The 44,155-nt window shown below is 68.8% G+C and carries 43 protein-coding genes (1 of these 43 running past the window's edge); 21 read left to right on the forward strand and 22 right to left on the reverse strand.

Features of this window, described 5'->3' with window-relative positions:
- From A5681_RS09235 to A5681_RS09245, 3 genes are all read left to right on the forward strand, one after another.
- Positions 1 to 555, forward strand: partial view of an alanine and proline-rich secreted protein Apa gene (locus tag A5681_RS09235; RefSeq protein WP_067272610.1) — the 3' portion only. It extends 510 nt beyond the left edge of the window; only the last 555 of its 1,065 coding nucleotides appear in the window; its start codon lies off the left edge, out of view; it ends in the stop codon at positions 553 to 555.
- Between the two features lie 134 nt (positions 556 to 689).
- Complete coding sequence (locus A5681_RS09240) at positions 690 to 989, forward strand: GlsB/YeaQ/YmgE family stress response membrane protein (RefSeq protein WP_067272615.1); 300 nt, start codon at positions 690 to 692, stop codon at positions 987 to 989.
- Between the two features lie 49 nt (positions 990 to 1,038).
- Positions 1,039 to 2,067, forward strand: coding sequence for a zinc-binding alcohol dehydrogenase family protein (locus tag A5681_RS09245; RefSeq protein ID WP_067272619.1), 1,029 nt, complete (start codon positions 1,039 to 1,041; stop codon positions 2,065 to 2,067).
- A gap of 5 nt (positions 2,068 to 2,072) precedes the next feature.
- On the opposite strand, the gene A5681_RS09250 is transcribed toward A5681_RS09245, so the two are convergent.
- The 3 genes from A5681_RS09250 to A5681_RS09260 all read right to left on the reverse strand — a co-directional run bounded on the left by A5681_RS09250 (position 2,073) and on the right by A5681_RS09260 (position 6,344).
- Complete coding sequence (locus A5681_RS09250) at positions 2,073 to 2,834, reverse strand: CPBP family intramembrane glutamic endopeptidase (RefSeq protein ID WP_067272624.1); 762 nt, start codon at positions 2,832 to 2,834, stop codon at positions 2,073 to 2,075.
- A 142-nt stretch (positions 2,835 to 2,976) separates the two neighbouring features.
- Complete coding sequence (locus A5681_RS09255; protein ID WP_067272629.1) at positions 2,977 to 5,379, reverse strand: phosphoketolase; 2,403 nt, start codon at positions 5,377 to 5,379, stop codon at positions 2,977 to 2,979.
- Between the two features lie 116 nt (positions 5,380 to 5,495).
- Positions 5,496 to 6,344 (reverse strand): SDR family oxidoreductase, encoded by an 849-nt coding sequence (locus A5681_RS09260; RefSeq protein ID WP_067272632.1) that lies wholly within the window; start codon positions 6,342 to 6,344, stop codon positions 5,496 to 5,498.
- A 98-nt stretch (positions 6,345 to 6,442) separates the two neighbouring features.
- On the opposite strand from A5681_RS09260, the gene A5681_RS09265 reads away from it, so the two are divergent.
- Positions 6,443 to 6,952 (forward strand): GNAT family N-acetyltransferase, encoded by a 510-nt coding sequence (locus A5681_RS09265; RefSeq protein WP_067272635.1) that lies wholly within the window; start codon positions 6,443 to 6,445, stop codon positions 6,950 to 6,952.
- A 4-nt stretch (positions 6,953 to 6,956) separates the two neighbouring features.
- On the opposite strand, the gene A5681_RS09270 is transcribed toward A5681_RS09265, so the two are convergent.
- From A5681_RS09270 to A5681_RS09280, 3 genes are all read right to left on the reverse strand, one after another.
- Positions 6,957 to 7,454 (reverse strand): DUF427 domain-containing protein, encoded by a 498-nt coding sequence (locus A5681_RS09270; RefSeq protein WP_067272640.1) that lies wholly within the window; start codon positions 7,452 to 7,454, stop codon positions 6,957 to 6,959.
- A 56-nt stretch (positions 7,455 to 7,510) separates the two neighbouring features.
- Positions 7,511 to 9,103, reverse strand: a complete 1,593-nt coding sequence (locus A5681_RS09275; protein ID WP_231996262.1) for an alkaline phosphatase family protein — start codon at positions 9,101 to 9,103, stop codon at positions 7,511 to 7,513.
- A 177-nt stretch (positions 9,104 to 9,280) separates the two neighbouring features.
- On the reverse strand, positions 9,281 to 10,198 hold the full coding sequence (locus A5681_RS09280; protein WP_067272646.1) for an undecaprenyl-diphosphate phosphatase: 918 nt from the start codon (positions 10,196 to 10,198) through the stop codon (positions 9,281 to 9,283).
- A gap of 161 nt (positions 10,199 to 10,359) precedes the next feature.
- Between A5681_RS09280 and A5681_RS09285 the strand changes: the two genes are divergently transcribed.
- From A5681_RS09285 to A5681_RS09295, 3 genes are all read left to right on the forward strand, one after another.
- Positions 10,360 to 12,753, forward strand: coding sequence for a CaiB/BaiF CoA transferase family protein (locus A5681_RS09285; protein WP_419866303.1), 2,394 nt, complete (start codon positions 10,360 to 10,362; stop codon positions 12,751 to 12,753).
- A 57-nt stretch (positions 12,754 to 12,810) separates the two neighbouring features.
- Positions 12,811 to 14,295, forward strand: coding sequence for an acetyl-CoA acetyltransferase (locus A5681_RS09290; RefSeq protein ID WP_067272657.1), 1,485 nt, complete (start codon positions 12,811 to 12,813; stop codon positions 14,293 to 14,295).
- 111 nt (positions 14,296 to 14,406) lie between these two features.
- Complete coding sequence (locus A5681_RS09295; protein WP_067272660.1) at positions 14,407 to 16,518, forward strand: NAD-dependent epimerase/dehydratase family protein; 2,112 nt, start codon at positions 14,407 to 14,409, stop codon at positions 16,516 to 16,518.
- On the opposite strand, the gene A5681_RS09300 is transcribed toward A5681_RS09295, so the two are convergent.
- From A5681_RS09300 to A5681_RS09335, 8 genes are all read right to left on the reverse strand, one after another.
- Positions 16,515 to 17,240 (reverse strand): DUF72 domain-containing protein, encoded by a 726-nt coding sequence (locus A5681_RS09300; RefSeq protein WP_067272663.1) that lies wholly within the window; start codon positions 17,238 to 17,240, stop codon positions 16,515 to 16,517. The two genes, A5681_RS09295 and A5681_RS09300, sit on opposite strands and share 4 nt — an antisense overlap.
- Positions 17,237 to 17,872: an endonuclease gene (locus tag A5681_RS09305; protein ID WP_067272666.1), complete on the reverse strand. Its 636-nt coding sequence runs from the start codon at positions 17,870 to 17,872 to the stop codon at positions 17,237 to 17,239. The genes A5681_RS09300 and A5681_RS09305 overlap by 4 nt, the downstream gene beginning before the upstream one ends.
- A 43-nt stretch (positions 17,873 to 17,915) precedes the next feature.
- Positions 17,916 to 18,248 carry a TfoX/Sxy family protein gene (locus A5681_RS09310; RefSeq protein WP_067272670.1) on the reverse strand — a complete coding sequence of 111 codons (333 nt, stop codon included), beginning with the start codon at positions 18,246 to 18,248 and terminating at the stop codon, positions 17,916 to 17,918.
- An 8-nt stretch (positions 18,249 to 18,256) separates the two neighbouring features.
- Entirely contained in the window at positions 18,257 to 18,646 is a 390-nt protein-coding gene (locus A5681_RS09315; protein ID WP_156737914.1) for a nitroreductase family deazaflavin-dependent oxidoreductase, read from the reverse strand.
- An 81-nt stretch (positions 18,647 to 18,727) separates the two neighbouring features.
- The gene (locus A5681_RS27640) at positions 18,728 to 19,213 is read right to left on the reverse strand and encodes a hypothetical protein (protein WP_067272673.1); all 486 of its coding nucleotides are present in this window, start codon (positions 19,211 to 19,213) and stop codon (positions 18,728 to 18,730) included.
- A gap of 298 nt (positions 19,214 to 19,511) precedes the next feature.
- Positions 19,512 to 21,842, reverse strand: coding sequence for an endopeptidase La (gene lon, locus A5681_RS09325; protein ID WP_067272676.1), 2,331 nt, complete (start codon positions 21,840 to 21,842; stop codon positions 19,512 to 19,514).
- Between the two features lie 294 nt (positions 21,843 to 22,136).
- Positions 22,137 to 24,893, reverse strand: coding sequence for a helix-turn-helix transcriptional regulator (locus A5681_RS09330; protein WP_067272679.1), 2,757 nt, complete (start codon positions 24,891 to 24,893; stop codon positions 22,137 to 22,139).
- Between the two features lie 249 nt (positions 24,894 to 25,142).
- Positions 25,143 to 26,402, reverse strand: coding sequence for an alpha-hydroxy acid oxidase (locus A5681_RS09335; protein ID WP_156737915.1), 1,260 nt, complete (start codon positions 26,400 to 26,402; stop codon positions 25,143 to 25,145).
- A gap of 19 nt (positions 26,403 to 26,421) precedes the next feature.
- On the opposite strand from A5681_RS09335, the gene A5681_RS09340 reads away from it, so the two are divergent.
- The gene (locus A5681_RS09340) at positions 26,422 to 26,859 is read left to right on the forward strand and encodes a DUF1810 domain-containing protein (protein WP_067272681.1); all 438 of its coding nucleotides are present in this window, start codon (positions 26,422 to 26,424) and stop codon (positions 26,857 to 26,859) included.
- Here the strand turns inward: A5681_RS09340 and A5681_RS09345 are convergent.
- Genes A5681_RS09345 through A5681_RS09355 form a run of 3 tightly spaced genes read right to left on the reverse strand, consistent with a single transcriptional unit; the run spans position 26,845 to position 29,322 of the window.
- Positions 26,845 to 28,152: an alpha-amylase family protein gene (locus A5681_RS09345; RefSeq protein ID WP_067272683.1), complete on the reverse strand. Its 1,308-nt coding sequence runs from the start codon at positions 28,150 to 28,152 to the stop codon at positions 26,845 to 26,847. The genes A5681_RS09340 and A5681_RS09345 overlap by 15 nt on opposite strands.
- A 4-nt stretch (positions 28,153 to 28,156) precedes the next feature.
- Entirely contained in the window at positions 28,157 to 28,693 is a 537-nt protein-coding gene (locus A5681_RS09350) for an alkyl hydroperoxide reductase (protein WP_067272685.1), read from the reverse strand.
- 41 nt (positions 28,694 to 28,734) lie between these two features.
- On the reverse strand, positions 28,735 to 29,322 hold the full coding sequence (locus A5681_RS09355) for a peroxiredoxin (RefSeq protein WP_067272688.1): 588 nt from the start codon (positions 29,320 to 29,322) through the stop codon (positions 28,735 to 28,737).
- 101 nt (positions 29,323 to 29,423) lie between these two features.
- Between A5681_RS09355 and A5681_RS09360 the strand changes: the two genes are divergently transcribed.
- The 4 genes from A5681_RS09360 to A5681_RS09375 are packed head-to-tail and all read left to right on the forward strand — an operon-like array spanning position 29,424 to position 32,307.
- A complete protein-coding gene (locus A5681_RS09360) occupies positions 29,424 to 30,359 on the forward strand; it encodes a hydrogen peroxide-inducible genes activator (protein WP_067272691.1) in 936 nt (311 codons plus the stop codon).
- Between the two features lie 26 nt (positions 30,360 to 30,385).
- On the forward strand, positions 30,386 to 31,096 hold the full coding sequence (locus tag A5681_RS09365) for an EthD domain-containing protein (protein WP_067272692.1): 711 nt from the start codon (positions 30,386 to 30,388) through the stop codon (positions 31,094 to 31,096).
- Positions 31,093 to 31,536 (forward strand): TIGR03618 family F420-dependent PPOX class oxidoreductase, encoded by a 444-nt coding sequence (locus A5681_RS09370; protein ID WP_067272695.1) that lies wholly within the window; start codon positions 31,093 to 31,095, stop codon positions 31,534 to 31,536. Before A5681_RS09365 ends, A5681_RS09370 begins: the two co-directional genes overlap by 4 nt.
- A gap of 18 nt (positions 31,537 to 31,554) precedes the next feature.
- Entirely contained in the window at positions 31,555 to 32,307 is a 753-nt protein-coding gene (locus A5681_RS09375) for an enoyl-CoA hydratase/isomerase family protein (protein WP_067272698.1), read from the forward strand.
- A 28-nt stretch (positions 32,308 to 32,335) separates the two neighbouring features.
- Here A5681_RS09375 and A5681_RS09380 read toward each other — a convergent pair whose 3' ends face one another.
- Positions 32,336 to 32,521: a (2Fe-2S)-binding protein gene (locus tag A5681_RS09380; RefSeq protein WP_067272701.1), complete on the reverse strand. Its 186-nt coding sequence runs from the start codon at positions 32,519 to 32,521 to the stop codon at positions 32,336 to 32,338.
- Between the two features lie 356 nt (positions 32,522 to 32,877).
- Between A5681_RS09380 and bfr the strand changes: the two genes are divergently transcribed.
- The 9 genes from bfr to A5681_RS09425 all read left to right on the forward strand — a co-directional run bounded on the left by bfr (position 32,878) and on the right by A5681_RS09425 (position 41,147).
- A complete protein-coding gene (gene bfr, locus A5681_RS09385; protein WP_055405255.1) occupies positions 32,878 to 33,357 on the forward strand; it encodes a bacterioferritin in 480 nt (159 codons plus the stop codon).
- 86 nt (positions 33,358 to 33,443) lie between these two features.
- Positions 33,444 to 35,516 carry an MDR family MFS transporter gene (locus A5681_RS09390; RefSeq protein ID WP_067272704.1) on the forward strand — a complete coding sequence of 691 codons (2,073 nt, stop codon included), beginning with the start codon at positions 33,444 to 33,446 and terminating at the stop codon, positions 35,514 to 35,516.
- A gap of 29 nt (positions 35,517 to 35,545) precedes the next feature.
- The gene (locus A5681_RS09395) at positions 35,546 to 36,040 is read left to right on the forward strand and encodes a carboxymuconolactone decarboxylase family protein (RefSeq protein WP_067272707.1); all 495 of its coding nucleotides are present in this window, start codon (positions 35,546 to 35,548) and stop codon (positions 36,038 to 36,040) included.
- 49 nt (positions 36,041 to 36,089) lie between these two features.
- On the forward strand, positions 36,090 to 36,980 hold the full coding sequence (locus A5681_RS09400) for a TIGR03854 family LLM class F420-dependent oxidoreductase (protein WP_067272710.1): 891 nt from the start codon (positions 36,090 to 36,092) through the stop codon (positions 36,978 to 36,980).
- Between the two features lie 41 nt (positions 36,981 to 37,021).
- Complete coding sequence (locus tag A5681_RS09405) at positions 37,022 to 38,374, forward strand: glutamine synthetase family protein (protein ID WP_067272715.1); 1,353 nt, start codon at positions 37,022 to 37,024, stop codon at positions 38,372 to 38,374.
- A 10-nt stretch (positions 38,375 to 38,384) separates the two neighbouring features.
- The gene (locus A5681_RS09410; protein ID WP_067272719.1) at positions 38,385 to 39,494 is read left to right on the forward strand and encodes an amidohydrolase family protein; all 1,110 of its coding nucleotides are present in this window, start codon (positions 38,385 to 38,387) and stop codon (positions 39,492 to 39,494) included.
- Between the two features lie 31 nt (positions 39,495 to 39,525).
- Complete coding sequence (locus A5681_RS09415; protein WP_067272721.1) at positions 39,526 to 40,359, forward strand: lysophospholipid acyltransferase family protein; 834 nt, start codon at positions 39,526 to 39,528, stop codon at positions 40,357 to 40,359.
- Positions 40,359 to 40,793 (forward strand): SRPBCC family protein, encoded by a 435-nt coding sequence (locus A5681_RS09420; RefSeq protein ID WP_067272724.1) that lies wholly within the window; start codon positions 40,359 to 40,361, stop codon positions 40,791 to 40,793. Before A5681_RS09415 ends, A5681_RS09420 begins: the two co-directional genes overlap by 1 nt.
- Positions 40,794 to 40,898: 105 nt before the next feature.
- Entirely contained in the window at positions 40,899 to 41,147 is a 249-nt protein-coding gene (locus A5681_RS09425) for a DUF3761 domain-containing protein (RefSeq protein ID WP_067272727.1), read from the forward strand.
- 93 nt (positions 41,148 to 41,240) lie between these two features.
- Here the strand turns inward: A5681_RS09425 and A5681_RS09430 are convergent, their stop codons facing one another.
- The 4 genes from A5681_RS09430 to A5681_RS09445 form a co-directional block, all read right to left on the reverse strand.
- On the reverse strand, positions 41,241 to 42,218 hold the full coding sequence (locus A5681_RS09430; RefSeq protein ID WP_067272730.1) for a DMT family transporter: 978 nt from the start codon (positions 42,216 to 42,218) through the stop codon (positions 41,241 to 41,243).
- Between the two features lie 33 nt (positions 42,219 to 42,251).
- A complete protein-coding gene (locus A5681_RS09435; RefSeq protein WP_067272736.1) occupies positions 42,252 to 42,443 on the reverse strand; it encodes a hypothetical protein in 192 nt (63 codons plus the stop codon).
- Positions 42,444 to 42,867: 424 nt separating this feature from the next.
- Positions 42,868 to 43,311: a nuclear transport factor 2 family protein gene (locus A5681_RS09440; protein WP_067272738.1), complete on the reverse strand. Its 444-nt coding sequence runs from the start codon at positions 43,309 to 43,311 to the stop codon at positions 42,868 to 42,870.
- Between the two features lie 62 nt (positions 43,312 to 43,373).
- Positions 43,374 to 44,155: cytochrome P450 (locus tag A5681_RS09445; protein WP_156737916.1), on the reverse strand; the 782-nt coding region annotated here is incomplete at its 5' end.

Here is a 44,155-nt window from a genome sequence, read left to right on the forward strand (position 1 = left end):
TACGCCAGCGCCGAAGCCAACAACGCCAAGGCCGCCGTGCGGCTCGGCTCGGACATGGGTGAGTTCTTCCTGCCGTACCCGGGCACCCGGATCAACCAGGAGGCGACACCGCTCACCGGGGCCAACGGCATCACGGGCAGCGCCTCTTACTACGAGGTCAAGTTCAGCGACTCGTCCAAGCCCAACGGCCAGATCTGGACGGGCGTGGTTGGCCTGCCCGCGGCGAACACGCCCACCGGCGCACCGCCGCAGCGCTGGTTCGTGGTCTGGCTCGGCACGGCCAACGACCCGGTGGACAAGGGCGCGGCCAAGGCGCTGGCCGAGTCGATCCAACCTTGGGCGGGCCCGCCGGCGCCCGCCGCCGGCGCCCCGCCGGCTCCGGGAACCCAACCCGCACCGGCAGCACCACCGCCCGCAGCAGGCCAACCTGCACCGGCGGCCCCGGCAGCACCGGCGGCGCCCGGAGCGCCCTCGCCGGCACCGGCGGCTCCCGCTCCGGCGGGGGAGGTCAGCCCCACCCCGGTGCCGGCACCACAGCGGACGCAATCGACCTGACCCCCCGGTCGGGGCGCCGCGATGGTGGGCGAACCGTCGCCGAACGCGGACCTTTTTCGTTACGCAAAGCGGGTATACCGAACTGACGGCCCAGCAATTCGCTGGGCTTTGCCAGCGAATGCAAGGAGACCCGCATGGACGTCATGGCAGCAACCGAATATCTGGCCCGCTCAACCACGTTCACGAGCGTGGGCATCATCGGATACATCATTATCGGTGGTCTGGCCGGCGCGCTCGCCAGCAAGATCATCCGCGGCAGTGGCGCCGGCATCCTGATGGACATCGTCATCGGCATCATCGGCGCGTTGATCGGCGGCTTCATTCTGAGCTTCTTCGTCAACACCGCCGGCGGCGGCCTGATCTTCACCTTCTTCACCGCACTGCTCGGATCGCTGATCCTGCTCTGGATCGTCGGGATGCTGCGCCGGACGTAGACCAAAGTCAACGCGTTGCGGCCGTGGCGGTTGGCGGCATGATTGACCAATGATTGCGCCGCTCTCCACCACGGCCATGCGCGCATGGCGGGTGCGTCAACCCGGCCCGATGGCCACCGCACCCCTCGAGCAAGTGACCTCCGAGGTGCCACGGCCCGGGCCGTCGGAATTGCTGGTCGCCGTGCGGGCCTGCGGTGTGTGCCGCACCGACCTGCACGTCACCGAGGGCGACCTGCCCGTGCACCGCGAACACGTCACGCCCGGCCACGAGGTGGTCGGGGAGGTCGTGGAAATGGGCTCGCAGGCGGGCGACGCGTTTCGGGTGGGAGACCGGGTCGGCATCGCCTGGCTACGCCACACCTGCGGGGTGTGCAAGTACTGCCGCCGCGGTGACGAGAACCTGTGCCCCCAGTCCCGCTACACCGGCTGGGACGCCGACGGCGGGTACGCCGAATTCGCCACGGTTCCCGCCGCTTTCGCGCATCCGCTGCCCGCCGGCTACAGCGACAGCGAGCTCGCGCCGCTGCTGTGCGCCGGCATCATCGGCTACCGCTCGCTGCTGCGCGCCGACCTGCCGCCGGGCGGACGGCTCGGGCTGTACGGGTTTGGCGGCAGCGCCCACATCACCGCGCAGGTCGCGTTGGCGCAGGGCGCCGAGGTGCACGTGATGACCCGCGGAGCCGAGGCACGTGAGCTCGCCATGCAGCTCGGCGCGGCGTCGGCGCAGGGCGCGGCCGACCCGCCGCCGGTGCCGCTGGATGCGGCGATCCTGTTCGCCCCAGTCGGGGATCTGGTGTTGCCCGCCCTGGAGGCCTTGGACCGCGGCGGCACGTTGGCGATCGCCGGCATCCACCTGTCCGACATCCCGGTCCTCAATTACCAGCGCCACCTGTTCCAGGAGCGTCAGGTCCGCTCGGTCACGTCCAACACCCGGGCCGACGCGCGGGCGTTCCTCGACTTCGCGGACGAGCATCACATCGAGGTGACCACGCCGGAATACCCGCTGGACCAAGCGGATCGGGCGCTGGCGGATCTGAGCGCCGGCCACATCGCCGGCGCGGCGGTGCTGCTGGTGTGAGCGCCTCAGCTGGTCAGGTGCCACACCAGCGCGGCGGCCAGCGCACCGAGCCCGTTCAGCGACCAGTGCAACGCGATCGGCGCGATCAGGCTGCCGCTGCGCCGGCGTAGCCAGCTGAAGACGAAGCCGGCAGCCCCGGTGGCCAGCACCGCCCCGGCGACGCCCGCCAGCATCCCCGCGATGCCGCCGCCGAACAAGCGGGTGAAGCCGACGTTACTGCTGGTCAGACCGAGCGACGTCGCGACGTGCCACAGGCCGAACAGCAGCGACCCCGCCAGCGCGACCCCGCGGAAACCCCAGGCCCGGTGCAGCGCGCCGTGCAGCACGCCCCGAAACGCCAGCTCCTCCGGGATCACGGTTTGCAGCGGGATGATCACCATCGAGGCGATCAGCGCGCCGGACACCGTGGCGTAGCGGTGGTTGAGGAACATCGGCCGGGTTATCGGAAGCAGCACCCCGACAGCGATCACGGAGGCCACGACCAGGACCGCGACCACGGCGTAGCCCAACCCCGACTTCCAGTGTTCGCGCCCCAGACCCAGGTCAGCCCAGTCCAAACCGTTGGCGCGCATCAGGAACACCAGCCCGACGGCTGCGGCGGGAACGACGCAGATGCCGGCCCAGGGGGTGGTGAAGTGCGCGACCAGGTTGGTCAGTACCAGCACCAGCACGACGACGGCGATGTCGATGTGGAGCCGAAACCGGTTCAGCGCCGACAGCTGCGCGAGCACCGGGTGGGTGTCAGCGATAGCGGGCGCCTCGAGCATTCGGCCAGTTTACCGGTGAGCCGACGGCCATGACGGTTCGTCCAGATTGCCGCCAGGGCTGTAGTCGGCGCCCGAAACGCGACCCTGACGGCAACCTCGACGTCAGCGGCCGTCCCAGGTCAGATCCGTCGTCTCGCTCCCATCACTCACTACGTTCGTTCTGCTCGCTCGACTCCCAGGTCCAATTGGCGATCCGCGGGTCGTCCTCGCCGTGCTCGCGCGTGTAGATGCGGGCCGCGAGCCGCGCGTCGACCATGCGCTGGCGCAACACGGCGGCCTTGCTGGCCAGGCCGTCGACCCGGTCGATGACGTCCATCACCAAATGGAAGCGGTCCAGATCGTTGAGCATCACCATGTCGAACGGCGTCGTCGTGGTCCCGCGCTCCTTGAATCCGCGCACGTGGATGCGCGGGTGATTGATCCGGCGGTAGGTCAGCCGGTGGATGAGCCACGGGTAGCCGTGGTAGGCGAAGATCACCGGCTTGTCGCGGGTGAACAGCGCGTCGAACTCCCGATCCGGCAGGCCGTGTGGGTGCTCGGAATCCGGCTGCAGGCGCATCAGGTCGACGACGTTGACCACCCGGACCGCCAGCTCCGGCACCTCGCGGCGCAGGATGTCGGCGGCGGCCAGGGTTTCCAGCGTCGGGACGTCGCCGGCGCAGGCCAGCACCGCGTCCGGTTCGGCGCCTAAAGACTTAGCCGTGCTCGCCCACGGCCAGATGCCCACGCCGCGCGCGCAGTGCGCGATGGCCTGGTCCATGTCGAGGTAAGCCAACGCGGGCTGCTTGCCCGCGACGATGACGTTGATGTAGTCGCGACTGCGCAGGCAGTGGTCAGCCACCGACAGCAGCGTGTTGCCGTCCGGCGGCAGGTACACCCGGGTCAATTCCGCCCGCTTGTTGGCCACCAGGTCGATGAACCCGGGGTCCTGGTGCGACGCGCCGTTGTGGTCCTGGCGCCACACGTGCGAGGACAGCAGGTAGTTCAGCGACGCGATCGGCCGCCGCCAGGGCAGCTCCAGGCTGGTGGCAAGCCATTTCGCGTGCTGGTTGAGCATCGAGTCGACGATGTGGACGAACGCCTCGTAGCAGTTGAACAGCCCGTGCCGGCCGGTGAGCAGATAGCCCTCCAGCCAGCCCTGGCACAGGTGCTCGGAAAGCACCTCCATGACGCGGCCGTCGGGCGCGAGGTGCTCGTCGTCGGGACCGATCTCCGAGAGCCACACCTTGTCGGTCGACCCGTAGACCGCGTCCAGCCGGTTGGATGCGGTCTCATCGGGCCCCATCAGGCGGAACCGGTCGGAGTTACGGGCGATCACGTCCCGCAGGAAGGTGCCGAGCACCCGGGTCGCCTCGTGCGTCGAGGCCGCGGGCCGCGGCACGTCGACCGCGTAGTCGCGGAAGTCCGGGAGGTCGAGGTCGTGCAGCAACAGGCCACCGTTGGCGTGCGGGTTGGCGCTCATCCGGCGGTCACCGCTGGGGGCCAGCGCCCGCAGCTCGGCGCGCAGCCGGCCGTCGCCGTCGAACAGTTCCTCGGGCCGATAGCTGCGCAGCCACTCCTCGAGCTGGGCGCGGTGCTGCGGGTTGTCGTGCGTCTCGGCCAGCGGGACCTGATGCGACCGCCAGGTGCCCTCCACCTTCTTGCCGTCCACCACCTTCGGGCCGGTCCAGCCCTTGGGCGTGCGCAGCACGATCATCGGCCACACCGGCCGCTCGGTCCGGTCACCGTTGCGGGCCTCCCGCTGGATAGCCGCGATGTCGTCGAACGCGTCGTCGAGCGCGGCGGCCAGTTGCTGGTGCACGTTCGCCGGGTCGTCACCGGCGACCGTGATCGGCCGGTAGCCGTAACCCCGCAGCAGGGCCTCGAGTTCGGCGTGCGGGATGCGCGCCAGCACGGTCGGGTTGGCGATCTTGTAGCCGTTGAGCGCGAGGATGGGCAGCACCGCGCCGTCGGTGGCCGGGTTAAGGAACTTGTTGGAGTGCCAGCTGGCCGCCAGCGGGCCGGTCTCGGCTTCGCCGTCGCCGACCACGCAGGCCACGACCAGATCCGGGTTGTCGAAGGCCGCGCCGTAGGCGTGCACCAGCGCGTAGCCGAGTTCACCGCCCTCGTGGATCGAGCCGGGCGTCTGGGCGGCGACGTGGCTGGGGATGCCGCCGGGAAAAGAGAACTGCCGGAACAGCTTTCGCAGCCCTTCCGCGTCCTGCTCGATCCCGGTGTACACCTCGCTGTAGGTGCCCTCGAGATAGGCGTTGGCGACCAGCGCCGGGCCGCCGTGGCCGGGCCCGGTGACGTAGATGACGCTGGCGTCGCGCTCGCGGATGATCCGGTTGAGGTGCGTGTAGATGAGGTTCAGCCCCGGGGTGGTGCCCCAGTGTCCCAGCAGCCGCGGTTTGACGTGCTCGGGCGACAGCGGTTCGTTCAGCAGAGGGTTGTCCAGCAGGTAGATCTGCCCAACGGAAACGTAATTGGCGGCGCGCCAATACGCGTTGATCAGGTCGAGTTCGTCGTCGGCAAGGGGAGCGGTTGTCTGGGTTTCTAGGCTCACTCCGCCGATTGTCCGCGCTCGCGGTGAACGACGCCCGACGCGGTGCCGCCGATGGCCGACTACTCCTGATGGCGGCGACCCGCTTCGCCCGGCTCCGCCGCGCTCGCGATCGCCGACTACTCCTCGCCGCGGGCCCGCGACTCGTAGGCCCTGCGCTGCTCGGCGTCGACGTGGTCGGTGAAGACGTGCTCGCCGCCGAGCGCGCGGTTGAGCCCCTCGGACAGCGCGCGCGGCAGGAACTTCTGCGACGCGATGATCGCGCCGGCCGTCTTCGTAACCCGCACTCGCGGCCGGGGATGCGCCACCAGCGTGACGATCGCCTCCGCGATGTCGGCCGGCTCGGCGTTCTTGATGCCCTTGGCCCCGGACGTGCCGGCGATCAGCTCGGTGTTCACGAACGTCGGCATGACGACCGAGAACTTCACCCCCGACCGGCGGTATTCGATCCGCGCGGCGTCGGTGAACCCGATCACCGCGTGCTTGCTGGCGCAGTAGGTCGCCGCCCCGGCGATGTACGTCTCGCCGGCGAGCGAAGCGATGTTGATGACGTGTCCGGATCCGCGGGGCACCATGCGCTGGGCCGCCAGCTTGCTGCCCAAGATCACGCCGTAGACGTTGATGTCCAGGACGCGCCGGGTGACGGCGTCCGACTCGTCGACGATCCGTCCGAGCGGCATGATCCCGGCGTTGTTGACCAGCACGTCGATCGGGCCCAGCTGGCGCTCGACCTCGTCCAGGAAGTCCGAGAACGAATGCGGGTCGGCGACGTCGAGTTTGCCGTACACGTCCAGGCCCAGGGCGGCGCCGGACTCCTTCACCCGGACCTCGTCGATGTCGCCGATCGCCACCTTGGCGCCCAGATTGTGCAAGGCGGTCGCGGTGGCCAGCCCGATTCCCCGGGCGCCGCCGGTGATCACGATGACCTTGCCGCGGACCTTCAGCCCGACGGATGCCGTGTCTGCCATTTTCCCTACCCTCCGGATTCTTGACGGGTGTCAACTGGGCAACCTGGTAAGCACAGCACTCGGCGTCAGGCTGCGCAACAACCGTGGATACTGCAACGATGACCGAGGTGCGGACGGCCGTCCCGGCTGACGCTCACGAGGTGGCCCGCCTGCACGTGCGGGCGTGGCGGTCGGCGTACCGCGGCCTGATCGCCCCGGACTACCTGGACAGTCTGACCCCGGAGGCGGTGGCCGATCGGTACACCTTCGGCCGCGTGGGATTGCGGATGCCGTCCACCTTGGTCGCCGTCGACGGCCCCGCGATTCGCGGCTTCGCCACCGCGGGCCTGTGCCGTGACGGTGAGCTACCGAACGTCGGTGAGCTGATGGCTCTTTACGTCGATCCGGCACACGTGGGCGCGGGCGTGGGCGCCCTGCTGCTGACGGCGGCCCGTGCCCGGCTGCGGGCGGTCGGGGTGACCGAGGCCGCGTTGTGGGTGTTGGACGCGAACACCCGCGCCCGGCGGTTCTACGAACGCGACGGTTGGCGGCCCGACGGAGCCTGCCGCACAAGCCTTTTCGGTGATCAAACGTCGCGATTGGTGCGTTATCGGCTGGAGCCGGTGTAGCGCGTCACCAGCCCGTCGAGCCGGGAACGCCTTTGAACGGGCCACTCACCCAGCTGGTGATCCAGCCGCCGTAGAAACCGCCGGGTTGGGGCTCGACGACCTCTCCGTTGACCGTGCAGCGATCGACGTTGGCGGCCATCACCGCGACCGCCCCGGCGATAGCTTCGAATCCCGGCGTCGGATTCAGATAGGTCCAGGCGGATTTCGGAGCAACGACGTCACCGGCGAGCAGGTCGTAATAGGTGGCCCGGCCTTTCCATTCACACCACGAACTGCCGGACGTCTGGCGCAGCGCCCCTTCGGCGAAAGCCTCGCGCGGCAGGTAGTAGGTCGGCGGGTGACTCGTCTCGAGCACCCGCCAGGCCTGGCGGGTGGAGGCGACGACGTCACCGCCCAGCTCCACGGTGATTCGACCGGTGAACGGCTCGACTCGGGGTGGGCGTGGGTAGTCCCACACCGACTCCCGGTGGGGTCCGGCACTTCCGGATGTGGAGCGGCTCATGGGCGTTGCCTCGAATCGTCGATTCCTGCGTATCTCCCGACGAGGCTACGACCCATTTAAGGCCAGTATTCGTTCATCGGCTGGGCGAATTTGTCGTTGTTGGTGAGCCGGGGGAGCTGGAGGGAATCCTCGATGGTGCGCAGCAGGCTGTAGTGGTTGTTGTGGCTGGTGGACACCAGATGACTTTGGCGCATACCCGAATTCGGCGACGGGATGACGATCATCGGGATGTGGTTGCCTTCGTTGCCGTTGGTCAACGACAGGTTGTTGTAATCCTCGTCCCACGTGATGAAGATGGCGCTGCGTTGCGTCTGGAAGGCGGGCGAATTGACGATCGTTGGCAGCACCTGCTGCAGGAACTGGTCGCCCGCCTTGATGTTGTATTGATGCGACGTGAGCTGGCTGCCGACGAAGCGGAGGTTGATCGGTCCTTCCATGTTGTTGTTCTCGTCCGCGGCGAACCACACGAAGTTCGGGGTGGTGTTGGCCGCGGTGAGGTCGGCGGCCAGCCGCGTCAGGGGCAGCACATGCGCCTGGCAGCGGGGGGTGTTGGACACGATGTCGTGGAACGCCAGGAACGGGAGTTCCCCCGGGGTGTAGGGACCGCTCGACGTGGTGGCGCACGGGGTGGGCATGGACTGCTCGTAGCTGGCCCAGGTCTTGTTGTTCGCCTCGAGCGAGTCGGCCAGGTTGGGCGCGTCGAAGCAGTTCAGTTCGCAGTTGTAGTTGGCGCCGAAGTCGGACCCGCCGAGGATCGGGTAGTAGTTGGGCAGGCTGGGGTGCGTCAGGGCGAAGTAGTTCGACCCGTAGCCGTAGGAGTTGATGAGGCTGTTGATGTACGGCGCATTGGGGCTGCCCACAACGTCTTTCACGCCGTGGTTCTCCATGTAGACCAGGAACACGTGGTCCAGCGGCTTGACCGTCGAGGTGGGCGGCGTGGGCAGCGACGGGGCGGGCAACGGGGCGCCGATGGTGAACGACAGGTTGTCGGCATACGAGTGGTTGTAGGCGCCGCCCGCCCAGTGGGTGTCCTTGAACAGGACGGTCACCCGTGCGCTGCGGGTGCCGGCCGGGACAGTCCCGGTGGTGCTGCGCTCGAACAGCTCATTCTGGAAGCCGCGCTGCAAGACGGAGACCGGTCCGATTGTGCTTGTGCCCAGCGGCAATTGGCTGCCCGCCAGAAAATCGACGGTGGCCGACGCCTCGGACAGCTCCAGCCTGTTGCCGCCGAGCCAGCCACTGAATGTGAAGGGCACAGTCCCGGTGTCGATGGCGGCCGCGGCGCCGTTCAGGTCGACGACCTGGGTGATGGTGGACGTCGCCACGTTCCCGCCGCCGAAGTACTGGACCCCGCCGTCGGGCGGCCCGTGCTGGGCGGACGGAAATGCCAGGAACTTGGGCATCGTCGGCCCCGGCGACCCGAGCGGCGAGGGCAGCCGGACCAGGGTGTTGTACTTGATCACGGTGGGCGTGCCGGTCACGGTCCAGCCGGGTATCGTCACCCCGCTGTATCCCGACAATGACGGGTCTCCGAGCTCGGCGCCCGGGTTGACCAACAGGTTCGGACTCATCGGGACGAGGGCGGCGACCTTGGGCGCGGTCAGTGTCGAAAGCGCCAGGAGGGCGGCCCCGGCGGCGGCGCCCGCCACACGACAAAGGCGACAGAACATTCAGGCTTCACCTCTGTGGTTGAGACGCCGCGCATTTGCTCCGTCGATGGTGAGGTACGCCACGCCGCGCGCCTACGTTCATGCGCGAATCGATACCCAGCGGTTGCCGTTTGGTGACCGAGTCGGTGAAGCCTTGTCACCGAATTCGGGTAGGCGTCAGCGGACGGAGAGCCATACCAGGCTGGCGCCCCCGGCGAGCGCGCAGTAGACGGCGAACGGCGTCAGGGTGCGGGTCTGGAAGTAGCGCGTCAGGAACCGCACGGCGAGGTAGGCGCACACGAAAGAGGCGATGCTGCCGGCGAGCACCTGGCCGCCGATCCCGGCCGCGCGGGGCCCGAACAGTTCCGGGATTTTGTAGACGCCGGCGGCCAGGATGATCGGCGTCGCCAACAAGAAGGAGAACCGCGCGGCGTCCTCGTGCGACAAGCCGCGCCACAGGCCGGCCACCATGGTGATGCCCGAGCGGCTGATACCGGGCAGCAGGGCCAGGATCTGCGCGGCACCGATCAGAACACCGCGGCGCAGCGGGAGTTGAGCCAGGCGGTTGTCGACGGCCTCGCCGGTGTGCGCGGGTTCTTCCCCGGCCGTTTCGTCGTGGTCCGGCGCGGGGGAGACTCGCCGGCGCAGCACCTCGCCCGCGTAGAGGGCGACGCCGTTGAGCAGCAGGAAGATCGCGGCCGGGATGGGCTTGCCGAGCGTGGTGCGGAATGTCCGCTCCAGCGCCAGCCCCGCCAGCCCCACCGGGATGGTGGCGCCCACGATCAGCCAGGCGAGCCGCTCGTCGGCGGTCTGAATGCGTCGATGCCGCAGGGACGACACGAATCCGGCCACGATGCGCAGCCAGTCCCGCCAGAAGAAGACCAGCAACGCGGCCGCGGTAGCCACGTGCAGGCCGACGATGAACGCGAGGTAGGGCGATTCGGGGGCGGAGACGCTCAGGTCCTGGGCCCATCGACCGCCGACCACCGCGGGCACCAACACGGCGTGCCCGAGGCTGGAGACCGGGAACAGCTCGGTGACGCCCTGGAACGCCCCGACCACCACGGCCTCGATGTAGGTCAGGTGCGCGCTCATAGTGGATGCCTCCGTCGGATCGTTTTGCCCATGGCCTCGCCGATCGGCCTGTGACGATAGCCGACGGCGGGTGCGCCCACCCAATCAGCTTGCCCAGTTGGCTTTTTGGTGGGACAACACTGAGCCGGGCCGGATGCGGCACGTGCGGGTACGGTGTGCTGATGTCCGAGGGGTTGCTCGACGCCGTGCGCGTCCTCGACTTGTCGAGCGGCAACGGCGACGCGGTGACGCGCCTGTTCGCCGACCTGGGCGCCGATGTGCTCAAGGTCGAACCCCCGACCGGGAGCCCGGCGCGTGATGCGCCGCCGACGCTGGCGGGGGCGAGCATTCCCTTCGCCGTGCACAACGCCAACAAGCGCAGCGTGGTGCTGGACCCGTTCGACGAGGACGATTGCGGTGTCTTCCTCGACCTCGTCGCGCAGGCCGACATCGTCGTGGACGACGGCTTCTACGGGGAGGCCCCGACGTTCGGGACGTCGGTGGAGGAACTGGCCGCGCAGCACCCGCATCTGGTGGTGTTGTCGATCACCGACTTCGGGGCGACGGGCCCCCGGTCGTTGTGGCGGGCCACGGATCCGGTGTTGTACGCGATGTCCGGCTCGCTGTCGCGATCCGGTCCGACCACCGGCACCCCGGTGTTGCCGCCGGACGGAATCGCGTCGTCCACCGCCGCCGTCCAGGCGGCCTGGGCCACGCTCGTCGCCTACTACAACCGATTACGTTGCGGCACGGGTGAATTCATCGACTTCTCCCGGTTCGACGCGGTCGTCATGTCGCTCGACCCGGCGTTCGGCGCGCACGGGCAGGTCGCGGCCGGCATCCGCCGCACCGGGCAGTGGCGGGGACGCCCGAAGAACCAGGACGCCTACCCCATCTATCCCTGCCAGGACGGCTACGTCCGGCTGTGCGTGATGGCACCTCGCCAGTGGCGGGGCCTGCGGCGCTGGCTGGGGGAGCCGGCCGACTTCCAAGACCCGAAGTACGACGTGATCGGCGCGCGCTTCGCCGCGTGGCCGCAGATCAGCGAGTTGGTCCAGGCGCTGTTCGCCGGGCAGACGATGAAGGATCTGGTGACCGCGGGGCAGGCCCACGGCGTGCCGATCGCGGCCGTCCTGACCCCGTCGTGGGTGATGGATTCCAAGCACTTTCAGGCGGTGGGCGCGGTCACCGAGGCCGAACTGGTCCCGGGGGTGCGCACCCGCGTGCCCACCGGTTACTTCGTTGTGGACGGCCACCACGCTGGCTTCTGCGGCCCGGCCCCGGCGGCGGGGCAGGACGGGCCGGGCTGGCGCGGAAATCCGGCCGTGGTCCAGTCGCCGTCGGGCCGCGTCGGCGACTATCCGTTCGCCGGACTGCGCATCCTGGATCTGGGCATCATCGTGGCAGGCGGCGAGCTGAGCCGCCTGTTCGGCGACCTGGGCGCCGAAGTCATCAAGATAGAAAGCGCCGAGTACCCGGACGGGCTGCGGCAGGCCCGTACCGGCGACGCGATGAGCGAGTCGTTCGCCTGGACGCATCGCAACCACCTGGCGATGGGCCTGGATTTGCGCAGCGCCCCCGGCAAGGAGATCTTCACTCGGCTCGTCGCGGAGTCCGACGCCGTCTTCGCCAACTTCAAACCGGGAACGCTGACCGCGCTTGGCTTTTCCTACGACAAGCTGCGCGCCGTCAACCCGCGCATCGTGCTCGCCGAGAGCAGCGCATACGGCGATCAGGGCCCGTGGAGCACGCGCATGGGCTACGGCCCCCTGGTCCGCGCGGCCACCGGCGTGACCCGACTGTGGACGGCCGACGCCCCGGAGGGACACGATGGCGCCGCAAGGCACCATTTCTACGACGCCACCACGATCTTCCCGGACCATGTGGTCGGACGGATCACCGCGATCGCCGCGCTGGCCGCGCTGATCCGCCGGCACCGCTCGGGCGGCGGGTCGCACGTGCACATCTCGCAGGCCGAAGCCGTCGTCAATCAACTCGACACGCTGTACGTCACGCAGGCCGCGCTGGCCGCGGGCGTGCCGCGGATTTCCGATGACACCAGCCTGCACGCCGTCTTTCCGTGCGCCGGTGACGACGAATGGTGCGTCATCTCGATCGGCTCCGACGAGGAATGGCGTTGCGCCGCAGGGGTTTTCCATCACCCGGAATGGGCCGACGACCCGCGCTTCGCCACCGGCGAGGCGCGGCTGGCGAACCGGGTCGAGCTGGTCGAATTGGTGTCGGCCTGGACCAGGACGCGCACCCCGATGCGGGCCGCCCAACTGCTGCAGTCCTCGGGGGTCGCGGCCGGGCCGATGAACCGGCCGCCCGACGTCCTGGAGGACCCGCAGCTGGTCGAGCGGAAACTGTATGCCGAGATGCTGCATCCCCTGGTCGAACGTCCGCTGCCCGCAGAGACCGGTCCGGCGCCGTTCAAGCACATCCCGCCGGCACCGCAGCGACCGGCGCCCGTGCCGGGACAGGACACCGTCGACGTGTGCCGAAGGGTGCTCGGCATGAGCCCCCAGGAGATCGACCGGCTCACCGCCGAGGGAGTGCTGTTCGGGCCGCCCTGACGTGGCGAAACCTGACCGCGCGGCCATCCGGATCGATAGCCCCGCTAAATTCGACCCATGACCGTGGACCCCAGGACACCGGTGCTGATCGGCTACGGCCAGGTCAACCACCGCGACGAGATCGACCCGGCCAAGCGGTCCGTGGAACCGATGGACCTGATGGCGGCCGCGGCCCGGCAGGCGGCCGATTCGCGCGTGATCGAGGCCGTGGATTCCATCCGCGTGGTGAACATCCTGTCCGCGCAGTACCGCGACCCCGGGCTGCTGCTCGGGCAGCGGATCGGCGCGAGCGACTTCACCACCCTGTACAGCCCCGTCGGCGGCAACGTGCCGCAGTCGCTGGTCAACCAGGCGTGCCTGGACATTCAGCGGGGCCGGGCCCAGGTGGTGTTGCTCGCCGGCGCCGAGACGTGGCGCACCCGGCGGGGGCTGCGGGCCAAGGGCGGCAAGCTCGAATGGACCGTTCAGGACGACTCGGTGCCGATGGCCGAGGTCAGCGGCGACGACGTCCCGATGGCCGGCGACGCCGAGATCAGGATCCGGCTGGACCGGCCGGCCTACGTCTACCCGCTGTTCGAGCAGGCGCTGCGGATCGCCAACGGCGAGCCCGTCGAGCACCACCGCAGGCGCATCGGCGAACTCTGGACGCGCTTCAACGCCGTCGCGGTCGACAATCCGCACGCCTGGATCCGCAAACCGGTGACCGCCGAGGAGATCTGCAAGCCCGGCCCGCAGAACAGGATGATCAGCTGGCCCTACACCAAGCTGATGAACTCCAACAACATGGTCGACCAGGGCGCCGCGCTCGTCTTGACCTCGGTGGAGCAGGCCAGGCGACTGCAGGTCCCGGTGGACCGCTGGATTTACCCCCAGGCGGGCACCGACGCGCACGACACCTCGGCCATCGCCGAGCGCGACGAGCTGCATCGCTCTCCGGCCATCCGGATCGCCGGTGGCCGGGCGCTGGAGCTGGCGGGGCTGGGCGTCGACGAGGTGGACTACGTCGACCTGTACTCCTGCTTTCCCTCCGCCGTCCAGGTCGCGGCGGCCGAACTCGGGCTGCCGGTCGACGACCCCACCCGCCCGCTGACCGTCACCGGGGGGCTGACGTTCGCGGGCGGCCCGTGGAGCAACTACGTGATGCACTCGATCGCCACCATGGCGGAGTTGCTGGCGGCCAACCCCGGGCGTCGCGGGCTGATCACCGCCAACGGCGGCTACCTGACCAAGCACAGCTTCGGCGTGTACGGGACGGAGCCGCCCGCGGAATTTCGTTGGGAAGATGCGCAACCGGCGGTCGACCGCGAGCCCACCTGCGAGGGCTTGGTGGAATGGGAAGGTGTCGGCACGGTGGAGGCATGGACGACGCCGTTCGACCGCGAGGGGCGACCGGAGAAGGCCTTCCTGGCCGTGCGCACGCCCGACGGCTCGCGGACCCTGGCGGTGATCACCGACGGCGCCGCGGCGCAGGCCACCGTGTCCGAAGACATCGGCGGCGCCAAGGTTGCCGTCTCCGCCGACGGCAACGCCGCCCTGCAATAACCGCCCGGGAGCGGTCGCCGCCTGGACACATTTGGCGTTTGCCAGTAACGGTCGCGTAGGTGATGCCGTCTGCCTATTGTTTTAGTTTGAGGTCGGGGGAGGTGAGTCCAGGTGCAGATCCTGGTTACCGACGCCACCGGCGCACTCGGGCGGCTGGTCGCACGGCAGCTCATCGCTGCCGGGCACACGGTCAGTGGCATTGCTGAGCGCCCGCATCCCTGCCTGGACCGCAACGTCGAATTCGTTTGCGCGCCACTGAGCGACCCCGTCCTGCGGGAGCTCGCCGACGAGGCCGACGCTGTGGTCCATTTGGCCCCGGTCGACACCACCGCGCCCGGCAGCGCCGAGATCGAGGGCCTCGCGCACGTGACCGACGTGGCCGCCCGCGCGGGAGCCAGGCTGCTGTTCGTGTCCCAAGCCGCCGGCCCGGCCGAGCTGTACCGGCCGGCCGAGGACTTGGTGGCCACCAGCTGGGGCCCCAGCCTGGTGGTCCGCATCGCGCCGCCGGTCGGCCGCCAGCTCGACTGGATGGTGTGCCGCACCGTGGCCACGCTGCTGCGCACCAAGGTTTCGGCTCAACCGATGCGAGTGCTGCACGTCGAGGACCTGGTGCGCTTCCTGGTGGCATCGCTGAACACCGACCGCACCGGCGTGGTGGACCTCGCCTCGCCGGACACCGTCAACGTGGTCACCGCCTGGCGGATGCTGCGGTCCGCGGACCCGCGGTCCCGGCTGAACCGGGTGCGCAGCTGGCCGCAGCTCATCCCGGACATGGACATCGCCGGGGTGCAAGAGGATTGGTCGTTCGAGTTCGGCTGGCAGGCGCTCGAAGCGGTCGCCGACACCGCCCGCGGCCTGGTGGGTCGCCAGATCGCCGCCGCGGGCGCGACCGGGCACGGTCGCCAGCTGGCGCTCCCGGTCGAAGTGGTCCCGCGCCCCGGACCCTCCGGCGAGGAGCGCAGCGCGGCGCCGGAGGGCGTCGAGGGCGAATTCGACGATTGGATCGACCCCCGCTTTCCGATTTTCAGTGCGGGCAATCTCGCCGAGGCGCTGCCGGGGCCGCTCACCCCCATCACGCTGGACGTCCAGCTGAGCGGACTGCGCGCGGCGAATCGGGCGCTGAGCCATGTGCTGGCGCTCGGCGGTGTGGTCGGTCAGGAGTGGGGCAACCGCGCCATCGCCGTGTTCGGCCACCGGCCCTACGTCGGGGTGTCGGTCAACATGGTCGCCGCCGCGCAGCTGCCCGGCTGGGATCAGGACGCCGTCGCCCGCGACGCGCTGGTGGGCCGGCCGCACGTGGGTGACCCCCTGCCTTTCGGTGAGCCCGCATTGGCGGGCGGGGCGCTCGGGTCCATCGCCAAAGCCGTCGCCGCGGGCCGGTCGCTGGCGTTGCTGCGCCACCTCAAGCCCGACACCCGCGCCTACAGCGCGGCCGCCGAAACCGAGCACCTCGACGCGGCACAGCTGACGTCGCTGCCCGACGCCGGCCTCGAGGTCCGGATCGGCCTGCTGCGGGACCGCATCCATCAGGGCTGGATCCTGACCGCGTTGTGGCTGATCGACAGCGGTGTCACCGCGGCCGCGCTGGAGCGCAGCAAGGCGGCACGGGGCGTGCCCGGGGTGGGCATGATCATGGACAGCAGCATCGTGGCGGCCGAGACCGCCCAGCTGGCCGCGGTGCTGCGCGCCGACCCGCCGCTGTGTGCGCTGGCCCAGGAGGGCAACCTGGCCAGCATCCGCGCGTTGTCTCCGACGACCGCGGCGGCCGTGGACGCGGCCGTCACCCGCATCGCCCATCGTGGGCCCGGCGAGGCCGAGCTGGCCGGCCAGACGTACGCCGACGACCCGACGATGCTGCTGCGGGCGGCCGGGGAAGTCGCCGTTGCCGCGGCCGCGTCGATCGAGCCGCCGCCGACGACGCTGGCCCAGCGGCTCACCACCAACGCCCGCGACTCGCGCGAGCTCGCCCACGACGCCACCCTGCGCTTCACCCATGAACTGCGAATGACGTTGCGGGAGTTGGGTTCTCGCCGAGTCACGGCGGATCTGTTCGATATCGCCGAGGACGTGTACTACCTGACCTGTGACGAGCTGGTCACCATGCCCGGTGACGCCCGGTTGCGGATCAAACGCCGTCGTGCCGAGCGCGACCGGTTGCAGGCCCAGCGCCCGCCCGAGGTCATCGACGGGGCGTGGACCCCCGTCGACCAGCTCGCCGACTAACCCAGCAGTTCGCGCAGGTACAGCGCGTTGCGTACCGCGTGGCCGCCCAGGTCGTTGTTGAAATACATCCACACGTCCTTCCCGTCACCGCTCCACGCGGCGATTCGCTCGGCCCACGCCTGAAGCTGGTCGTTCGAGTAGGAGCCGGCGTAGATCGCGTCCTGATCCGGACCGTGCATGCGGATGTACACCAGATCGGTCGTCGCGCGCGGCACGCACGCCAGCCCGGCACCGCTCATCACCACGTAGGCGGCGTGGCGTCGTTCCAGCAACTCGTAGACGCCCTCGTCGTTCCAGGACGGATGGCGCAACTCGACGGCCACCCGGATCGACTCCGGCACGGCGCCCAGGAAGGCGTCCAGCCGCGCGTCGTCACGCTGCTGCTCGGGGTGCAGCTGGACCAGCAGCACCCCGCGGCGATCACCCAGCAATTCCCAGCAGCGTTCGAAGCGCTCGACCCACTGCCCGACGGACGCCAGGCGCCGGTAGTGCGTCAGGCCCCGATGCGCCTTGACGGACATTTTGAAGCCGTCCGGCAGCTTGTCGCGCCATCCCGCGAAGGTCGTGTCCTTCGGCCAGCGATAGAAACTCGCGTTCAGCTCGACGGTGTCGAACACCTCGACGTAGCGCGCCAGCCGGCGCGCGGCGGGCAGGCCCGGCGGGTACAGGACATCCGCCCAATGGTTGTAGGACCACCCTGAGGTACCGATCCGGACGGTCAACCGGTCACCTGCCGGCGCACGTCGTCGTCCAGCGACACCCTGATGAGCGCGGCGGCCAGGGGCGCATTGGCCTGCGGCGCAAGGGCTCCCAGCTTCGCCGGTTGCGCGGGCAGACCAAGTTGCTTGGCCGTGGCGGTGGCGCGTTCGTCGAAGTACGGCCGCAGCCAGGTCCAGACGTCCTGCACCTCACGCAGGAAGATGTCGGCGCCCGTATCCCCAATTCCTTTGAACTGCTTGAGCAATCGCTTCGCCGCAGCGACGTCGTGGTGGCTGCGGTCGGCCAGTTCGCGCAGATCGCCGGAATATTCGTCGCGCACGCGCCCGGCCATCTCGGTGAGCCTGGTGGCCGAACTTTCGTCGTAGCGCACATAGTGGGCGCGGCCGAAAGCATCGATCATGGTCTGCCGGTCGGCGTCCAGCACCGCCTTCGGCGTGCGCAGACCCGCCTTGAACAGCTCGCGTCCGGCCCTCATCGCGATGGCGGCATCGATCGGCTTGCTCGCCAGCATGCACACGACAAGCAGCTGAAACAGCGGCATCGGCTTGTCACCGAGCTTGATTCGCGCCTCGGCGGCGTAGGTGGTGCCCGCAACGTCGAGCAGTCGTCGCACCAGTCGCTCGCGGGTTGGCATACCCGGTCACGTACCCGCGCCGGGTGTCAGCAAACCGCGCCGGTCACTTGGCCGGCAGGCTGCGCGCGTAGGCGACGCCGCGCGTCACCCAGCCCTGAAGCTGGCGTTTGGTGCGCACACCGGCGGCATCCACCCGCACCCAGCCGCGGACGTCGCGGCCCCCCATCACCATGGGGCTCACGTGGTCTCGCTGCAGCACCTTGTCGAGTTCGTCTTTGGGCACCCGGACCAGCAGACCGCCCTGGCCGCTGACCGCGACGGACATGTTGCCGTTGACCAGGAACGCGAGCCCACCGAACATGCGTTTTTCCTCGATGCCCCGTTCGGAGGCCACCAACTCGCGGATTTCGTTGGCCAGGTTCTCGTCGTAGGCCATGCGGCGCGTCAGTCCAGGTCCACCCGAAGGCTCAGCAAATCGCTGCCCATCAGGCGCACCACGGCGCTGTTGAGCCGCGGCAGGTCGCCCAGCCGGCGCAGCGGGTCGTCGTCGGGCAGCAGATGCGCGGTGCCGCTGCGCCATTGGCCGCCGATGCGCACCCGGACGGCGGGGTTGGCCTTGATATTTCGGACGTAGTCGGAGTGTTCGCCGTGTTCGGAGACCATCCAGAACTGGTTGTCGACCAGGCGTCCGCCCACGGCGGTGCGCCGCGGCTTGCCGCTTTTGCGGCCGGTGGTTTCCAGGATGATGCCCGGCATCTGCCGGCCCACGGGATTGACGAGGAGGCGTTGGACGCGGTGGACCACTTGGCGTTTGAGACTCACGGCTTCATTCAACGCCAGCCCGCCGGCCGTGTCCCGTGAAATGAAACAGCCGCCCCCTTGCGGGGGCGGCTGCCACATCGTTAGCTGCCGGGTTTAACGCGGAGCGCCGACGTTTCCGCCGACACTGCCGCCGGCGTTCGCCCCGCCGACGGGCGTGTACGCCTGGAACCCGCTAGACGTCTGGACGCCCCACTGGCCGAGGTCCGGGTTGAACACGACCGGAAGCTGGGTTCCGTCCGGGTCACCCACTGGCGGAACCCAGGTGGCCGGCAGGCCGTAGTGACCCGGGTCGTTGTAGTGCCCCGGCGGCGGGAAGCCGTCGTGTCCCGGGGGAAGCGGGCTGCCCGGTGCGTTGCAGTTGACGCCCGGCGCACCCGGGTTACAGATGGGCTGCCCGGGTACATGCTGGCCCGGCAGGTCATCCCGGTCGCTTCCCGGCACGTTCGGACCCGGAATGTTCGGGTTCGGCACGTTCGGGCCGTTCGGGTCGGCCTGCGCGATTCCAGCGCCGATCCCGAAGGCCGCGGACGTGATGGTTCCGGCCATGACAGCGCCGGCTGCGATCCTGTTCAGATTCATAGTGAACCCCCTTGTCGTGCGATTTGGCCGCCTTAGTGCAGCTCAAGCGGTTGACTTGGTGATTCGCTCACCCCACCGCCCTTACTTTCGGGCAGTCGAACCTCCAAACCCCCAGATACCCGGCGGGTGGACGCGGAAAACCTGCCTCGGGCCGCGAATGCCAGTGAACGGCGGGGCAGAGCGGGCGGTTCGGCATTTGCCCGCATGCCGGCCGGACGTCTGCCACCGGCATTCACGGGCTTTGACGCGGTTGGCCGGGATGCGCGCGAGTTTGCTGCGCATCCCGGCCAAGCACAAATCAGGCGGCGACCGTAGCGGTCTGCACCACCGGCTCCAAAGCCTGAGCCACGATCTCGGCGACGTCGGTCATCGGCCGCACGTCCAGCGCGTCGAGCACCTCGGCGGGCACGTCATCCAGATCGGGCTCGTTGCGCGAAGGGATGAAGACCGTCGACAGGCCGGCCCGCTGGGCCGCCAGCAATTTCTGCTTCACGCCGCCGATCGGCAACACCCGCCCGTTCAGCGTGACCTCCCCGGTCATCCCCACATCGGAGCGCACCTGCCGTCCGGTGGCCATCGACACCAGGGCGGTCACCATGGTGACACCGGCCGAGGGGCCGTCCTTCGGGACGGCGCCGGCGGGCACGTGCACGTGGATGCGCCGGTCGAGGGCCTTCGGGTCGACGCCCAGCTCGGCGGCGTGGGAGCGCACGTAGGAGAGCGCGATCTGCGCCGACTCCTTCATCACGTCACCCAGTTGACCGGTGAGCTGCAAGCCCGCCTCGCCGTCGGTGGCGCCGGCCTCGATGTAGAGCACGTCGCCGCCCAGGCCGGTGACGGCCAGGCCGGTGGCCACGCCCGGCACCGCCGTGCGTTCGGCCGATTCCGGGGTGAACCGCGGACGACCCAGGTAGTCGGCCAGATCCGGCTCGTCGACGGTCACGGGGCCGGCCTCCTGGGCCAGCTTCGTGGTCACCTTGCGCAGCGCCTTGGCCAGCAGCCGCTCGAACTGCCGCACACCCGGCTCGCGGGTGTAGTCGGCGGCGATCTTGCGCAGCGCGGCGTCGGTCAGCGTGACCTCGTCCGCGGTCAGCGCCGCCCGCTCCCGCTGCCGGGGCAGCAGGTAGTCCCGGGCGATGGCGACCTTGTCGTCCTCGGTGTAGCCGTCGATCTGCACCAGCTCCATGCGGTCGAGCAGCGCCGACGGGATGTTCTCGATCACGTTGGCGGTGGCCAGGAACACCACGTCGGACAGGTCAAGGTCCAGGTCCAGGTAGTGGTCGCGGAACGTGTGGTTCTGCGCCGGGTCGAGCACCTCCAGCAGCGCTGCACTCGGGTCGCCGCGATAGTCGGATCCGACCTTGTCGATTTCGTCCAGCAGCACAACGGGATTCATCGATCCGGCCTCGCCGATGGCGCGCACGATCCGGCCGGGCAACGCGCCCACGTAGGTGCGCCGGTGTCCGCGGATCTCGGCCTCGTCGCGCACACCGCCCAGGGCGACACGCACGAACTTGCGGCCCAGCGCCCGGGCGACGCTCTCACCCAGCGACGTCTTGCCGACACCGGGCGGACCGGCCAGCACCATCACCGCACCCGAACCGCGGCCGCCGACAACCTGCAGCCCCCGCTGGGCGCGGCGGGCCCGCACGGCCAGGTATTCGACGATGCGGTCCTTGACGTCGTCCAGCCCGTGGTGGTCGGCGTCCAGGACGCCGCGGGCGGCCTTCAGGTCGGTCGAGTCCTCGGTCCTGACGTTCCACGGCAGGTCGAGCACGGTGTCCAGCCAGGTGCGGATCCAGCCGCTCTCCGGGCTCTGGTCGCTGGACCGCTCCAGCTTGCCGACCTCGCGCAGCGCGGCCTCGCGCACCTTCTCGGGCAGTTCGGCAGCCTCGACGCGGGCCCGGTAGTCGGCTACCCCTCCAGGTCCGTCCGCTCCCTCCTCGCCGAGTTCCTTGCGGATGGCGGCCAGCTGTTGGCGCAGCAGGAACTCCTTCTGCGTCTTCTCCATGCCCTCGCGCACGTCCTCGGCGATCTTGTCGTTGACTTCGACCTCGGCGAGGTGGGAGCTGGTCCAGTCGATCAGCACGCGCAACCGTTCGGCGACGTCAACGGTCTCGACCAGTTGCCGCTTCTGCTCGTTGGACAGGTACGACGCGTACCCCGAGGTGTCCGCCAGGGCCGACGGGTCGGTCAGCCTGTTGACGTAGTCGACGATTTCCCAGGCTTCGCGCCGCTGCAGCATGGCCAGCAGCAGCTTCTTGTACTCGGCGGTCAGCGCCTTGACCTCTTCGGTCGCTTCGACGTCGGCGACCTCGGTCACCTCGACCCACAACGCCGCGCCCGGCCCGGAGGCTCCGGTGCCGATCTGCGCCCGGCGTTCGCCGCGCACGACGGCCGCGGTGCCGCCGCCCGCGATGCGTCCGACCTGCAGAATCTTCGCGATCACACCGTGCGACGGGTAGCGGTCGTCGAGCCGGGGCGCGATCAGCAGCTGCCCCGATTCGCTCGCCTGAGCGGCGTCGATCGCCGCCCGCGCGGCGTCGTCGAGCGCGATCGGCACGACCATTCCGGGCAACACGATGGTGTCGGTGACAAACAGCACCGGCACCGATTTGGCTTCAGCCATCAATCCCTCCAAAAACTGAGTCTGATGCGCTCAACCCAGCCCGGCTCCCGTTTGTTCCCGGGCGGATCCATTACGAGCATTGCGCTGCACTATGCGGGTCGGAATTTCGGCATGCCAGCGTTGCCGACCACCCGATCGCGGCGCTGATCCGTTCCGCGGGCGCGGCCGCGTCGACGCATACCTGGGCAACGAACAGCCTCAGCGGACGCGGCGGCGAGGACGCCGAAGGCGTAGTCGTCCGCGGTGACGGTCAGCACGCCATCGCCGACGGCTGACGCCGCAATCAGGGGTTTCCTAATCGTTGGTGATTTCGGCCCCGCGTGCTCGGTAGAGCTCGAAGCGTGAGCGAATGCCGAGTTTCTGGTAGATGCGGCTGAGGTTGACCTCGACGGTCTTCGGGCTGATGAACAGCGCCGCGGCGATTTCACGGTTGGTCATCCCTGAAACGGCCAGCTCGGCGACGCGTTCTTCCGACGGGGTGAGTGCTCCGCCACGGCGCCGACCCGAGATGCCGCGGGCGAGCTCGGCGGCCACCCGATCTGCCCACAACGGCGTGCCGAGCCGGTGGAAGGTTTGTTGCGCTTCCTGGAGCGTGGCTGCGGCGGCGCCCCGATAGCGTTGGCGACGCTGAAGTTGGCCGAGCAGCATCTGGGTGCGGGCCCGCTCAAACGGCATGGGCAGGCGATCATGTTCGGTCATGGCGAGTTCGGCCATGGCGGTGGCCGCCTTGGGGTCGCCACGGGCGGCGAGCAGCATCGCGCGGCCCCGTAAACCCATTGCCAGCATCCACGCCCGGCCTAGGCGGCGGCCGTTGCTCTCCAGGGCGTCGATCAATGGTTCAGAGTCCTCGAGGCGTCCGATACCGATCAGCGCCTCCACGGCGTCGGGCAGGAACCCGGCTACGAAAATTTCGGTCGCCTCCGGTGCCGCTTTGATCGTGCCCAGCAGCGGTTCGAGTTCCGCAACCGCCTGCTGATAATTGCCGCGCGAAACCTCGAGGAAGCCCAACGTGCCGGCTGTCCACAACGTCAGAAGTTGCGAGCCGCTCCGGGAAATGGGTCCGATCGCGACGCTGATGTCGCGGCGGGCGTCGAGTTCACGGCCGGCGTATGCGCCGACGATCGCTCGGGCGGTCAGCGCCGCGGAGAGCTGAAGCGCGCCGTCCAATTGCTGCGCGCGTTCGTAGGTGTCCTCGGCGATCAGGGCGGCGAATGCGAAGTCCGCCCGCCAGATCTCATTGAGGACGGAGTGGAACGAGACGAATACCAGGTCGCTTTCCTCGCCCCGCTCGATGCAACTTTGCCGGACGGCCGCGTACTGGTCGTGGGCCGCGTCAAGCTGCCCCGTCCAGGCCAGGGCCATGGCGTGATGAAACGACGGATGCAATGTCGCCGAAATCGCCGTGTCGCGGCTTTGGAGCGCCGATACGCGTCGCAGGTCCCGATCGTCCAAACCTTTCCCGAGGAGCAAATTTACGACCGCCCGCACGCTAAGGGCCTGGCTAAGCAGCTGCAAGCCGCCCAGCCGCTCGGCGCCCGCGACGGCATCGGTGATGTTCTGTGCCGACGCGCCGCGCCTACCGATACGGATCTGCACCCAGGCCAAGGCAACCAGTATCTGCACACGCAGTGCGAGGTCGTCGCCGACTTCCGCGAGAGCGCGCTCGAAGTAGTCCGCACTGTCGAGCAGGCTGTCCTCGAGCTGGCTCATGACGGCCAGCAGGTGCAGGGCCTGAGCCCGCGTCGGAGGCGGCACCGGACATTCGATGGTCCGCTCGAGGAAGGCGCGTGCCTGGGCGGCGTCACCCGCGTTGAAGTGTGCTGCTGCACAACGGATTCGGCGTTCTGGGGTGTCACCCCCCAGACCCATTGCCAATTCAAGCAGTTCAGCGGCGGCGGCGGGCGCCCCTCTGCCGCGGGCGATTTCGGCGGCCGTGTCGAGGGCTTCGAGGGTTTCCGGTTCGCCGGTGGGGTCGGACAAGGCGAGGTGACGCGCCCGCAGCTCCGGCTCACTGACGAGTTCGGCCAGGCGCCGATGCATCGCGCGGCGCCGACCGGCCGTTGCGCTGGTGTAGACGCCATGCGCCAACAGCGGGTGGGTGAAATGGATTCGGTTGCCGTCGAGAGCCACGACCCCGTGCGCCTCGGCCTGATCGAGCAGCTCCACCAGGCGGTCCGGGGCGGTGTCCGTCGCTCGCGCTACCAGCTGCACAGTCGGGTCGGGGAGGCAGGCCATCGCCAGCAGCGCCTCGTCAGCGCCCGCCCCGACTCGGCCGATTCTGGTGCGCACCAGCTCACTGAGGCTCGCCGGGAGTCCCAATTCGTTGTGGTGGCCTCGGGCGCCGATTTCGCGAGCCAGTTCCAGCGCGTAGAACGGATTTCCGCCCGAGACTTCGTGAATGCGCACCATCGTGGGCCGCGCGATGGGGGCGCCCAGCCGCAACGTCAGGACCTGACGTAGTTCGCCTAACGTCAGCGGCTCCATCCGGATCCGGTACACCCCCTCGGGGCGGGCAAGCTGCAGCAGCGACGACGCCTGCGCGGTACGTGTGGTGCACACCAGAGCCGCCCCGCCAGGAAGTCTTCGCGCCGCGAACGCCACGACGTGCGCACTAGAGGTATCCAGCCATTGCAGATCGTCGATGGCAACCAGCAGCGGACCCCTGGCGCCAAGCCGCGCCAGGACGGCGACAAACGCCGCAGCTACCGCCCTGGCGTCGGCGGCGCGCCCCGCGTCGCCGCGCCGCAGCAGCGCGGCGTCCAAGCCTCGCTGCTGCGGTGTGGGCAAGTCCGCCCAAACCGCGTCATCAACGTCGGTGAGGAGGTCGGCCATTGTGGTGTAGGCGAGTACCGACTCGGCCGCGGCAGCACGGCTGGTGAGCACGCGGTAACCCAGGTCCCGGGCCCGCGCCACCACGTCCAGCCACAGCGTCGTCTTGCCGATACCGGGGTCGCCTTCAATGACCAGAGCGCACGGCTCGCGGGGCACAGATTCGAGAAACTCAACGACGGCGCGTTCGTCCGCCTGCCTGTTGACGATTCGGGCCGCCATCGTGGGTCTCCGGCCTCACGCGTCGACGGGTCGCAGACATAGATGGACAGCCGCCCGCCGCGCGTTGCCGAGCCGCAGCCGCCGCGGCTCAAGCCCGGTTCCCCGCTCACGGCACAAGCGATAAACGGTACTCAAATCGCGACCGCGACCCCCCACAGTTTCACAAACTAGCCCAACTCGGTGCGAGATGAGCGATGACGTGCAAATTCGTCCAATTGCCGGCCAGCGGTGCAGCGATGCGCCTGGGCTTCACACCGGCGAAACCGGCCCCAGCCGCCGCAGTTGGGTCACGTGCCTGGGGGACAGCTCCTCGAGGCAGGTGACACCCAGCAGTCGCATCGTGCGGATCACCCCGTCGGCGAGGATGTCGATCGCGCGGGTGACACCGGCCTCGCCGCCGGCCATCAGCCCGTACAGGTAGGCCCGCCCGACGAGCGTGCACCGCGCACCCAGGGCGATCGCCGCGACGATGTCGGCGCCCGACATGATGCCGGTGTCGACCAGGATTTCGGTGTCCTTGCCCAGTTCACGCGCGACCGTCGGCAGGAGGTGGAAGGGCACCGGCGCCCGATCCAGTTGCCGGCCACCGTGATTGGACAACACGAGGCCATCGACGCCGCGGTCGACGACGGCGCGGGCGTCCTCGAGGGTCTGGATGCCCTTGACCACCAACTTGCCCGGCCACTGCCCCTTGATCCACTCCAGGTCGTCGAAGGTCAGGCTGGGGTCGAACATGGTGCTCAGGTACTCGGCGACGGTGCCCGGCCAGCGGTCCAGCGACGCGAACGCCAGCGGCTCGGTGGTCAACAGGTCGAACCACCATTTCGGGTGCGGGACCGCATCCAGGACGGTGCGCAGCGTCAACGTCGGCGGGATGGTCATGCCGTTGCGGTTGTCGCGCAGCCGCGCGCCCGACACCGGGACGTCGACCGTGGCCAGCAGGGTGTCGAAGCCCGCGTCGGCCGCGCGCCGCACCAGCGCCATCGAGCGTTCCCGGTCCCGCCACATGTAGAGCTGAAACCACTTCCGGCCCTGGGGAACAGCGGTCACGAGATCCTCGATCGAACAGGTGCCGAGCGTGGACAGCGAAAACGGAATGCCGGCCCTGGCCGCCGCCGCCCCGCCGGCGATCTCGCCCTCGGTGTGCATGAGCCGGGTGAACCCGGTGGGTGCGATACCGAACGGCTGGACGACCGGGTGGCCCAGCACGTTCCAGCCGGCGGTGACGTTGGTGACGTCGCGCAGGATAGTGGGGTGAAACTCGATGTCGCGGAAGGCTTGTCGCGCGCGTGCGAGGGAAATTTCGTCCTCGGCGGCACCGTCGGTGTAGTCGAACGCCGCCTTGGGCGTGCGCCGTTTGGCGATGCGCCGCAGATCCTCGATGGTGTACGCGGCGTCGAGGCGGCGCTTGGTCGCGTCGAACTGCGGTCGCTTGAAGTTGATCAGCGGCGCGAGGTCGCGCACCTTGGGCACTCGTCGCTGGACGGCCTTTCGTCTGTTGGACTCCACAGTGTGCAACGGTAGTCACATGGAACCGGAGAGCGATCCCTTCGACCTCCAGCGCTTCGTCGACGCGCAGGCCCCGGTGTACCGCGACGTGGTCGACGAGTTGCGTTCCGGGCGGAAGCGCAGCCACTGGATGTGGTTCGTCTTCCCGCAGTTGCGCGGCCTGGGTGGCAGCCCGACGGCGGTGCGTTACGGCATCTCGTCGCTGCAGGAGGCCCGCGCCTACCTGCGCCACGAGGTGTTGGGGCCGCGACTGCGCGAGTGTGCCCGGCTGGTCAACGAGGTGCAGGGCCGGTCGGTCGGCGAGATCTTCGGCTCGCCCGACGACCTGAAGTTGTGTTCGTCGATGACCCTGTTCTCGCGGGCGACCGACGACAACGAGGACTTCGTCGCGCTGCTCGACAAGTACTACGACGGCCGGCAGGACCGACTCACGCTCGAGCGCCTAGACCGGGCTTAGGATCCGCCAGCCGTGCGGCTCGACGACCACCGCGTCGACGACCTCCTGAGGCGGCGCGGACGACCCGCCGATGACCCGCCGATGGGCGGTGCCCAGCTGTGACAGCGCCACGCGCATCGGTTCGTCGCCGACGTTGAGCGCGACCAGCAACGCGTCGTCGCCGTTGCGCGTCTCGTACACGTAATGCAGGTTTTCCAGCCGCAGCGCAGTGGTCGTCGCCCGGTGCAGCCACGGGTGGCGCCGGCGCAACCCGACGAGGAATTGGTGCAACGCCCAAATCTCCGCGCCGAACGCATCCAATTGCAACGGGGGAGAAGCGAACTCGGGGCGCACAGCGTCGTCGCCGCCGTAACGCTCCTCTTTGACGCCGCGGAATCCCAGCTCATCGCCCGCGTACACACTGGGCACGCCGCCGACGGTGAGCAGCAGCACCAGCGCGTGCGCCACGTGCCGGGGGTTTTCCAGCCGGCTGGCGATCCGGGTGACGTCGTGGTTGCCGATGAAGGTGAGCGGGACGAAGTCGGCCAGGAACTCGGCATGCCGCTGCAACGCCCAGTCCAGCTCGAAGAAGTTACCGTCGTTGAGGCTGCTCCAAATCGCTTTCCACAGCTCGTATTGGGTGGCCGAGTCGAACGTGGCCGACCGCACCACCGCGGCGTAGTCGCCGTGGATGAGCTCGCCGACGAACCAGGAGTCGGGGAAGCGCTCGCGCACCTTGGGCAACGTCGACGCCCAAAACCGTTCCGGCACCGTATAAGCCGCGTCGAGGCGCCAGCCGTCGGCGCCGCGCTCCAGCCAGTGGGCCATCACGTCGGCGGTGTAGTCGATCACCTCGGGATTGTCGTGGTTGAGGGTGATCAGCTCGGCGTGACCCTCGAAGGTGTGGAACGCGCCGGGGCGTCCGCGGAACCAGCGCGCGGCCGCGCCATCCTGCGCGGCCTGCTGGTAGCGGGGGAAGTCCACGCCGACGTGGTTGAACACGCCGTCGAGCAGGATGCGCAGTCCGCGGCGGCGAGCTTCGGCGACGAGATAGTCGAAGTCGGCGTCGTCACCGAGCCGGGGATCGATGCGGTAGTGGTCGGTGGTGTCGTAACCGTGTGTGCGCGAGGCGAATATCGGGCCCAGCGCGATGCCCGAGGCGCCCAGCGCGATGGCGTGGTCGAACCAGTCGACGAGCCGCCGCAGCCGGTGTTCGTCCGGCTGCGGCGGCTCCGACGAAGGAAAGGCACCGACGAACCCCAGCGGATAGACCTGCCACCAGATCGCGTGTTCTACCCAGGCCGGTGCCGTCACTGCGTCAGCCGACGGTGGCCAGGGTTTGGGCGGCGACGATAGCCTGTGCCACGCCGGAGACGATGGCCGCGGCCTTCAACGCCTCCTGGATGGTCTCCCTGCTCACCCCCGCCTCGCGCAGCGTGTGTTCGTGAGCGGCCACGCAGTCCGGACAACCGTTGATCGACGACACCGCGAAGCACCACAGCTCGAAGTTTGCCTTATCCACACCGGGATTGGCGATGATGTTCATCCGCAACCCCGCGCGCAGATCGTCGTACTTCCCGTCGAGGAAGCCGCGGCCCCGGTAGAACACGTTGTTCATGCCCATGATCGACGCGGCCCCCAGCGCCGCGTTGTACGCCTCGGCCGACAGGACGTCGGCCGCCTCGGCGCCGATCTCGCTGATCACTTGGGTGTTCCGGGTCGCCGCGGCGCTCGCCAGCAGGGTGCCCCACAGCTGTTCCTCGTTGAGCTCCGTAGTGCGCGTGATCGAGCCCAGGTTCAGCTTGAGGTCCTTGGCGTACTCGGGCAGCGCTTCCTTGAGGTTTTCTACGCTCATCTCACCCTCCTAGTCAGACCTTGTACCCGCAGGGGCCCGGACTAAGCCGAAGCCTTGAGGAGCTCGGCGGCGTTCAGCGTCGGGTCGCCCTTGCGCCAGTTGCAGGCGCAGAGCTCGTCGGACTGCAGCGCGTCGAGCACCCGCAGCACTTCCTCCACGTTGCGTCCCACGGATCCGGCGGTGACCGAGACGAATTGGATCTCGTTGTTGGGGTCCACCAGGAAGGTGGCCCGGTCGGCGACGCCGTCGGCGTTGAGAACGCCGGTGGCCAGGCTCAGCTCGCGCTTGATGTCCGAGAGCATCGGGAACGGCAGCTTCTTCAGATCCTCGTGCTGGGCCCGCCAGTTGAAGTGCACGAACTCGCTGTCGATCGAGACGCCCAGGACCTGCGCGTCGCGGTCTTCGAACTCGTCGTTGAGCTTGCCGAACGCGGCAATCTCGGTCGGGCAGACGAAGGTGAAGTCCTTGGGCCAGAAGAACACAACGCGCCACTTGCCTTCGTGGTCCTCGCTGGTGACGGTCGTGAAGTAGTCCTCGGGCTGCTTGGCGTCGACCTTGGACAGATCGCCCGGGATCAGCGCGGTGAGCTCGTAGGCGGGGAATTGGTCGCCGATGGTCAGCAAAGGCATGGCTCTCCTAATTTGGATTTACTCAAGATTAGCTTTCCCTGTCATGTTGCCTGCAGACCCTGTCTGAAGTAAAGGTGATATTTCCCACTACACTTATAGGTATGCCCGATAAGACTTATCAGCCGACTATCGCCGGCCTGCGCGCCTTCGTGGCGGTTGCCGAACGACGTCAATTTAGCGGTGCCGCAACATCTCTCGGCGTCAGCCAGTCCACGTTGTCACAGGCACTCGCGGCACTGGAGACCGGGCTCGGCAGCCGGCTCATCGAGCGCTCTACCCGGCGTGTCCTCTTGACGGCCGAGGGCATCGAGCTGCTGCCGCGCGCCCAGGCCGTCATCGAGGCGGTGGACGCGTTCACCTCCGCGGCGGCGGGGTCATCCGATCCGCTGCGGGCCGGGATGCGGTTGGGTTTGATCCCGACGATCGCGCCCTACGTGTTGCCGACGGTGCTGGCCGGCCTTGCCGAGCGATATCCAGAAATGACGTTGCGGGTGACGGAAGACCAGACCGAACGACTCCTGACGGTACTGCGCGAGGGCGCGCTCGACGCGGCGCTGATCGCCCTGCCCGCGGACGCCGGCGGCGTCACCGCCATCCCGATCTACGACGAAGACTTCGTGCTCGCGCTGCCGCCCGGCCACCCGCTGTCCGGGAAGCGCCGGGTCCCGGCCACGGCGCTGGCGGATCTGCCGCTGCTGCTGTTGGACGAGGGGCACTGCCTGCGCGACCAGGCGCTCGACGTGTGCCACAAGGCCGGTGTGCGACCGGAGCTGGCCAACACCCGCGCGGCGTCGCTGGCCACCGCGGTGCAATGCGTGACCGGCGGCCTGGGAGTGACCCTGATCCCGCAGAGCGCGGTGCCGGTCGAGGCGACGCGAACCCGCCTCGGCCTGGCGCAGTTCGCCGCACCCCGCCCCGGGCGGCGCATCGGCTTGGTGTACCGCTCGTCCAGCGGCCGCGACGAGGCCTACCGGCAGCTGGCACAGATGATCGGCATGTTGATCAGTGACGAACACCCCGTACGGCTGGTCAAGTAGCGCGGCGCCGGCGGTAGGTTCAGCCCATGGAAAAGGTGATCGCGGTGCTCAGGACGGCCGATTTCGGCGACGATTGGTGCGCCCGCCAGCGGGGACCGGTCGCCGAGTCGCTATTGGAGCTGGGCCTGCCGGGGCTCGCGGTCAACGTTCGCGACGACGCGGTGCGCCATTCGCTGATGACGCTGACGACGCTGGACCCGCCCGTCGGCGCGGTGGTGAGCATGTGGACGCAGCAGTGCTACGGCGAGCAGATGACCGCAGCCCTCGACCTGCTCGCGGCCGAATGCGAACAACTCGCCGCGTACCTCGTCACCGAATCGGTGCCGCTGAAAGCGCCCAGCACCGAGCCGGGTTCGCGCACAACGGGTTTGGCCAACATCGCGCTGCTGCGCCGGCCCGAGGGCCTGGACCAGGCGAGCTGGCTGAACCGGTGGCAGCGCGACCACACCTCGGTGGCGATCGAGACGCAGTCGACCTTCGGCTACACCCAGAACTGGGTGGTGCGCGCCCTAACCCCGGACGCGCCGGGAATCGCGGGCATCGTCGAGGAGTTGTTCCCGGCGGAGGCGATCACCGATCTCAAGGCCTTCTTCGGTGCCGCCGACGACAAGGACCTGCAGGACCGCTTGGGCCGAATGGTCGCCAGCACCACGGCGTTCGGCGCCAACGAGAACATCGACACCGTCCCCACCAGCCGCTACGTCTTCAAGACTCCGTTCATCGAGGAACCCACATGACATCTCTGCGTGACGCCGTCGGCCTGGCCGCGGCGGAAAGTGGCCTGGCGGTCGTCTCCACGGTTCGTGCCGACGCGACGGTGCAGGCGTCGCTGGTCAACGTCGGCCTGTTGCCGCATCCGGACAGCGGCGAGGAGGTGTTGGGCTTCACCACCTACGGCAAGGTCAAGCTGGCCAACCTGCGCGCACGGCCGCAACTGGCGGTCACCTTTCGCAAGGGCTGGCAGTGGGCGACGGTCGAGGGCCGCGCCGAGCTGGCCGGCCCCGAAGACGCCCAGCCCTGGCTGACCACGGACGACCAGCTGCGGCTCTTGCTCCGCGACGTCTTCACCGCCGCGGGCGGCACGCATGACGACTGGGACGAGTACGACCGCGTCATGGCGCGGGAGCGGCGCGCGGTCGTGCTGATCGCGCCCACCCGCGTCTACAGCAACGGCTGACCTGGTTAGGCTGCAGCCGTGACGCTGCAGATCGATGACGACAAGCGGGTACGCACCCTCACGCTGAACCGGCCCGAGGCGCTGAACGCGTTCAACGAGGCGCTGTACGACGCCACCGCGGAGGCGCTGTTGGCCGCGGCCGACGATCCCGAGGTCGCCGTGGTGCTACTGACCGGCGCGGGCCGCGGCTTCAGCGCGGGCACCGATCTCGCCGAGATGCAGGCCCGCATCGTCGATCCGGACTTCACCCCGGGCAAGCACGGCTTCATCGGCCTGATCGATGCCCTCAGCGCGTTCCCCAAGCCGCTCATCTGCGCGGTCAACGGCGTCGGGGTCGGCATCGGCGCCACCATCCTGGGCTACGCCGATCTGGCATTCATGTCGTCGACGGCCCGGCTGAAGTGCCCGTTCACCAGCCTGGGGGTGGCCCCGGAAGCGGCGTCGTCGTACCTGCTGCCGCAGCTGGTGGGCCGGCAGAACGCCGCCTGGCTGCTGATGTCCTCGGAGTGGGTGGACGCCGGCGAGGCGTTGCGGATGGGCCTGGTCTGGCGGGTCTGCGAACCCGACGATCTGCTGCCCGAAGCCCGCCGGCACGCGGAAATCCTTGCCAGCCGGCCGATTTCAAGCCTGATGGCGGTCAAGCACACGATGGTGGAGCCGGTCCGGCCGGAGATCGCCGCGGCCACCGCGCGGGAAAACGCGCACTTCGCCGAACTGATGGGGGCGCAGGCCAACGCCGCCGCCCTGGCGGACTTCAACAAGGCCCGCTGAGCGGGCGCCAATTCCTGAAGCGACGAAGCTAAAGCGACGGAGCGGTCTCGAGGTTCGCCGACGCGGCGATGATCGCCCGCAGCGTCCTTCGGCAGCGCCCGCAGTCGCCGCCGGCCCCGCACGCGGCCGCAACCTCTTTGGAGGTGGAGGCGCCCCGGGCGACCACCTCGGACACCGTGTGGTTGGTCACGCCGACACACAGGCATACGTACATCAGCGCATCCCCTGCATGCGGACGACGTTCCCTTCCTCGACGGCCTGGCCACGCGCGCTCAATTCGTCCTCCCTCTCGGCACCCCGTGTCACCGGGATTCCCGAAGAAAATGCCGAACCGACAGCCATATTAGTTGAGTCTAACCTAAGTTGATTAGCGCAGTCTAACCTTACTCGCCAGCAACGTCGGTCACCGGCGCGGCGGGGGACACACACTGAGCACAGCCATACCTTGCTGGCAGATTGCACCCCGGCATGGCAAAGTGCGACTACGGCCCGGCATGGTGCGCGCAGCCCAGCGCACCCCGCCACGGCCACGAATGACCACCGTTTCGACGTCACCGTAGGGGAGTGATCATGCAAGGGGATCCGGATGTTTTGCGCCTGCTCAACGAGCAGTTGACCGGCGAGCTCACCGCGATCAACCAATACTTCCTGCACTCCAAGATGCAGGACAACTGGGGCTTCACCGAGCTCGCCGAGCACACCCGCGCCGAGTCCTTCGACGAGATGCGGCACGCCGAGGCGATCACCGACCGCATCCTGCTGCTGGACGGTTTGCCGAACTACCAGCGGCTGTTCTCGCTGCGGATCGGCCAGACGCTGCGCGAGCAGTTCGAGGCCGACCTGGCCATCGAGTACGAGGTGATGGACCGGCTCAAGCCCGGCATCATCATGTGCCGCGAGAAACAGGACACCACCAGCGCCAACCTGTTGGAAGAGATCGTGGCGGACGAGGAAAAGCACATCGACTACCTCGAGACGCAGCTGGAGCTGATGGACAAGCTCGGCGTGGAGCTCTACTCCGCGCAGTGCGTCTCGCGGCCGCCGAGCTGACATACCGCACACGCCTTCTCACGGCTGTGGTTGCCACGGGCTGACCGTGGGCACTCACTACCATCGAAAGCCGTGGGAGGGCGGGCATGACGAGGGCGACACCAGCGGCGGCTCCGGCAGAGCGCGCTTCGGACTCCGGACCCGGGGACGTCGCGGTCGACCCGCAGCGACGCAATTTCATCTTCGTGGCGATCCTGCTCGGCATGCTGATGGCCGCGCTGGACCAGACGATCGTGGCCACCGCGTTGCCCACCATCGTCGCCAATCTCGGTGGCGCAGGCCATCAATCGTGGGTGGTCACCAGCTACCTGCTCGCCTCGACCATCATCACCGCCCTCGTCGGCAAGTTCGGTGACCTGTTCGGCCGCAAGCGGGTGTTCCAGGCGGCCGTCGTGTTCTTCGTCGCCGGATCGGTGCTGTGCGGCCTCTCGAGCTCGATGGGCATGCTGGTCGCGTCCCGCGCGCTGCAGGGCATCGGCGGCGGCGGGCTCATGGTGACCGCCATGGCGCTGATCGGCGAGGTGATCCCGCTGCGGGACCGCGGCCGCTACCAGGGTGCGATGGGCGCGGTATTCGGCGTCACCACCGTGATCGGCCCCTTGCTCGGTGGCTACTTCACCGACCACTTCACCTGGCGCTGGGCGTTTTGGATCAACGTGCCGATCTCGGTCGTCGTCTTCTTCGTGGCGGCCGCCGCCATCCCGGCGCTGTCCAACCGCACCAAACCGGTCATCGACTACACCGGCATCGTGCTGGTCGGCCTGGGCGCCACCGGGCTGACGCTGGCCACCAGCTGGGGCGGCACCACCTACCCGTGGGGATCGCCCACGATCGTCGGCCTGTTCGTCGGCTCGGCGATCGCCTTGTGCCTCTTCGCCTGGGTGGAAAGCCGCGCCGACGCGCCCATCCTGCCGACCCGGCTGTTCGGCAGTCCGGTGTTCACGGTGTGCTGCGTGCTGTCGTTCGTGGTCGGTTTCGCGATGCTGGGCGCGCTGACGTTCCTGCCCACGTACATGCAGTTCGTCGACGGCGTCTCGGCCACCACGTCGGGCCTGCGCACGCTGCCGATGGTGATCGGGATGCTGACCACCTCGATGGGCAGTGGCGTCATCGTCGGCCGCACGGGCAGATACAAAGTCTTTCCCGTCACCGGCACCGCCGTCATGGCGGTGGCGTTCTTTCTGATGTCGCGGATGGACCCGTCGACATCGGTGTGGGTTCAATCGCTGTTCCTGGTCATCCTCGGCGCCGGGATCGGGATGTGCATGCAGACCCTTGTCCTGATCGTGCAGAACACCGTGGGCTTCGACGACCTCGGCGTCGCGACGTCCGGCGTCACCTTCTTCCGCACGATCGGCAGCTCGTTCGGCGCCGCCATCTTCGGTTCACTGTTCACCAACTTCCTGCACAGCCGGATCGGGCCGGCGATGGTGGCCAGCCGCGCGCCGGCCGCCGCCGCCGCATCGCCGGAGGCGTTGCACCGGTTGCCCCACCAGACGGCCGCTCCTATCGTCGCCGCCTACGCCGAGTCACTCACCCACGTCTTTCTCTGCGCGGTCCCGGTCGCGCTGGTGGGCTTCGTGCTGGCGTTGTTCCTGCGAGAGGTCCCCCTGCGGGAAATGCACGACAGCACAATCGATCTCGGTGACGCGTTCGGAATGCCGAATACCGAGACTCCGGATCAGATGCTGGAGGGCGCGGTCGAACGCATGCTGCGCGGTGTGCCCGGCATGCGATTGCGCAGCATCGCCATGCGACCCGACTGCCGGCTCGACGTGGCCGGGCTGTGGGGCGTCCTGCGCATCAACCGCTACGGACAGCTGTATGGCACGGCCCGGCTCACCGACATCGCCGACTACCTACGGATCCCGTTCGAGGTCTTGGAACCCACCTTCTCGCGGCTGATCGCCACGGGATACGCCCGCGGTGACGGCGACCAGCTGTGGCTGACCCCCGCGGGAGCCCAGCAGGTGGACTACGTGCACTCGCTGCTGGTGGCCTGGCTGGTCGACAAGCTCGCCCGCTCACCGGGATTCGACGGGCGGCCGGATCGTCGCGTGGTCGAAGCCGCACTGAATCGCGTCGCGGGCCGCGTTCTCGCGCAACGGGACTGGAACGACGACCGCCCCACCACGAAGATCCCGGCGTCCACCCCCTGAACCGGGCGGTGCGGGCGTACCATCACGCCATGAGCCGAATCGGAACATTTGCTGACGACGACCTGGCCGGCTGGTTTGTGAAGTCCCCCGACATCGGCGGCGCGCTCGGCGGCTTCAGCAACGCGGTTTACACCAAGAACCGGCTGCCGCTGCGCACCCGGGAACTGGCGCGCGCCGTGATCGCGCACCGCAACGAATGCGTCGTCTGCGTCAACACCCGCGACGAGGACGGGCCCGCCGCCGGCGTCGACGAGGAGTTGTACGACCACGCCCAGGACTGGCGCACCTGGCCGGGTTATAGCGAACAGGAACGGATCGCCGCCGAGTTCGCGGACCGGTTCGCCAGCGACCACACCGGCCTGCGCGACGACGAGGACTTCTGGAGCCGTTGCTCCGAACACTTCTCCGACGAGCTGCTGGCCGATCTCGCCCTGTCGTGCGCCCTGTGGGTCGGCATGGGTCGCGTCTTGCGGACCCTCGACATCGGTCAAGCCTGCAAGCTGACCATTCCCAGCCGCGCGTAGCCACACCCGCCGCGGGCACAAACCGCGGCACCGCGGTGTTGCTCGATGGGTGAAGATTCGCTTCGGCGTGGGGTTGGGCGCGGACACCGCTCCGGATCGGTTGGCCCCCATCGTGGACCGCCTGGAGTCCAACGGCGTGGATTCGCTGTGGTTCTCCGAGCTGGTGTATTCCCCGGCGGTCGACCCGGTGGTCGGGATGGCATACGCCTTGGCCAGAACGACCCGGTTGAAGGTGGGCACTTCGGTGGCGGTGCTGCCGGGGCGGCATCCGGTTCTGGTCGCCAAGCAGTTGGCCTCGCTGGCGGCCGTGGCGCCGAAGCGGGTCCTGCCCGTCTTTGGTCTGCGGTCGGCGATTCCGGCCGAGCGCGAGGTGTTCGTGGTCCCCGACGGGGAGCGGGCCGCGGTGTTCGACGAGTCGCTGCGGGTGCTGCGCTCGGCGCTGACCGAGGACTCGGCGAGCTACGACGGCCGCTACTTCACCGTCAGCGGGGCCGCCGTCATGCCCCGGCCGCAACCCCCGCTGGACATCTGGCTCGGCGGCTCGGCACCGGCGGCGTTCCGGCGCATCGGCGCGCTGGCCGACGGCTGGCTGGGCAGCTTCCTGACCCCGGCGGAGGCGCGGACCGGCCGCGAGGCGATCGAACGCGCCGCGGCGCAAGCGGGCCGCCGGATCGACCCCGACCACTTCGGGATCTCGTTGGCCGTCGTCGACGCGGTCGACGGCGAAGTGCCCGCGACGCTGGCCGCGGCGTCCCGCAATCGCCGCCCCGACGTCGACCCCGCCGAGCTGATCGCCGTCGGATGGGATCGGCTGCACCGGCAGCTGGACGCCTACATCGACGCGGGGCTGACCAAGTTCGTGATCCGGCCCGCCGGTAGCGCGTCTTTGGACGGCTTCCTCGACCGGTTCGTCAGCGAGTTGACCGCCCGCCAGAACTGAATTCGCGAGCCCGCGCGTCTCGACCCTGCACAATGACTGCCATGACCGGCACACCGCTTGCCGCCGCGGCGATCGCCCAGCTGGAGTCCGAGGGCGTCGACACCGTTATCGGCACTGTCGTGAATCCCGCCGGGCTCACGCTGGCCAAGACGGTGCCGATCCGGCGGACCAACACCTTCGCCGATCCCGGCCTCGGGGCCAGCCCCTCGTGGCACGCCTTCGCGATCGATCAGAGCGGGATCGCCTTCACCCGCGATGTCGGCGTGATCGGGGACCAGCGGCTCCGCATCGACCTGTCCGCCCTGCGCATCGTCGGCGACGGGCTGGCGTGGGCGCCCGCCGCATTCTTCTCCCAGGACGGCGCACCCGTTCCCGCCTGCGGCCGCGGCACGTTGAGCCGGGTCGAAGCCGCGCTCGCCGAAGCCGGAGTCGAGGCGTTGATCGGGCACGAGATCGAGTTCCTGCTGGTGGCCCCCGACGGTGACCGCCTGCCGTCGACGCTGTGGGCGCAGTACGGCCTTGCCGGGGTCCTGGAACATGAGGCGTTCGTCCGTGACGTCACCCGGTCGGCCGGGGCGGCGGGCATCGCGATCGAGCAGTTTCACCCCGAGTATGGGGCCAACCAGTTCGAGCTGTCCGTGGCACCGCAGCCCCCGGTGGCCGCCGCCGACCAGTTGGTGCTGCTGCGGCTCATCGTCGGGCGGGTCGCCAGGCGCCACGGGCTTCGCATCAGCCTGTCGCCGGCGCCCTTCGCCAACGGCGTCGGATCCGGTGCGCATCAACATTTTTCGCTGACGACGCCCGACGGGCCGTTGTTCTCCGACGGCGCGGGCGCCCGGGGCATGACGGCCGCGGGGGAGAACGCGGTGGCCGGGGTGGTCCACGGGTTGCCCGAGGCGCAGGGCCTGCTGTGCGGGTCGATCGTGTCCGGCATGCGCATGCACCCCGGCAACTGGGCCGGCGCCTACGCCTGCTGGGGAACGGAAAACCGGGAGGCCGCCGTGCGATTCATCGCCGGCGGACCCGGCAACCCGCGCGGCGGAAACGTCGAGGTGAAGATCGTCGACCCTTCCGCGAACCCCTACTTGGCGTCGGCGGCGATCCTGGGGCTGGCGCTGGACGGAATCGAACGCCGAGCGCCGCTGCCCCCGGAGGTCACGATCGACCCGGCGGACCTCTCCGCTGCCGAACGGGACCGCGACGGCATCGTGAGCCTGCATCGAGACCAGGCCGAAGTGATTGCCGCACTGAACCATTCGCGGCTGATGCGCGACATCCTGGGCGATGCCGCCGTCGACATGGTGGTCGCCGTCCGCACGCTGGAACGGGAACGGTACGGCAACCTGGACCCCGAGCAACTGGCGGACAAGTTCCGCATGGCCTGGAGCCTGTGACCGGCCCGCCATGGCTTCCGAACCTCGCGCGCTGTCCGACCACATCGACGAAGTGACCCTGATCGATCAGCACGCCCACGGTTGCTGGACGACCGCGGGGGACCGGCGTCGGTTCGAAAACGCGCTTGTCGAGGCCAACACCGAGCCCGTCGTGGGCTCGGGGTTCGACAGCCAACTGGGCTTTGCCGTGCGCGCCCACTGCGCCCCCATCCTGGGGCTCCCGAAACACGTTGACCCGCAATCATATTGGGAGCGTCGCGGCCGGTTCGGCGAGGCGGAACTCGCCCGCATGTTCCTGCCGGCCGCGGGGGTGAGCGACTGGCTGGTGGACACGGGGATCGGCGCGGACACCACCGGCCCCGCCGACATGGCGGAGCTGTCCGGCAACCGCGCGCACGAGGTGATCCGCCTCGAGCAGGTCGCCGAGCAGGCCGCGCGGGCGCCCGGCGACTACGCGTCGGCATTCCAGGACATCCTGCACCGGCGCGCGGCGACGGCGGTCGGCACCAAGTCGATCCTGGCGTACCGGGGCGGATTCGACGGCGACCTGAGTGAGCCCGCGCCGGCACAGGTGGCCGAGGCGGCCGACCGATGGCGCGACCGCGGCGGCACTCGTTTGGAGGATCGGGTGCTGCTGCGGTTCGGCCTGCATCAGGCGCTGCGGCTGGGCAAGCCCCTGCAATTCCACGTCGGCCTCGGCGACCGGGACTGCGACCTGCACAAGACCAACCCGCTGCTGCTGCTCGACTTCCTGCGGCGGTCCGGGGAGACCCCGATCGTGCTGTTGCACTGCTACCCCTACGAGCGCGAGGCCGGGTACCTGGCGCAGGCCTTCAACAACGTCTATGTCGACGGCGGGTTGAGCGTGAACCAGCTCGGGGCGCGGGCACCGGCCTTCGTCGCGCGTCTGCTGGAGCTGGCCCCCTTCGGCAAGGTTCTGTACTCGTCGGACGGTTTCGGCCCCGCGGAACTCCATTTCCTCGGTGCGGTCCTGTGGCGCAGGGCAATTCATCGCGTGCTGCGCGGTTTCGTGGTCGACGACGACTGGAGCGAGGCCGACGCCATCCGGGTGGTCGACCTGATCGCCCACGGCAACGCCGCCGGCCTCTACGGCGTTTGACCTCCGGTGACACCGGGGTATACGGGCGGTTATGGCGACCGCAAAGGGCGTCTTGGAGTGGGCCCGGGACAAGGTGGTGTCGTGGGTGCCCAAGGCCGACCTCGACCAGCGGGACCCCGACTACATCCGCGATCAGCTGCCGGGCACCTGGCTGCTGGCCTCGTTTTACTTCCGGGCGGACGTACGGGGCCTGGACCGCATCCCGGCGGAGGGGCCGGTGCTGTTGGTCGGCAACCACAGCGGCGGCAACGTGCCGCCCGACACCTTCGTGTTCACGCTGGCGTTTTGTTCGTATTTCGGCGTCGAGCGGCCGTTCTACCAGCTGGCCCATAACCTCGTCGTCTCCGCACCGCCGCTGGGCTGGTTGCGCAAGTTCGGCACGGTGGCCGCCAACCCCGAGAACGCCCGTCTCGCATTGGATTCCGGGGCCGCGTTGCTCGTTTACCCCGGCGGCGACTACGAGGTGTTCCGCCCCTCGTGGGAACGGCACAAGGTCGACTTCGGCGGCCGGATGGGCTACGTGCGGCTGGCCCGGGAGGCCGGGGTGCCGATCGTGCCGGTCGCCAGCGTCGGCGGGCAGGAAAGCGCGCTGTTCCTCAACCGTGGGCAGTGGCTGGCCAAGTTGCTGATGGCCGACAGGCTGCTGCGCCTCAAGAGCGTCCCGATATCGCTGGCGCTGCCCTGGGGCCTGAACATCAGCGACCTCGCCGGCCACATACCGTTGCCGACCAAGATCGTGATCGAGGTCCAAGACCCGATCGAGGTCGACGGTGACGACCAGGCGGTGCACGAAAAGGTGATGGCCAGCCTGCAGGGCGGCGTCGACCGACTGGCCGCCGAACGGCGATTCCCGGTGATCGGCTGATGCGCGTCGAGCGCCGCTGCGTCATCAACGCCGACCGATCCGCCGTATGGAAGATCGTCAGCGACCCGGATTGCTATCCGTCGTTCATGAGCAGCCTGGAGCGCTGGGAGTCGTCGAACGACATGGCGACCGGTGTCGGCGCCCGCTACACCGTGCACTGGAAGATCGGCTCCGTGCCCGTGGGCGGCTTGATCGAGGTGGTGGAGTTCGACGAGGGCCGCGATTTGGCCTGGGTCGGCATCACCGGCGTCACCCTGCGCGGGCGGATCCGGCTGCGCGACGCGGGCGAAGGCTGCACGAAGGTGACGTTCCGGCTGTCGTATCAGGCGCCGGGGGGCATCGTCGGTTACATCGCCGACCGGATCGCCGTGCGCCAGGTGGGACGCACCCTCGCCGAAACGCTGAAACGCCTCAGGAAGCTGGCCGAGTCCTAGCCATTTTTCCAATTCCGCATGTAATCAACCGCCGCGCGGCATACGCTCCGATCGACGAATCGGGCAACGTCACCAAACAGATCGAAATCGAGAGGGTTTGGGGGCATGTTGCTCCGAGCAGTTCTTGTCGCCGCGGTGATCGCGGCCGCCGCCGGTGGCATGGCAGCACCGGCCTACTCGTCGCCCGGGTGTTACATCGCCAGTTCCGGTGACTGCGTGCCCTATCCGCAGCAGGGCCCGTCACAGCCACCGGGCGCCACCGCGAAATGCGCGGACGGCAGCTGGTCGTTCAGCGAGCACCCGCACTCGGGCGGCACCTGCCACGGCCACGGGGGAGTCCAGCAGTACTTGTAGCGGGCCGGCGCCGGGATGGTCGACGCACGAGGGGTGACCATCCCGGCGGTTCGGGCCGGGACCGCCGGACACGTTGCGGCGCAGGGGAATTGGTCAGGCGACTGACATCGCCGAGCCGACGGGGTTTCGATGGCACCGCGGACCCGACGCTACGCGCGGCCGCGTGAGCGTCTCGGGCACCGGATCAGAGGTCTCCGCGTTTTGCTCGTTCCTGAGCGCCGCCGGATGGGCCTCGCCGCGGGCCAGAGCCACTATCGCGACAATCACCACTATCGCCGCCGACGCCAGGACGATCATGCCCACGCCATCGGCGTTGAGGGTTTCGCCGAGCACCACAATGCCCAGAACCGATGCCACCGCTGGTTTGGCCACGGTCACCGACGGCATCGAGGCGGTCAGCGCACCGGCGCGAAACGATGACTGCTGAAAGATCATCCCTGCCAACGCCGCGAGTATCCAGGCATAGAACTCGGGCGCGCACAGTAGCGCCCCGAGACCACGACCGGCCGCCGCGACAACGGCTTTGGTCAGCATCGCGAACAGCGCCAGCGACGAACCGGCCACCACCGCCAGCAGTACAGCCGCGCGCGGGCCGGGCCAGACGCGCGCACCCAGGACACAGAGCACCAGTAGGGGACCCAGCACCAGGGCCACCCCAGTCCAGGTTGTCAGCGACCCCTGCGACTGCCCGGGGTTCGGGTCGCCAACCGTGACAACCACCGCCAAAGCGACGGCGAGCACCATCGCCCACATCCACTGCCGGCGGGTCACCCGCTGATGGGTCAGCCGGGCATTGACCGGTAGTGCGAAGAGCAGCGCCGTCACCTGCAGCGCCGTCACCAACATCACCGACCCAACGCCTAGCGCGGCGGCTTGCAGACCGTAGTTGGCAACGGCTCCACCGCCGCCAAGCCACCACCGGGTGTCGCGCAACGACATGCGGAACAACTCCCAGTGGCCGACTGGCCCGTCGGTGACCTGATGCGCGGACTGTTGACGGCTCACCGCGCCGATCGCGGATGCCAGCGCGGCGCACAGGGCGAGCACGACGGCGATCTCCGATTTCAACATGGGACCTCCTCAAGATGCCGAGATCACGTCGGGCTAGACCCCGAAGTAGATGCCGTACCTGCTCGTCGCGAGCGCTTTCAGCAGCCACAGGACCACCCCGGTGCCGGCCAGGGTGCCCCCAGTCACCGCCACGATGAAGGCGGCCCGCAAGCTCCTGGAGAGCGCCGACCGGAGGGGGTTCTGCTGATCGACGGCGGTCGACGGGTGGATGTCATCAGCGGTCATGGCGCTCTCCTCGTTGACTTCCGTTCGGAATCATGAAGGAAATGGTCACCGACAAAGCACCGCTTCCGGAATGGCCGCGAAGCCAGAATGAGTTGGCCCTAGGGATAGGGTTTCCTATCCATTTAGCAAGCATTCGCGTGATCGGGTGCGCCAGCGTCGGTTGAGGCACCAGCCCTGAAGTCGTTTCGAGTGCTGTCATCACGCAGCATCGGGCCTGATCGGCCAGACGATCGGAGGAGATCTCGCTCTCCTCCGCCGTAACCGAAATACTGGAACGCGTTAGCCCAACCCGCTACGGCGACAACGTGTTTGGGCGCGCCGAACCGTTTCTCAGTCTGGCGACCCCAGCCCTGAACGTTCCGCTTGGTCAGTTCTGGCGGGGTGCTTGTGCGCTCACCAGGAGTGGAATGAGTGGACGAGTCTGCTAGACCAAGCTAGTCGCATCAAAGACCCAGCTGGTGTCCGCGTTCGCGAGGTTCTCGAAGTGGTTCGGGGGAGCGAAGGCCACCAACGAGTTCATGTCCCAATAGTCTTTCCAGACGGTGATCTTGCCGTCGGCGACCTTGTGGACGGTCACGAATCTCAGCACGCCTTGCTCGCCCGTCGCGAACGTCCACGTCTCGGAGTGCTCGTAGAGCACGTCGGAACCGTTGGACACCAGCACGCCGTCGTGGTTCTCGTAACCGGCCAGCGGCTCGAGGCCCATCTTCAGCCGCTTGACGATGTCTTCGGGTCCGCGCGCCGACAACGCGGGCACCGGCATGTCGACGTAGAGGCAGTCATCGGACAGGAACGTCTTGACCGCCTCCCAGTCCCGCCGCGAGAGCGCCTGCCATAGCCCGAGTACGACATCCTCGACCGAGATCATAGATACGTCTGTCATAGCGCCAATAAACGCGGTTGCCGGACGAGTGTCAACACCGCGGATCCCTAGCCGTCGACGCGAGCCATCGACCGCGCCGGCCCGAGCGCCACTGGCAGGGACGACCAGCCCCGCAGCACGCGGGTGGCGCGCCTGCTGCCCGCGCCAGCCGCGCGCACCTCGGGGAAGCGATCGAAGAACGTGCGCAGCCCGACTTCGCCCTCCGCGCGCGCCAGGGCGGCACCCAGGCAGAAGTGCCGACCCCCCGAGAACGCGAGATGCCTTCCGGCGTTGGCCCGTTCGATGTCGAAACGGTGCGGATCGTCGAAGACGGACGGGTCGCGGTTGGCGGCGGCCAGATAGACGAGCACCAGGTCGCCCCGACGCGGCCGCTGGCCGGCCAGCTCGACGTCGCGCAACGCCACCCGCGCGGTCAGCTGCACCGGCGACTCCAGCCGCAGGATCTCTTCGACCGCGTTGGGCCATAGCTCCGGGCGCCGGCGCAGGGCATCGAGGCGGTCGGGGGCATCCAGCAGCATGCGAATCCCGTTGCCCAGCAGGTTGACCGTGGTCTCGAATCCGGCCGCCAACACCAGCCCGGCGATCGCCCGAAGCTCGTCCTCGTCGAGATACGTTTCCGCGGAGCCACTTTCGGCCATCTGAATCAGCTGGCTCATCAGATTGTCGCTCGGGTCCCGCCGCAAGCGGCGCAGATGCTCGTCGAGCCAGGAGCTGAAACCGGCCAACCCTCGCTGCACGCTGCGGTATTGCCGCCAGGTCAGCCCGATGTCGAGGCTCGGTGCGGCGAGTTCACCGAACTCCAGCACGCGGGGCCGGTCTCGCTCGGGCA

It is taken from the genome of Mycobacterium scrofulaceum (genome assembly GCF_001667885.1).
Lineage (GTDB): Bacteria > Actinomycetota > Actinomycetes > Mycobacteriales > Mycobacteriaceae > Mycobacterium > Mycobacterium scrofulaceum_C.

Coding starts and splice junctions, on each gene's coding strand:
- A5681_RS09240 (WP_067272615.1), top strand. CDS start 690: ATGGACGTCATGGCAGCAACCGAATATCTGGCCCGCTCAACCACGTTC.
- A5681_RS09245 (WP_067272619.1), top strand. CDS start 1,039: ATGATTGCGCCGCTCTCCACCACGGCCATGCGCGCATGGCGGGTGCGT.
- A5681_RS09250 (WP_067272624.1), bottom strand. CDS start 2,834: ATGCTCGAGGCGCCCGCTATCGCTGACACCCACCCGGTGCTCGCGCAG.
- A5681_RS09260 (WP_067272632.1), bottom strand. CDS start 6,344: ATGGCAGACACGGCATCCGTCGGGCTGAAGGTCCGCGGCAAGGTCATC.
- A5681_RS09265 (WP_067272635.1), top strand. CDS start 6,443: ATGACCGAGGTGCGGACGGCCGTCCCGGCTGACGCTCACGAGGTGGCC.
- A5681_RS09270 (WP_067272640.1), bottom strand. CDS start 7,454: ATGAGCCGCTCCACATCCGGAAGTGCCGGACCCCACCGGGAGTCGGTG.
- A5681_RS09280 (WP_067272646.1), bottom strand. CDS start 10,198: ATGAGCGCGCACCTGACCTACATCGAGGCCGTGGTGGTCGGGGCGTTC.
- A5681_RS09285 (WP_419866303.1), top strand. CDS start 10,360: ATGTCCGAGGGGTTGCTCGACGCCGTGCGCGTCCTCGACTTGTCGAGC.
- A5681_RS09290 (WP_067272657.1), top strand. CDS start 12,811: ATGACCGTGGACCCCAGGACACCGGTGCTGATCGGCTACGGCCAGGTC.
- A5681_RS09305 (WP_067272666.1), bottom strand. CDS start 17,872: ATGCCAACCCGCGAGCGACTGGTGCGACGACTGCTCGACGTTGCGGGC.
- A5681_RS09310 (WP_067272670.1), bottom strand. CDS start 18,248: ATGGCCTACGACGAGAACCTGGCCAACGAAATCCGCGAGTTGGTGGCC.
- A5681_RS27640 (WP_067272673.1), bottom strand. CDS start 19,213: ATGAATCTGAACAGGATCGCAGCCGGCGCTGTCATGGCCGGAACCATC.
- lon (WP_067272676.1), bottom strand. CDS start 21,842: ATGGCTGAAGCCAAATCGGTGCCGGTGCTGTTTGTCACCGACACCATC.
- A5681_RS09330 (WP_067272679.1), bottom strand. CDS start 24,893: ATGGCGGCCCGAATCGTCAACAGGCAGGCGGACGAACGCGCCGTCGTT.
- A5681_RS09340 (WP_067272681.1), top strand. CDS start 26,422: ATGGAACCGGAGAGCGATCCCTTCGACCTCCAGCGCTTCGTCGACGCG.
- A5681_RS09350 (WP_067272685.1), bottom strand. CDS start 28,693: ATGAGCGTAGAAAACCTCAAGGAAGCGCTGCCCGAGTACGCCAAGGAC.
- A5681_RS09355 (WP_067272688.1), bottom strand. CDS start 29,322: ATGCCTTTGCTGACCATCGGCGACCAATTCCCCGCCTACGAGCTCACC.
- A5681_RS09360 (WP_067272691.1), top strand. CDS start 29,424: ATGCCCGATAAGACTTATCAGCCGACTATCGCCGGCCTGCGCGCCTTC.
- A5681_RS09365 (WP_067272692.1), top strand. CDS start 30,386: ATGGAAAAGGTGATCGCGGTGCTCAGGACGGCCGATTTCGGCGACGAT.
- A5681_RS09370 (WP_067272695.1), top strand. CDS start 31,093: ATGACATCTCTGCGTGACGCCGTCGGCCTGGCCGCGGCGGAAAGTGGC.
- A5681_RS09380 (WP_067272701.1), bottom strand. CDS start 32,521: ATGTACGTATGCCTGTGTGTCGGCGTGACCAACCACACGGTGTCCGAG.
- bfr (WP_055405255.1), top strand. CDS start 32,878: ATGCAAGGGGATCCGGATGTTTTGCGCCTGCTCAACGAGCAGTTGACC.
- A5681_RS09390 (WP_067272704.1), top strand. CDS start 33,444: ATGACGAGGGCGACACCAGCGGCGGCTCCGGCAGAGCGCGCTTCGGAC.
- A5681_RS09395 (WP_067272707.1), top strand. CDS start 35,546: ATGAGCCGAATCGGAACATTTGCTGACGACGACCTGGCCGGCTGGTTT.
- A5681_RS09405 (WP_067272715.1), top strand. CDS start 37,022: ATGACCGGCACACCGCTTGCCGCCGCGGCGATCGCCCAGCTGGAGTCC.
- A5681_RS09410 (WP_067272719.1), top strand. CDS start 38,385: ATGGCTTCCGAACCTCGCGCGCTGTCCGACCACATCGACGAAGTGACC.
- A5681_RS09415 (WP_067272721.1), top strand. CDS start 39,526: ATGGCGACCGCAAAGGGCGTCTTGGAGTGGGCCCGGGACAAGGTGGTG.
- A5681_RS09420 (WP_067272724.1), top strand. CDS start 40,359: ATGCGCGTCGAGCGCCGCTGCGTCATCAACGCCGACCGATCCGCCGTA.
- A5681_RS09425 (WP_067272727.1), top strand. CDS start 40,899: ATGTTGCTCCGAGCAGTTCTTGTCGCCGCGGTGATCGCGGCCGCCGCC.
- A5681_RS09430 (WP_067272730.1), bottom strand. CDS start 42,218: ATGTTGAAATCGGAGATCGCCGTCGTGCTCGCCCTGTGCGCCGCGCTG.
- A5681_RS09435 (WP_067272736.1), bottom strand. CDS start 42,443: ATGACCGCTGATGACATCCACCCGTCGACCGCCGTCGATCAGCAGAAC.
- A5681_RS09440 (WP_067272738.1), bottom strand. CDS start 43,311: ATGATCTCGGTCGAGGATGTCGTACTCGGGCTATGGCAGGCGCTCTCG.